Below are 57,085 nucleotides of genomic sequence, written 5' to 3'. Positions count from 1 at the left end.
GCGCCTCGATCAGATAGAACCCGCCGAGGCCCTCGATCGCCTCCGCGTAGGGCCCCTCCGTCACGGACCGCTGACCGTCGCGGGTGCGCAGCACCGTCGTCGCGTCGGCTCCTTCGAGCGCCTCGCCCCCGAGGATCGACACGCCGTCGCGTTCGGCGCACACGGCGTCGAAGTCGGCGAACCTCTGCATCGCGGCAGCCTGCTCCGCCTCCGTCATCGTCGCCCAGTCCGGCTCGTCACCGTCACCAATGAGCAGCACCAAATATTTCATGACCTTCTCCAATCATCGCGACGGCGCGTTTCCCCGTCACCATGATGTCGCGGAACGATCGTCGAAATCGACAGCTCGGAACATTCGAACACCGTCGAGGCTGAAAGACGGCGTCCAGACGGTACGTCCGGTGATGCTCGCCGCCGGGCGGGACGTCGTGGTCAGGCGACCCCTGCGGTCTCGACCGCGACGCCGGCACCCGCACGAGCGCGCAGGGACCGGTTCACGGCAGAGACGATCGCCTTGAGCGATGCGGTCGTGATGTCGCCATCGATCCCGACGCCCCAGAGGCGCTCGCCGTCGACGTTCAGCTCGATGTACGACGCCGCTTTCGCGTCAGCGCCGGCGGACATGGTGTGCTCGACGTAGTCCAGCAGTTCGACGTGGAAGTCGTGAGCCGCGAGCAGGCGCATGAACGCGTCGATCGGGCCGTTGCCCTCGCCGCTCACGTCAATGATCTCGTCGTCGTTGCGCAGGCGAGCGTCGAGTTGAACGACCCCGTCGAGCTCGGATTGCGTGCGCGTCGAGAAGAGCTCCAGGCGGCCCCACTTGCGCTCGTCGTGCGCGGCGGGCAGGTACTCGTCCGTGAAGACCTCCCAGATCTGCTCGGCCGTCACCTCGCCGCCCTCGCTGTCGGTCTTCTGCTGGACGACGCTCGAGAACTCGATCTGCAGGCGCCTCGGGAGGTCGAGCTTGTGGTGCTCCTTCAGCAGGTAGGCCACTCCGCCCTTGCCCGACTGCGAGTTCACTCGGATGACCGCTTCGTAGGTTCGACCGAGATCGCGCGGGTCCACCGGCAGGTAGGGAACCGCCCACGTCATGTCGTCGACGCTGCGGCCGTCGCCCTGCGCGTCGGCGGCCATGGCCTCGAAGCCCTTCTTGATCGCGTCCTGGTGCGACCCCGAAAAGGCGGTATAGACGAGGTCGCCGCCCCACGGGCTGCGTTCGTGTACCGGCATCTGGTTGCAGTACTCGACGACGCGGCGCACCCGGTCGACGTCGGAGAAGTCGATCTGCGGGTCGACCCCCTGTGTGAACAGGTTGATGCCGAGCGCCACCAGGTCGACATTGCCGGTGCGCTCGCCGTTCCCGAAGAGGCATCCTTCGATACGGTCTGCCCCCGCCATGTAACCGAGCTCGGCCGCCGCAACGCCCGTGCCGCGGTCGTTGTGGGGGTGAAGCGAGAGGATGATGTCGTCCCGCCGTTTGAAGTTGCGGTGCATCCACTCGATCTGGTCGGCGTAGACGTTCGGGGTCGACATCTCGACCGTCGCCGGCAGGTTGATGATCATCTGGTGCTCCGGGGACGGATCGATCACCTCGATCACGGCCTCGGAGATCTCGAGAGCGAAGTCGAGCTCTGTGCCGGTGAAGCTCTCGGGCGAGTACTCGTACGAAACCTCGGTGCCCGCTGCGATCGACTCGTACTGTTTGCACAGCTTCGCGCCGGTTGTGGCGATATCGATGATGCCGGCCCGTTCCTCGCGGAACACGACGCGGCGCTGCAGCGCCGACGTGGAGTTGTAGAAGTGCACGATCGCGCGCTTCGCGCCCTTGATGGATTCGAAGGTGCGCTTGATGAGATGCTCGCGGCACTGCACGAGCACCTGGATGCTCACGTCATCGGGGATCAGACCCTCCTCGATGAGCGTCCGGACGAAGTCGAAGTCGGTCTGGCTCGCGGACGGGAACCCGACCTCGATCTCCTTGTACCCCATGCCGACCAGCAGTTCGAACATGACCCGCTTGCGGTCGGGTGACATGGGGTCGATCAGCGCCTGGTTGCCGTCGCGGAGGTCGACGGCGCACCACCGGGGCGCGGACTCGATGCGCTTGTCCGGCCACGTGCGGTCCGGCAGCGAGACCGTGATCTGCTCATGGTGGGGAACGTACCGATGGGTCGGCATCGACGATGGCCGTTGGGTGTTCTTCATGGTCCTTGTGTGCTCCTGTGTTCGCTGCCCCGTCAGATGGGGCGACATGCCCGCCGCGCGGGTCCGATGTCAAAGCCCACGGCAAACCTCCGCGACGAGTCAGGCTTTGAACGAAGCCTCGTCGCGGCAGCGAAGAAGGAGCATGCCGAACAGCATGCCGATAGCGTAACACCGTCCCCCTGGCCTCATGGAGGTGCCACCGCCCGTGCGCGGCACGCGGCAGGACTACGGCGAGCCGTTCCCATCCGGGGATGCTGCGCCCGCGTCGGGCACGCCGAGCTCGTCGCCGTCGAGCATCCGCCGAAGCCATTCCGCCGAAGCGCCGCGGCGGTCCCCGACGACGCGTCCGTCGCGCACGGCGATCGCCCGTTCGCCGCTTCCGACCAGAGCCGGGTCACTCGTGCAGATGACCATCGCGATGCCGAACTCGTGGGCGATCGTCCGCAACAGCGCGAGCACGACGCGGCCGTCCCGCTCGCCCAGCCGGGCTATGGGCTCATCGGCATACACGAGGGCGGGACGAGTGGCGAGCGCCCGGGCGATCGCCACGCGCTGCTGGGTGCCCGGATCGAGCGCTCCCGCCGGTCGTTGGAGATCGGGCTCGAAGCCGAGGCTCCGGGCGAGTCGCGCGAGCCAGCCGGCACCGTCGTGCACGCGGCCATCCCGCACGAGTCCGAGGGGCGCGGCGATGTTCTGGGCGACCGTGAGCTCGGGCGTCAGACCGATGTCGCGCAGCACGTAGCCAACGAGCTCGTAGCGGGCCTGCCGTGCGTCCTCCGGGTCAAGCACCGCGAGGTCACGGCCGGCGATGGTGACGCGTCCCGCATCAGGGGCCCGAAGACCTGCGACCGTGCGCATCAGCGCTGGGCCGCCATCCTCGGGGCGGCTCACGATGATCGTGACCTCGCCCGCATACAGGTCGAAACTCGCGGGACCGGCCTCTGCTGCGACGAGCTCGTCGAGGCGCACGACGACAGCGCCGTCCGGGGCGACCGTGTCGGTGGAGGCGCCGAGCCCGTCGGTGGTGACCGTCATGCCCCGAGATTACGGGGCACCGCCCGGGCCGAGCATCAGCCACACTTCGGGCGCGAGGTCATCCCCGCGGATGAGTGGGGAGGCCTCCCCGCGGCCTCAGAGCAGGCCGTGCTCGTATGCGTACACGACGAGCTGCACGCGATCCCGGAGGTCGAGCTTCGTGAGCACTCGCGAGATGTGCGTCTTGACCGTCGCCTCGCTGAGGTACTCCTGCTTTGCGATCTCGCCGTTCGAGAGGCCCTTCGCGGCGTGGAAGAACATTTCCCGCTCACGCTCGGTGAGGGTGCCGAACTCCTCGGGCTCGCCGCCGAGTCGGTTCGGTGACTGCGAGAATCGGCGAATAAGGTCTGCCGTCGCCTGTGCGGCGAACACCTCGGCGCCCGAGCGCACCGTGCGGATCGCGGCGAGCAGGAACTCCGGGTCCGCGTCTTTCAGCACGAACCCGCTTGCGCCCGCTGCGACGGCCTTCGCGACTGCCTCGTCGAGGTCGAACGTCGTAAGCACGAGGATCCTCGATTCGACGCCGCGCGCGACGATCTCGCGCGTCGCCTCGAGGCCGTCCAGCACCGGCATCCGGACGTCCATGAGGATGACGTCCGGCTTCAGCTGCACCGCGAGGGCGATGGCCTGCCGCCCGTCACTCGCCTCGCCCACGAACGTCATGTCGGGCTGGCTGTCGACGAGCATACGAATGCCGCCGCGGAACAACGGTTGGTCATCGACGAGCGCGACCCTGATGGGCGCGCCCCCTGGCTGCGCGTTCGACATTCGTGACTCCCTTGCATGGCCTCGGCCGTCGTCGGCGGGCCCAATAGGCACAAGCGTAGCCGCACGCGCGCTTCATGACGCGCGCTCGGGGCCGGGGCGGGCCGACGCTTCTACACTGCCGGTCTGCCCCCGGCGTCGTCGCGCGGTGGCACATCGACCGGCCCGCCGTGCGTCGCGAGCGCCGCCGTCGGCACGACCGCGCTCACGACGAAGTGGTCCCCGTGCCGACCCGTCTCGAGCCTGCCGCCCGCCGTGACGATGCGCTCGCGCATCCCGATCAATCCGTGCCCGGAGTCGGGTCGCGGCGGCGGCGGCACGGGATTGACGACGTTGGTCACGCGCACGTGCAGCTCATCGCTCCACGCGACGCTGATGACCGTTGGAGCGCGCGGATCCCCGTGCCGGAGCGAGTTCGTGCATGCCTCTTGCACGAGCCGGAACATCGCGGTGTCGGCCGCCTTGCCGAGCGGACGCGGCTCGCCCTTCGCCTCGATCTCGAGTCGAAGCCCCGCGGCGCGCATGCGCTCGAGGACAGCCGGCAGATCGGCGAAACCGCGCTGCGGCCCCTCCGGCTGACTGTGGCGCAGCTGACCCAGCAGGCCACGGACCTCGTACAGGGCCTCTCGTGCGGTCTCGGCGATCGTCGCAAGCGATTGCTCGCCCGCCTGCGGGTTCGCGCGCATGGCGTACCGGCCGCCGTCGGCCTGCGCGACGACGACCGCCAACGAGTGCGCGACCACGTCGTGCATGTCGCGCGCAATACGGTTGCGCTCCTGTTCGACGAACAGCTGCTCGCGGCTGCGCAGACTCTCGAGCTCTGCAACCTCGCGGCGATGCGCCGCCTCCGCCGCGTTCGCCTGGGCGCGACGCGCGGTTCCTGCGAGCCAGCACATGAGCAGCAGGAAGGTGAAGACCGTCCACAGCACCGCCCCGACGACGATCACGAGGATCGGCCCGCCCTGGATGACGGTCTCGTAGATCGAGAGGAAGAAGCTGCGCATCGGCCGCACCGATATGAACACGACGAGGAGCGCCGGGAACAGCCCGCACAACGCGATGGCGAACCAGCGAAGTCGCCGTGAGCCGTACGCGGCGGCCGAGTACAGCACGATGCCGATCGCGAGGTCCTGGCCGTGCGGCTCGGTGCCGGTCACTGCCTTGAAGAGCACGGCGATCACGCAGAGCCACAGGGCGAATCCGGGAGTTGGTCGGCGCAGCACGATCGCCGCGAAATACAGCACCCAGGGCACGAACAGCAGGGGCTCGAGGTACACGCGGCTCGAGGCGAGCATGACGTACGGCCACCCGATGAGCACCTCGATGAGGAGAGCGAAGGCGATGTCGACCGTCCAGTGCATCCACCGCATCTCGCGGGTATTGCGCTTCCACCACCCGACGAACCCCGTCTCCGAGACCGTCGAGGGGTCACGGTCGCGAGTGCCGGTCAACGCAAGCAGGCGGCGCCGCACCGCACCGCTGCCGCGCGCATCCCGTGACGGCCCCGGGGCGGAGGAGGGCGCGCGCTCAGAAGCCGAGGCGACCGAGCTGCTTGGGATCACGCTGCCACTCCTTCGCCACCTTGACGTGGAGCGAGAGTGAGACCGGTGCGTGTGCGATCGCGGTCAGCTCGCGCTGTGCGCGTTGCCGAATCCCCTTGAGCCGCTCGGCAGCCCGGCCGATCACGATGCCTTTCTGGCTGTCTCGCTCGACGACGATGCTCGCATAGACCTCACGCGTCACACCATCGTCCAGCAGGACGACTTCGTCGATCGTAACGGCGATCGAGTGCGGCAGTTCTTCGCGTGCATCGCGCAGGGCGGCCTCGCGAATGAGCTCGGCGGCGCGCTGCTCGAACGTCTCCTCTGTCAGCGTGTCCGTCGGGTAGAGCGGCGGTGAGACGGGCATGAGCGCGATGAGCTCGCGCACCAGCGTGTCGAGCTGGATGTCGCCGAGAGCGCTGACGGGCACGATCAAATCCCACTCGCGAAGCTCCGATACGGCGAGGAGCTGATCGCCGACCCGTTCCTTCGGAACCGCCTCGGCCTTCGTCACGAGCGCGACCTGCTTCGCACGAGGCGCTTCGTCGAGCTGCGCCGCGATGAAGCGGTCTCCGGGCCCGATCGGCTCGTCCGCGGGCACGCAGAACGCCACGACGTCGACCTCGGCGAGTGTCTGCTGCACGATGTCGTTCAGCCGCTCGCCGAGGAGGGTTCGGGGCCGGTGCATGCCCGGCGTGTCGATGATGATGAGCTGACCGCCGGGACGGTGCACGATCCCGCGAACCGCCCGTCTGGTCGTCTGCGGTTTCGGCGACGTGATGACGATCTTCTCGCCGACCAGCGCGTTGGTGAGCGTCGATTTGCCGACGTTCGGGCGCCCGACGAACGTCACGAACCCCGCACGGTACTCGTCGACGGCTCCGTGACCCGGGTTCGCGACGCCGTCGCCACCCTCCGCCTCGTTTTGCGAATTGTCGGCTCCATCGTTCATCACGTACCCCGTTCCGGTTGTGAGCCATCGTCGCGCGCGTTTCGGCGAAGCACCGCTTCGATCTCGTCGCGCCCGACCTCGTCGCCATCGTCGCCCGGCTGTGACTCATGGTCCCTGGCCCGCCGCACCACCACGGTCGTGACGCGACCCCGGCGGCCGACTCGCTCGGCCTCGAGGCGCAGGCCTTCAACGAACGCAACATCGCCGCGCTCCGGGACCTTGCCGAGCGCCTTGCCGATGAGCCCGCCGACCGTGTCGACGTCATCGTCGTGGATCTCGAGCGCGAACAGGTCGCCGAGCTCCTCGGTCGTGAGCTGCGACGGCACCCGGTACTCCCCCGGCCCCGTTGACTCGACGTCGTCCTCGTGGTCGTACTCGTCCGTGATCTCCCCGACCAGTTCCTCGATGAGGTCCTCCAGCGTCACGAGGCCCGCGATGCCGCCGTACTCGTCGACCACCATCGCGAAGTGCGTCGACGTCCGCTGCATGCGAGCGAGAAGTTCGTCCGCGGGCAGGGATTCGGGAACGAAGTCCGCGGGACGAGCGAGGTGCTCGACCGTCGTCGGTGGTTTCGTGTCGTCGAGGTAGGCGGCGACGAGGTCCTTGAAGTAGAGCACGCCGCGAACGTCGTCGCCGTCCCGCCCAATGACGGGCGCGCGCGAGATCCCCGCTTCCAGGAACATCGCGACCGCCTGAGCGGTCGTGAGGTCCGCGTCGGCGGTCGTCATGTCGGTTCGCGCCACCATCACCTCGCGCACAATCCGGTCGCCGAAGGCGAAGGCCGACCGGATCCGTTCCCGGTCCTCGTCCTCCAGCACCTCGAGCTCGGCCGCCTCGTCGACCATGCTCAAAAGGTGCTCCTCGCTTCGCAGCGAGCCCGCTCTGCTCGAACGATCGGGCGTCACACGGTCGCCGACGCTCACGAGCAGCTGCGCGAACGGGCCCATGACGACGCGCAAAACCCGGGCCAAGCGGGCGCTCATGCGGAGGATCGCCGCGGGACGGGTACGACCGACCGACCTCGGACTGGCTCCGGTCAGCAGGAACGAGACGATCATCATCACCAGGACCGCGACGAGAAACGCCTGCCACGGTTGTTCGAAGACGTCGACGAAGATGAGCGTCACGAGGACGGCCGCCATCGATTCGAGGACGACGCGCGTGAAGGTCAGCGCGCCCACGTGGGCCTCCGGGGCAGCGGCGATCTTCCGCAGCTGCCCCTCGATTCTCGGGCTCTCGTCGGCCAATTCTTCGACGTCGGCTCGCGACAGGGTCCCGATGGCGGTCTCGCTCGCCGCGAGCAGACCGCTGATGGCGACCATCGCGACGACCGCCGCGACCAGGAGCACGATGGTCACGAGCGTTGTTTCCGTTCGAGGCCGTGAAAACCGACGAGGATCTCGCGCTGCAGGCCGAACATAACGCGTTCCTCGTCGGGCTCGGCGTGGTCGAAGCCCAGGAGGTGCAGCATGCCGTGCGTGACGAGCATGAGCATCTCGTCCATGGCCGAGTGCCCGGCCTCCTTTGCCTGCAGCGCCGCGATCTCGGGGCACACGACGATGTCGCCGAGCAGTCCGGGCGGCGTCAGCCGATCGACGGAGCCGGGGCGGAGTTCGTCCATGGGAAAGCTCAGCACGTCGGTCGGACCCGGCTCGTCCATCCACTGCACGTGGAGCTCCTCCATGGCGCCGACGTCGACGAACTGCACCGCGAGGTCGGCGTCCGGATGCACGTGCAGATGATCGAGCGCGAACGTCGCGAGCCGAAGCACCCTAGCCTCGTCGACGTCCGCCGTCGTCTCGTTGTTGATCTCGATGCTCACGACGCGCCTCCTGGCCGGCGACCGGCACGTGCGCCGTCGCGGTTCCGCTCGCGGGCTTGCTGCCTCGCCATCTGGGCGGCGTCATACGACGTGTACGCGTCGACGATGCGACCCACGAGCGTGTGCCGCACGACGTCGTCGCTCGTGAGCTCGGCGAAATGGATGTCGTCGATGCCTCGCAGCACCTGGGTCACGAGCTTGAGCCCGCTCGCCCCACCGGGGAGGTCGACCTGGGTGATGTCGCCGGTCACGACCATCTGCGAGTTGAAGCCGAGACGAGTGAGGAACATCTTCATCTGTTCCGGCGTGGTGTTCTGGGCTTCGTCGAGCACGACGAACGAGTCGTTGAGGGTGCGTCCGCGCATGTATGCGAGCGGGGCGACCTCGATGCCGCCCGTTGCCATGAGCTTCACCACCAGCTCCGGATCGAGCATCTCGTTCAGCGCATCGAACAGGGGCCGCAGGTACGGGTCGATCTTGTCGTTGAGCGATCCCGGCAGGTACCCGAGGCGCTCGCCCGCCTCGACGGCCGGGCGAGTCAGGATGAGGCGCGAGACCTCCTTGCGCTGGAAGGCCTGCACGGCCTTCGCCATGGCGAGGTAGGTCTTGCCCGTCCCGGCCGGGCCGATCCCGAAGACGATCGTGTGATCGTCGATCGCGTCGACGTAGCGCTTCTGTCCGAGGGTCTTCGGTCGCACGATGCGACCACGCGCCTGCACGATCGCCTGTCCAAGCACGTCGGATGGTGCCGGCGCGTCGTCACGCTCGAGGATGCGCTGCGAACGCGTCACCTCCGCGGGGTCGAGATCGACGCCGTCGCGCGCCAGCGTCGCGAGCTCGCGGAGGAGCTCGGCCGCTCGCTCGACGTCGTGCTTCTCCCCCGCGAGTGTCAGCTCGTTGCCTCGCGCCAGCACCCGCACGCGCGGATGCTCCCGCTCGACGGTCTTGAGCAGCCGGTCGCCCGGACCCAGCAGGCGGACCATGGCGATGCCTTCGACGGTGATGGTCTGCTCGATGAACTCCCCGGCCGCGGGACCGGGCTCGTCGCCGCCAATCGGCGATTCGTGGTTAGGCAAGTCGTCCTTCCGTGAGGCTCCCGCCGAGCACGTGTGCGTGCACGTGGAAGACCGTCTGCCCGGCCGCGGGGCCGGTATTGAAGACCAGTCGGAACTGCCCGTCGGTGTGCTCGTCCGCGAGCTGCTGCGCGACGGCGACGAGCTCGGCGAGCAGGGCGGCATCGCCCTCGGCCAGTTCGACGACGTTGCGGTACGACGGGTCTTTGGGGATCACCAGCAGGTGCACGGGCGCCTGCGGGTTGATGTCGCGGATGCCGATGACGCGCTCCGATTCGAAGAGGAACTCGGCGGGGATCTCGCGATTGATGATGCGGGTGAAGATGCTGGGCTCGTCGCTCGACATGCCCTCGATTCTAGGCGTGCGCGCCGAGAGCCCGCGTCACCCCGGCGCGATCGCCGTCGACCAGTCCCCGATCAACGCCTGCACGACCGCGATCGCCGCCGGCCCGGCCGTCGACGTGCGGAGCACGGTGTCGCCGAGGCGCGCGCGGATCGCGCCGGCTTCGCTCAGCCGGTCGAGCTCACGGGGCTCGATGCCGCCCTCCGGACCGATGACGAGCACGATGCGCTCGGCCCCGTCGAGGTGCGAGCCGGGAGCGCAGAGCGCGGGCAGGGTCTCGTCACCGTCTGGATCAAGGACGATCAGCATCGCGTCATCGGCGGCGAGTGCAGCGAGTCCGGCCAGGTCGACGGGCTCCGCGACGACGGGGACGCGCGCCCGCATGCTCTGCTTAGCGGCCTCGCGCACGACCGTCTGCCAGCGTCCGAGCCCCTTGCGAACCTTGTCGCCCTGCCAGCGCGATACGCTCCGCGCGGCCTGCCACGGCACGATGCCGGCGACACCGAGCTCCGTGGCGGCTTGGATCGCGAGCTCGTCGCGGTCGCCCTTCGCGAGGGCCTGAGCGAGCCACAGGGCGACGCGCGGCTCCGGCTCGCGAACGACCGCATCGACCAGGATCTCCACGCGGTCGCGATCCACCGCCGCCACGAGACCCTCGACGGCGAGTCCCGCGCCGCTCGCGATGCGGATGCGCTCGCCGCGGCGCACGCGCGAGACGACGGCGGCGTGGTGGGCCTCCGAGCCGGTGACCGCAACCGCGTCGCCGAGCGCGACTCGCTCATCGAGATCTGGGTGCAGGTACTGCCAGGCCATGCAGGGCCCTAGCGGCGGAAGTGGTCGCGGATGCGAGAGAACAGTCCGGAGTGCTCGCGCGCCAAGCGCGGGGCCTCAGCATCCACGCGATCACGGAGTTGATCGAGCAGCTTCCGCGCGTGACCGTCGAGCTTCGTGGGGGTGACGACCTGCACCGTCACGTCGAGATCGCCCCGCTGCGTCGACCGGAGCCGGGTGATGCCTCGGCCGCGCACCGTGAGCACCTCGCCCGACTGCGCGCCCGGGGGGACATCGAGCTCGACGTCGCCATCGAGCGCGGCGATGCTCGTCCGCACGCCCGTGATCGCGTCGAACATGGACACCTGGAGCACGCAGTGGAGGTCGTCTCCGTCCCGCGAGAAGACCTCATGCGGGCGTACGCGGATTTCGAGGTACAGGTCGCCGTTGGCGCCACCCCCCGGCCCCGCCTCACCCTGGCCCGGCAGGTGGATGCGGAGCCCCGAGTCGACGCCCGAGGGGATGTCGACGGGAATCGTGACGTCGGAGCGCACGCGTCCCCGTCCGCGGCAGGTCTCGCACGGATGCTCGATGACCGTGCCGTATCCCTCGCAGTGCGCGCACGGCTGCGACGTGACGACCATGCCGAGAATCGAGCGCACCTGCCGCTGGACCGAACCGATGCCGCCGCAGGCGGAGCACGTGACGGGGGCCGTCCCGGGCGCGCAGCACGTGCCGGTGCAATCGGGGCAGACGACCGCGGTCGTCACCTCGATGTCCCGGTGCGTACCAAAGATGACCTCGTCGAGATCGAGCTCGACCCGCACGAGCGCGTCCTGACCGCGCTCCGCGCGCGAGCGCGGGCCTCGCTGGCTTTGCGACTGCCCGAAGAACGTGTCGAAGATGTCGCTGAATCCGAAACCGCCGCCAGGCTGCCCGCCGCTGTCGTACTGCTGACGGCGGCTCGGGTCGCTCAGCGTGTCGTAGGCGTGCGTGACGTCCTTGAACCGCTCTGCGGCATCCGGCGCCGGGTTCACGTCCGGATGCAGTTCGCGCGCGAGTCTGCGGTACGCGCGCTTGATCTCGTCGGGCGAGGCGTCCCGGCTCACGCCGAGCGTCGCGTAGTGATCTGCCACGAGTGGCACTCCTTCGGTCGTGTCTGCCCGCGGGATGCGCGGGAGGGGTCGTCCGTTTCGGTCGCTCAGTGCGCTTCGTCGCCGAGCGCCCTCGAGAGGTAACGCGCAACGGCGCGCACCGCCGCCATGTTGTGCTGGTAGTCCATGCGGGTCGGGCCGATGACGCCCAGCCCCGAACGGCCGTGATCGCTCGCGAAGCCCGTGCCGAGCACGGCCGTCTCAGCGAACTCCTCCTGCGTGTGCTCCCGGCCGATCCGAACGGACACGCGGTCGGACCGTTCGGCCTGACTCAGTTCGCCGAAGAGGCGCAGCAGCACCACGTGCTCTTCGATCGCCTCGAGGACAGGCAGGATGGTCGACGGGAAGTCTTGCTCGGTGCGTGCGAGGTTCGCAGCGCCCGCAATGATAAACCGCTCTTGCCTGTTGGCGAGAACTTGCTCGAACAGGTTGACGATGATCGGCGAGACGAGTTCGGCGTCATGCTCCGCGAACAGCCCTGAGACGTCTCGCAACGCGACGGCGGCATCCCCCACCGACGTGCCGACCAGCAGCGGCGAGATGCGTTCCCGCAGGTTCGTCAGCAGTTCGTCGTCAACGGGTTCGGCAACTTCGCCGATCCGCTGCTCGACCCGGCCGGAGTCGGTGATCACGACGGTGAGCACCCGTCGTTCGCTCAGGCGTACGAACTCGACGTGGTGGATGATCGCCGTTGCCAGCGAGGGAACCTGCGCGACGGCGACGCTGTTCGTGAGCTGGGAAAGCGACCGCACGGCCCGCGTGAGGACCTCATCGAGATCGGTGGTGCCCTCGAGAAACGACTCGACCGCGCGACGCTGAGCGCTCGAAAGCGGGCGCAGATGACCGAATCGGTCGACGAACAGCCGATAGCCCTTGTCCGTGGGGATGCGGCCGGATGACGTATGCGGGGCGACGATAAGGCCCGCGTCCTCGAGGATCGCCATGTCATTGCGGATCGTTGCCGACGAGACCCCGAACCCGTGGCGATCGGCGATCGTCTTCGAACCGACGGGCTCGCGGTTCTGAATGTAGTCGGAGACGATCACGCGCAACACTTCGACGCTGCGTTCCGAAGCCATGGCACCCCCATCGATCGCTCGTCGTCATCCCAACGGCGCATTCCTGGCACTCGCCGGGTTCGACTGCCAATGCTACCCCTGCCCGAGGAATCAGACGCGGACGGGGCGCGACCCGCGAGGCATCGCATGGCATCCTGGTGTGCAGCGCGAGTCACGCGCTCCAAACGTCGTGGGCGAAAACGGAATGCTCTCGGCGCACACTCGAAGGAGCTGTCCATGACCGACCCGCAGAATCCGGGCTCCCCGGAGGAGCCACGCAACGACGCAACCTCGACGACGCCAGGTCAGACCTCGCCGTACGGCCAGTCGTCCGCCTCCCCCTACGGCCAGGCGTCCTCGCCGTACGGACAGGCCGACGCGACCCCGGCAGCCGAAGCCGTGTCGCCCTACGGCTCGTCGCTCCCCTCTGGCTCGTCCGACGCGGGCCAGACCTCAGCGTCGCCCTACGGTTCGGCCGAGGCGAGCCCCGCGTCGTCGTACGGGTCGACCGACGGCGGTCAGAGCTCGCCATACGGTTCGCCGACCAGCCAGACTTCGTCGCCGTACGGACAGGCCGACACGACGCCGGAGGCGCAGACGCCCGCCTCCTCGTACGGCCAGACGAACGAGGCCGCCCAGGGCGCGGCGTCCTACGGCCAGCAGCCGGGAGAGCCCCAGGCCGGAGCCTACGGCCAGCCCGCCCAGCCGCAGGGCGGGACGGCGTACGGCGCGCAGCCCAGCCAGACTCCGAGCGGTGCGCCTTACGGGCAGCAGCACTCGGAGGCGGGCGGCTACGGTCAGGCGTATGGCGCGCAGGCGGGCCAGCAGCCTTACGGCGGCCAGCCGGGTCAGCAGCCTTACGGCGGCCAGCCGGGCCAGCAGCCCTACGGCGGCCAGCCCGGCCAGCAGCCCTACGGCGGCCAGCCCGGCCAGCAGCCCTACGGCGGCCAGCCCGGCCAGCAGCCCTACGGCGGCCAGCCCGGCCAGCAGCCCTACGGCGGCCAGCCCGGCCAGGCGTACGGCGCCCCCTACGGTGGCCAGCAGGGCGCAGTTGCCGCGACCAAGCAGATCGGCATGTTCGCGCACCTGCTGAACATCGTCGGTGTGCTCGGGCCGCTCATCATCTGGCTGGTGACGCGCGAACGCGGATCCCTTGCCGAGTCGGAGGGCAAGGAGGCCACGAACTTCGGCATCACGGTGGTCATCGCTCAGGCGGCGTCGTGGATCCTCTTCACGGTGCTGTCGTTCGTGGGCATCGGATTCCTGTTCGGACTCGTTTCCATGGCGATCTCGATCGCGACGATCATCTTCGCGATCATCGGCGGGCTGCACGTCAACAACACGGGCACGCCGTACCGGTACCCGGTCAACATCCGCTTCATCAAGTAGGACTCTCTCCCCACCACGACCGCGCCGGTCGCGACCCTGTGTCGCGGCCGGCGCGGTCGTGTTGGGGCGCGCGACCGCCGGTCTCCACGTCCCGTCGCTGCGCCGCCCCGTCAGAGGCCGAGGAGGGCGTCGAGCCCGACCGTGACGCCCGTCGCATCGGGGGCCGCGCGGATAGCCATCAGGACGCCCCGCTCGTACGCCGACTGCGTGATGGTCTCGTGGCGCACGGACAGCACCTCGCCGGTGCCGCCGAACAGCACCTGCTGATCGGCCACGACCCCGCGCAGCCGCACCGAGTGGATTGCGACCCCGTCGACGACCGAGCCCCTGGCATCCTGGTCGTCATTCGGCGCCACCAGGGCCGCGAGTCCGGCATCGGCGCGGGCCCCCGCGATCCGCTCGGCAGTCCGAACCGCCGTTCCGGATGGCGAGTCGACCTTGCGGTCGTGGTGCGCCTCGATGATCTCGACCGAGTCGAAGAAGCGGCCAGCGACGGCCGAAAGGTGCGTGCCGAGCACGCTGCCCAGCGAGAAGTTCGGCACGATGATCACTCCCCGACCGCTCGGCACCTCCTCCTCGAGGCGATCGATGCGCTCCACGCTCCACCCACTCGTGCCGACAACGACGTCGATGCCGCGCTCAAGCGCATACGAAACGGCGCGCTCCGACGACTCGATGCGCGAGACGTCGATGAGCACATCGGCCCCGTCGGCCTCCGCGAGCGGCGTGTCGCTCGAGAGACCGGCGTGAAGTGTCAGGTCGTCGGCCTCGTCGACGAGACGCGTGATGAAGCGCCCCATGCGGCCGGTGGCTCCATGAACGGCAACAGCGATACTCATGCGGGCAAGCCTAGGGGCGAGCGGCGAGGGGCGCCCTCGGCGCCGTAGCGGACCCTACGTCAACCGCCGCGCGACGGCATCGCCGAGCAGGCGGCCCCGCAGGGTCGGAACGATGCGACCTCCGAGCGCCGCCCGGGCGTCGACCAGACCGTCGGCGATCAGGCCCGCGACGGGCGTGCGGTCGACAAGCACCTGCGCATCGAGGCCCTCGCGCAGGCGCACGCCGAGCATGACGCGTTCGAAGCGCTTCGTGCCCTCGTCGAGCACCTCGCGGCCGACTCCCGGGGTCTCGCCCGCGTGCAGTCGCTGCGCGTATGCAGCGGGATGTTTCGCGTTCCACCACCGCACTCCGCCGACGTGGGAGTGAGCACCGGGTCCGAAACCCCACCAGTCGGCGTCTCGCCAATACGAGAGATTGTGGCGCGACGGATGGGCGCCGCCTCGCGACCAGTTGCTCACCTCGTACCACTCGTACCCCGCGTCGCCGAGCGCGGCGTCGGCGGCCTCGTACATGTCGGCCTGCATGTCGGCCTCGACATCGGGCAGCTCGCCACGGCGAATGCGGCGGGCGAGCTGCGTGCCTTCCTCAATGATGAGGGAATAGGCGCTCACGTGATGTGGCTCGAGCGCGATCGCGGTGTCGAGCGAGGTACGCCAGTCGTCCATCGACTCCCCCGGCGCGCCGTAGATGAGATCGACGCTCACTTCCAGGCCGGCGGCTTTCGCCGCCGCGACGGCCGCCGGAACGTTCGCCGGGTCGTGCGTGCGATCGAGGGTGCGCAGCACGTGCGGCACGGCCGACTGCACGCCGAAGCTCACGCGCGTCACGCCACCGGCCGCCAGCTCGGCGAGCGACCCTGGTGTGACGGAGTCGGGGTTGGCCTCCACCGTCACCTCGGCGCCGGCGGCGAGCCCGAAGGTCTGGCGAAGCGCGGCCAGCATGGCAACGAGGTGCGCGGCCGGCAGCAGCGTGGGCGTCCCGCCGCCGAAGAACACCGTTCGCAGTTCTCTCGCGGCTCCGACTCCGTCGAGCACGCGCCGCGCGAACGCGATCTCGAGGGCGACCTCCTCGTGGTAGCTCGCCTGGCTCACCCCGCGCAGTTCGGTCGCCGTGTAGGTGTTGAAGTCGCAGTAGCCGCAGCGCACGCGGCAGAACGGCACGTGCACGTATGCGCCGAAATCGCGCTCGCGTGCCCCCGCACCTGCCTCGGCCGGCAATACACCGCCGGCCGGCAACGGCTCGCCGTCAGGAAGTGCGCTCGGCACGGGCGGCGCGGGTCGATCGTTGCATCCTGGCATCGTATCGCGGTGCCGACACTCGGCTCCCATCACGGCGCGTCAGGTTAGCGTTGCTCCCATGGGTACGAACCAGTCGTCCGCCAAGCACATCGTCGTCGCAGGGGCCTCTGGACTGATCGGCAGGTCACTGATCGCGTCCCTCGAGAGCAGCGGCCATCTCGTGACGCAGCTCGTGCGCCGCGAGCCGGCCGGTGAGCGCGAGCGGCGCTGGGATCCGAACGGGCGCCGCCTCGACGCCCGCATCATCGACGGCGCCGATGCGGTCGTCAACCTCGCGGGATCTCGACTCGGGCGTCTGCCGTGGACATATCCGGTCAAGAAGGACATTTTGCGATCGCGCGTCAACGCGACCCTCACGATCACGAAGGCCATCGCGGCGTGCGAGGTGCCGCCCCGTACGCTCATCAACGCCTCCGCCATGGGGGTCTACGGCGATCGGCCGGACGAGGTGCTGAACGAGGAGTCCGCGGTCGCGACCGACGGCTTTCTCCCCAAGGTGGTGGAGCGATGGGAGGCCGCTGCGCGCACGGCACCAGAGGGTACCCGGGTCGTGCTCGTGCGGTTCGGGCTCGTCGTGGGCGAGAGCGGCTTCCTCCCCCTCCTGAAGGCGCTCGGACAATTGGGCCTGCTGACGCAGCTCGGCGATGGGACGCAGCACTGGCCGTGGGTGGGCATCCGCGACACGGTGCGCGCCGTCGAGCTCGCACTCAAGCGCGACGACGTTTCGGGGCCCCTCATCGTGGCCGGGCCGACACCCTGCACCTCCGATGAGTTCATGACACACCTCGCGAGCCGGCTCGGGCGCCCGAGGGTGCTCAAGACGCCGAAGAGCCTCATCGGCTTCACGCTGCGGGAAGCCGGCCGCGAGCTCTTCCTCTTCGATCAGCGCGCGGAGCCCAAGCGCCTGCTCCAGCTCGACATGCCGTTCCGCGAGGCGACGGCGCAGCAGGCGATCGACCGAGCGCTTCGCTCGCCCGATTTCGCGGATATCGAGGAATAACCTCGTGAGGCGTCTACGCGTCGGCCGGCGCGCGCCGATCGTCGCGCTCGAGCTTGATCGCGGTCCGCACGGCCGCTCGCGCGCGCCTCGTATCGCTTGACGCTCTGTAGGCGATGCCGAGCCGATACCACGCGCGCCAATCGTCTGGCGCGGCCTCGACCGCCGCCTTCCAGCGAGGGAAGTCCTCGTCGGCGGCCGCACGCTCGACCCGTCCGCTCGGGCTCCGCGGAAGGTCGTCGACGGGGAGCGCGTCATCGTCGATCATGCGGTCGGTCAGGCGCTGCGCCTGCATGCCGAAGACGAGTTCGCGGGCGATGAACGCCGCGGCGAGGGCAGGCAGCACGATGAGGGCGAGCCCGATGCCCACGCCGACCGCGTCGGCCCCCGTGATGAGCAGCCACGACTGCCGCACCGTCAGCGTCAGGTACAGCGCGAGCAGCGCCGTGATGACGAGGACGCCGACCTTCGTCAAGAGCCCGCGCATCAGGCGCCGGACTCCGCGACGGGGGCGTTCGATGGCACGGATGCTCGTGGGGCGTCGGCGGGGTACTGCATGCCCCAAGGGTACGCGGGTTGCCGGGGTCGGCAGTTCGGTAGCCGGCGCGCGCCGGTCAGCGCCGGGATCGGGGTCGTTGGCTTAGATCGGCAGGTCCCAGTTGCCGCCCGTGCGCAACTCAGGGGGCAGGTGGCCCTGATCATTGTGCACGAGCAACTCGTTCGGGCGGGCCCTGCGCAGCCGGAGCACCGTGAGCGCGGCGTTGCCCGTGCGCAGCGCGAGCCAGCGCCAATCGGGCATCTCGAGCATCTCCCGCACGAACCAGCCGATGACGAAGGAATGCGTCACGAGCAGGGTGTGCTTGCGCTCTCGTTCGCGTGTGAGGAACGTCGAGACGGCGTCGGCCATCTGGGCCGCTCCCGCCTCCACCTCGGCCTCGGCGACCCCGGAGAAGTAGCTGTCGTAGACGCTCGGTGTTTCGGGCGTCGGCCCGGACGGGACGCAGTCGAACAGCAACCCTGATGGCTCGGGCGGCGGTCCCTGCAGGTAGCTCGACATGATGTCGGCCGTCTGGGTCGCGCGGTCGAGCGGCGAGGTGAACGAGGCGGTGAACGGCACCCTGGCGAGCCGGCGGCCGATCGCATGCGCCTGCGCCGAGCCGCGGGCCGACAGTGGGCCGTCGTCGATGCCGTGCTCCGCGTCGCGCTGCTCGCCGTGGCGCACGAGGTAGACGTAGTGCGACATGGCTCAGCGCTCCAGCTCTGCTCGCGCATCGTCGGGAAGCGTGCCGATGGCCGTCGCGAGCAACGGCCCGCCGAAGAGCTCGCCGGCGAGCGTCAGCACCTCGTCGGCGGTCACCGCCGACGTGCGCTCGAGCGCGCTGTCGAGGTCGACGAACTCGCCGGCGTAGACCTCGCTGCGGCCGAGCCGGTTCATGCGCGTCTCGGTGTTCTCGAGCGCGAGTGCGGACGCTCCGGCCGTGGCGCCCTTCGCGTCGTCGAGCTCCGCGTCCGTCACCCCGTCGGCGACGAGCCTCTCGACCTCCGCACGCATGACCCTGGCCACCTCTGCGGCCTTCGCCGGCGCGCATCCCGCATACATGCCGGTCACGCCCGCGTCGGCGTGGGAGCCGGCGAACGAATGCACGGAGTAGGCGAGGCCGCGGCGCTCCCGCACCTCTTGGAACAGCCGGGACGACATGCCGCCGCCGAAGATGCGGTGCAGCAGGCCGAGCGCATGGCGGCGATCGTCGGTGCGTCGCAGCCCTCGGCTGCCGAGGATGAGCCCCACCTGCTCGAGTGGTCGCTCGACGAGCGCGAGGCCGTCTTCCGGTATGACATCGGCCGGCGTTGGGTCGCGGCGAGGCGCGGGGGCCGCGGCGTCGTCGAGGCGCCAGTCGCCCGCCGCGAGCGTACGTGTCACGAGCGCTCGGGCCTCATCGTGCTCGACCGCTCCGGCGATCGTGACGATGAGCTCCTGGGGCCGATACCGGGCGCGATAGTGCTCCCAGACGTCGTCGCGACTGGTGGCCCGGATGGTGTCGGGCGTTCCGCCGATCGGTCGGGAGAGCGGGTGCGCGCCGAATGCCGTGCGGTAGAAGCGTTCCCACAGGACATCGGTCGGGTCGTCGTCGGCCATCGCGAGCTCTTCGAGGATGACGCCGCGCTCGGTTTCGAACTCCTCGCGGTCGATGACGCTCGACGTGATCATGTCGCTCAGCGAGGCGATTGCCATCTCCAGGTCGTCCGCGCCGACCTTCGCGTGATAGACCGTGTGCTCGTGCGAGGTCGCGGCGTTGTGCTCGCCGCCGACGCGGTCGAACGAGACGGCGAGGTCGAAGGCGGTCCGCGTCGGCGTGCCCTTGAACAGCAGGTGCTCGAGGAAGTGTGTCGAGCCGTACTGGTGCGGCGCTTCGTCGCGGGAGCCGACGGGAACCCAGTAGCCGATCGCCACGCTCGATGCCCCCGGCACCCGCTCGGTCAGCAGTCGCACACCTCCGGGCAGGATCGACCGCCGAAACCGCGCGCCGCCTGCGACGTCGACATCGAGCTCTGGAACTTCAAGGGGGAGTGGAATAGCAGGAGACATGACCTCGACATCCTAGGTGCTCGCGTGCTGCACCACCTTGACACGCCACGGTCCCGCGAACGAGCCGACCGAGAATGCGCGGCGGACCGGGGCCCGGCCTCAGCCCGCCGTGCCCACGCTGTGCCAGCATCGACGTGCACGCAATCCTCGCTCCGATCCCGGGGCGGACCAGTATGGGAGGACCTATGCCGAACGATCCGTACGAGAAACTCGCGCCCGTGCCGAAGCTCGCCGTGCGCGCTCCGTTCACGAACGGCGACACACTGCCCGACGCGAATGTCGCGCCGAGCCACGGCGGTCAGGGGAGGTCGCCCGCACTCGAGTGGGACGCCGTCGATGGCGCCGCGGCCTACCTTGTGACCTGTTATGACCCCGACGCCCCCACCATGAGCGGGTTCTGGCACTGGGTCGTCTACAACATTCCCGGCGGCGTGACGTCGTTGCCCGAGGGCGCCGGGACGGGCGACGAGGTCGACCTGCCCGAGGGCGCGAAGGCCGGCTTCAACGAGACGCTGGGGCGCGAGTACCGCGGCGCCGCGCCGCCGGCGGGCCACGGGCCGCACCGCTACTTCTTCACGGTTTCGGCACTCGACGCCACTCTCGACATCCCCGACAATCTCACGGGTGCACGCGTGAACTTCATGGCCAGGGAGCACGTCATCGCACGGGGGCACGTCCACGCGGTCTTCGAGAACACGGGCGCGTAGGGCACTGCAGCGCCGCGCACGTTGGCGCGGTGCTGGCATGCGCAAATCGCCCCCTCGCTCGGCGAGGGGGCGATTCGCGTTGGGGCCGCCCTTCGCGGGTGCGCCCGGGTGCGCGGTGCGCCTTACACGTCGCCGTCGGCGACGTCGGCCGCGCCGTCTGTCTGCGCCTCGATGACGGGCGCGAGGGACAGCTTGCCGCGGTCGTCGACCTTCGTGATTTCGATCAGGATCTTCTGACCGACGGAAACGACGTCTTCGACGTTCTCGACGCGCTTGCCGCCCGCGAGCTTCCGCACCTCGGAGATGTGGAGCAGGCCGTCCTTGCCGGGCAGCAGCGAGACGAACGCACCGAAGGTCGCGATCTTGACCACCGTGCCGAGGTACTGCTCGCCGACCTCCGGGTTGGTGGGGTTCGCGATCGCATTGATCGCGGCGCGAGCGGCTTCGGCAGCAGGTCCGTCGGTGGCGCCGATGTAGACCGTGCCGTCGTCCTCGATCGAGATGTCGGCGCCGGTGTCGTCCTGAATCTGGTTGATGACCTTGCCCTTGGGCCCGATCACCTCGCCGATCTTGTCGACGGGCACCCTGACCGTGATGATGCGCGGTGCCGTCGGCGCCAACTCATCAGGCGAGTCGATGACCGCCGTGATGGCACGGTCGAGGATCTGTACGCGGGCGTCATACGCCTGGCGCAAGGCACGGTCGAGCACCTCAGAGGGGATGCCGTCGAGTTTCGTGTCGAGCTGGATCGCCGTCACGAACTCCTTGGTGCCGGCGACCTTGAAGTCCATGTCGCCGAGTGCGTCTTCGGTGCCCAGGATGTCGGTGAGGGCCGCGTAGCGCGTCTCCCCCTCGACGGTGTCGCTGACGAGCCCCATCGCGATGCCCGCAACGGGGGCGCGCAGAGGAACACCGGCGTTGAGCAGCGAGAGCGTCGACGCGCACACCGAGCCCATCGAGGTGGAGCCGTTCGAGCTGAGCGCCTCCGAGACCTGCCGGATCGCGTACGGGAACTCCTCGCGACTCGGCAGCACGGGCACGAGGGCCCGTTCGGCGAGGTAGCCGTGGCCGATCTCGCGGCGCTTGGGACTGCCGACACGACCCGTCTCACCCGTCGAATACGGCGGGAAGTTGTAGTGGTGCATGTAGCGCTTCGACGTGACGGGCGAGAGGGAGTCGATCTGCTGCTCCATCTTCAGCATGCCGAGGGTTGTGACGCCGAGGATCTGCGTCTCGCCGCGCTGGAAGATCGCCGAACCGTGAACGCGCGGAACGACGTCGACTTCGGCATCGAGCTGGCGGATGTCCGCGACTCCGCGGCCGTCGATACGTTGGCCGTCGCGAAGGATGCGCCCTCGGACCACGACCTTGGTCACGGCCTTGTAGGCGCCGGATACCTGCGCGGCGATCGACTCGTTGAGCTCGCCCGCCGAGACCTTGGCGGTGATCTCGGCCTTGACTTCGGACTTGAGCGCGTCGTCGGCGGCCTGACGCTCGAGCTTGTCGGCGATCTGGTAGATCTCGCTCAGCCGGTCATATGACAGGGCCGCGACAGCGTCGTAGGCCTCCTGCGAGTACGGCGGGAAGACCGGGTAGTCGGCCGTCGGCTTCGCGGCTTCTGCGGCGAGCTGTTCCTGGGCCTTCACGAGCTGCGACAGGAACGGCTTGGCCGCCTCGAGGCCCTGGGCCACGACGGCTTCGTTCGGCTTGGTCGCGCCACCCTGGATGAGGTCCCAGGCGCTCTCCGTCGCCTCGGCCTCGACCATCATGATGGCGATGTCCTCACTGCCGTCGGCGCCGCGAACGATGCGACCCGCGACCGTGAGGTCGAAGACTGCCTGTTGCAGCTGCGTGTGCGTGGGGAACGCGACCCACTGGTCGCCGATCAGGGCAAGTCGAATGCCGCCGATGGGTCCCGAGAAGGGAAGTCCCGACAGCTGCGTCGACAGCGAGGCGGCGTTGATCGCGAGCGCTTCATAGTGCTCGTCCGGCGCAACGGCGAGCACGGTCACGACGACCTGGATCTCGTTGCGCAGGCCCTCGACGAACGAGGGCCGGAGCGGACGGTCGATCAGCCGGCAGGCGAGAATCGCCTCGGTGGACGGTCGGCCCTCGCGACGGAAGAACGAGCCGGGGATCTTGCCCGCGGCATACGAACGCTCTTCGACGTCGATCGTCAGCGGGAAGAAGTCGAGGCCCTCGCGGGGCTGCTTCGATGCGCTCGTTGCCGAGAGCAGCATGGTCTCGTCGTCGAGGTACGCGACGGCCGAGCCCTGCGCCTGCTGAGCGAGACGGCCGGCCTCGAACCGGATCTTTCGGGTGCCATAGCTGCCATTGTCAATGACGGCTTCGGCGAAACGGATTTCTGGACCCTCCAAAGGGTACTCCTTACGTGCATTCACGCAGGAAGGGCGGGGGGCAGAACCTGAAACGGTCAGGCTGATCGTCAGTCGAAGCATCCCGCACGTCTCGCCGTCGACGCCCGGAACGCCACCACCGAAGACCAGCAGCCCGCCGACCCGCGTGCGAGTTTGGGGTGTTCGTGGTGTTATACCGCCCACCAGCCTAGCAGCCGGGTGCCTTCCCGGCGCCGAGCACGCGGCGGGTCCGGGCACACGGCGGACGCTGCCCTCAGCGTGCGCGCTCGAGCGCGGCCGACAGGTCGGCGATCAGGTCGTCTGCTGCGTCGATGCCGATCGACAGCCGCAGGAGGCCGTCGCTGACGCCCGCGGCCTCTCGGGCCTCGGGTGTCATCGAGGCGTGCGTCATGGTCGCCGGATGCGCCACGAGCGACTCGGTTCCGCCGAGCGACTCGGCGAGGCTGAAGAGCTCGAGGCCGTCGGCGAATCGGCGAACGGCGTCGAGACCGCCCTTCAGCTCGAACGACAGCATCGCGCCGAAGCCGAACTGCTGCGATGCGGCCAACTCGTGGCCCGGGTGTGATGGGAGCCCCGGATAGTAGACGGCGGCGAGGGCGTCGTGCCCCTCGATCGCCTCTGCGACCGCCTGGGCGACCTCCTGATGACGCCGCCACCGCACGTCGAGCGTGCGCAGTCCGCGCAATGCCAGGTAGGCGTCGAACGGGCTTCCCGTGAGTCCCAGCACGTTCGCCCACCAAGCCGCACGCTCGTGGAGCTCGGTCGTCTTCGCGACGACAACGCCCGCCACGACGTCGCTGTGGCCGTTGAGGTACTTGGTTGCCGAGTGTGCGACGACGTCGACACCGAGCTCGATCGGTCGCTGGCCGAGCGGCGTGAGGAATGTATTGTCAGCGCCGACGATGGCGCCGACCCCGTGCCCCGCCTCGGCGAGAGCCCGCAGGTCGCTGATGCGCAGGAGGGGGTTCGACGGCGTCTCGAGCCACAGCAGCGCGGGTTTGATCTGGGCGATGGCGTCGAGCGCCGCCTCGGTCTGCGTGAGGTCCACCGTCTCGATGCGCGCGAAACCGTTCGACTGCAGGGAGTCGAACAGCCGCCACGACCCTCCGTAGCAGTCGTGCGGCACGACGATCGTGTCGCCTGCACGGATCGACATGAACACGGCGAGGGTGATGGCGGCCATTCCGGTCGACACGACCGTGCCTCCGGCCCCGCCCTCGAGGGTCGACACCGCGTCACCGAAGAGATCGCGAGTGGGATTGCCCGCCCTCGTGTAGTCGTATGGCCGCGGAGCGCCGATGCCCTCGAACGTGAAGTTCGACGAGAGATAGATCGGGGGCACGACGGCACCGTGCGTGGTGTCGCTTTCGAAGCCGGTTCGGAGCGCACGGGTCAGGGGCGAGAAATCGGGCATGGCGGAAACCATATTGGGTGAGCCGAGCGGGCAACGAATCGATGTGACGCCGGGTTGCGGACCGATGGGCGTCCTGCCCCGCGCGCACGAACGGCCCGCATCCGGGCGTGGATGCGGGCCGTTCGCGTCAGCGCTGCGGTGCTTGGCGTGCTAGCGGCGCAGGCCGAGGCGCGCGATCAGCGAGCGGTAGCGCTCGATGTCGATGTCGCTGAGATAGCTGAGCAGTCGACGACGCTGACCCACGAGCAGCAGCAGGCCGCGGCGCGAGTGGTGGTCGTGCTTGTGCGACTTCAGGTGCTCGGTGAGGTCGCGGATGCGCTTCGACAGCAGGGCGATCTGGACCTCGGGAGATCCGGTGTCACCGGGGTGCGTAGCGTATTCCTCGATGATGGACTTCTTGACGTCGGCAGGCAATGCCATGGCGTGAACTCCCCTTCGTCCGTTGCGCGGTGTCAACCACCCGATGTGGAAGACGCTCTCGATCCGCGGCCGATTCACGGCAACCTCACGATGCTAGCACAACGACGCCACCCCGGGCGCGCGAGCCGCGCGGATCCGGAGCGGCGAGCCGTCGGGTGGGCTCAGCGAACGCCCAGCAGGTCGATGACGAACACCAGCGTGCGGCCCGCGAGCGGGTGTCCGCCCGACGTGCCGTAGGCGAGGGCGGGCGGGAGGACCAGCTTGCGGCGACCGCCGACCCTCATGCCGGGGATGCCCTCCTGCCACCCTTTCACGAGGGCGGAGAGCGGGAACTCGATGGGTTCGCCCCTGCTCCACGAGGAGTCGAACTCGTCACCCGATTCGTAGTCGACACCGAGATAGTGCACCTTGACCGTGGAGGAAGCTGCTGCCTCGTCGCCGTCTCCGACGATGAGGTCTTCGATCTCCAGCTTGTCGGGAGCAGGGCCCTCGGGAAAGTCGATCTCTGGCTTCGTGCGTTCCGTATCGCTCATGGCAACCATCCAAGCATCTCGAGGTGCGACCGCGCTGGTCGCCGCGGTGCATTCATCACCGCGCCGAGGGCGGGCCCGACGGGCCCGTCGGGCCCGCCGGGGACGGTCCGTACGGGCTCTGGCCGGTGCTGGACGCAGGAGGCCGGCTCCCCTGGTCCGGGAACGGCGGCTGCTGCCGCGGGCCTGGCGCCCCCGCACCGGGTTGCTGGTACGGACCCGGTTGCTGGTACGGACCCGGCTGCTGGTACGGACTCGGCTGCCGATGCGCGCCGGGCTGCTGCTGGCCCTGGTACGGGGACGCACCCACGTGCGGCCGCTGGAATTGCGGGCCGGCAGACGACTGATAGGGCTGCGGCATGCGGGGTGGCGCGTTGGTCGGAACCGCAACGGCGGGGGCGGCCTGCATGTGTTGGACGCCCCCGGGCTGTGAGCGATTCAGCACGCGCCGGATTCGTGTCAGATCCGAGAGCAGTTCCTGCTCCGCACGCAAGGACGCCTGGTTTCCGGGGCTGTGCAGCACTCGCGTGCGAACGTGCGCGAGTCGCGTCGACTCTTCGATGAACGTTCGCATAGCGCGCACGGCCTCCGGGCCGGCCCTCCTGGCCCAGGCGCGCGCGCCGCTTCGGCCCTGCATCGACGAGAGCATGTCGACCTCTGCGCGCGAATACCAGCCGACGCGCGCGTATTCGCCCAGACGCTCGCGAAGCAGCTTCCGGTCACCGCGGCGGAGCATGACGACCATGATGATCCACGCGATGAAGATGGGCACCATGACCAAGAAGAACAGCAGCGCGAGGTAGCCGAGCGATTGCGCCGGGTCAGCAGCCAGGGAGTCGGCGAGCGTCGATCCGCCGTTCCAGACGAAGTGCACGAACACCGCGGGAGCGAGCCCGACGAAGAAGCCGCCGATCGCGCCGCCCATGCCCCACTTGCGGGCGGCGAACCCGATCGCGGCGCCGGTGAGCGACGCGCAGATCGGATGCAGAAGCGGCATGGCGACGCCCCGGATGCCGAACTGAAAACCGATCGACACGACGCCGGCGGCGGCGCTCTGCTCGAAGCCGGCGGCCGCCTGGCTCGAGAAGTACAGGATGTTCTCCGTGAAGGCGAACCCCGCGCCCGAGAGCGCCCCGAACACAATCCCGTCCGTCGGACCGTTGAAGTGCTTTCTGGCGACGAAGAAGATGATGAGCACCCCGACGCCCTTGAAGAACTCCTCCACGAGGGGCGCCTGCACGACGGCGCCCCACCAGTCGGGCAGCGGCGGCAGCGCGAACACCAGCCAGAGGACCTCTGCCGCGAGACCGAAGAGCAGGGCGCCAGCCGTTGCGATGCCGGCGCCCCACAGCAGTGCCCCGAACAACAGCAGTTTCGGTTCCGGCTCCCACCGGTCGATGAACCAGACCACGAGCCACACGAAGGCGAGCGTGAAGACGGCCAGGACGATCGATACCAGGACCAGCGAAACGCTCGACTGCACGAGTGCGAGGATCAAGATGGCGATCGTGCCCAGGAATGCGACGCCCATGATCGCGATCGTCACGACGGTCATGAGTGTGTTGCGTTTCGGCGGCAGTTCCTCCACGAACTGCGGCCCCAGGGGCAGCCGCTGGTCGGCGAACTGCCCGGACGGATGCTGGCCGGGCCCCACCCCGTGCTGCTGATGCGGCGGCGCCGAGTGCGCGTTCGGTCGCCCGGGCTGGGGCGGCATGTACGAGGTCATTCCGTCGCTTCCTGAAGTTCACGGCGCCGCGCGAGCACCTCGTCGAGCAGGGCTCGCTCGGCGATGCGGCGGTCTGGGTCCTTTTTGTCGATGCTGGCATGTTCGCGCGCGTAGGCGAGCCGCGTCGCATCGCGAATGAAGCCGGTCATCGCCCGATGCGCCCTGGCGCCGCGCTTGCGCGCCCACGCCAGCGCTTTGGCACGATTGTCGAGATCGGTCAGCATCCGCAGCTCACTCGCCGTGAACCACCCAGCCTCGGTGTATTCACGCAGACGGTGGCGAGTCGCCGCCCGGTCATCGTCGATGAGCCGCAGCACGAGCCAGGTGCACGCCGCGAACAACGGCACCTGCGTAAGCACGTAGAATGCGATCCACCCGACGGGATTGTTCGGATTGATGCCGAGCATCGGCAGCACGAGCACGCTCCCCCCGTTCCAGAACGCGTGGGTGAGGATCGCGGCGAGGAGACCTGCGAGAAATCCGAGGACGATCCGACCGATCCCTGTGCGACGCGTCGCCCAGCCGACGCCGATGCCGATCAGGCCGGAGAACAGCACGTGCGCGAACGGCGCAAGGATGCACCGGACGACGAGCACCCATACGAGGCTCACACCGGTATCGCCGGCGCTCGCGAAGTAGACGATGTTCTCGGTGAAGGCGAACCCGGCGCCGATGAGTGCGCCGTAGATGAAGCCGTCGACCGGCCCGTTGAACTCACGCCGAGCGAGGGCGAGGATGACGAGGATGCCGACCCCCTTGATCAACTCCTCGATGACGGGGGCTTGCACAACCACCGCGTACGTATTGACCTCGCCGACGGTGCGCAGATACCGAGCCGCGACGGTCAGCATGAAGTTGCCGGTCACCAGCGTGCCGAGGATCGACGCCCCCGCCCCGTAGAAGAGCGCGAGGGCCATCAGGATGCGCGGTTCCGGCTCCCAGCGGTCGAGCCAGACGATGATGCTCACGACGATCGCCAACGGGACCAGCGCCGGGATCGCCATCACGATCGCGGAGACCTGCAACGTCACGAGCAGCCAGGCCACCACGATGAGCAGACACACGATCGCGACGGCGAACACGGCCAGCCATGCCATCGGCAAATGGCGACGCGGCCTGATGACGGCAGAGTCGGTCGTGTTCGACGAGGTCACGGGTCCTCCTGTCCGCGGCGCAGAGGCCACGATAACGCGACGACGCAGCGCCGTCACCGATCATGGCATCCGCCTCAGTCGGCCGTCGCACAAACCTCCCCCGGCCGGATGACGCCGGCGAACGCGCCGGCCCGCGCGTGGCGCCCCGGGCGTCTGCCCGGGTTCTGTCGATACGCTGAACCTATGAAACGCGTGATCCTCGTGCTCGGTGCCGGCTTCGGCATCGGCTATGTGCTCGGTGCCCGCGCCGGACGCGAACGCTACGACCGCATCGTTGAAACGACGAAGCGCGTCGCCACGAGCGAGCAGGCCCGGCGAAGCGTCGCGGTCACCCAGGAACTCGTCGACGAAGCGACCCCGCTCGTCATCTACCAGGCGCGGCACTACGCGACACGGGCCGGCGAAGCGTCCAAGCGCGCCGCCGCGCACCTCGGCGAAGGGGCGCAGCACGTCGCTGCCTCGGCGTCCGACACCGTCACCGGCGTCTACGAACGACTGACGACGGGCGCCGACGACCTGTCGGCGCGCGTCACCCACACGACAGAGGAGCTCCGGGCTCGCAGCGAAGAGCTGCGGCGTCGCAGTGAGGAGCGAATCGACGACTTCGGGAAACGCGTGGAAGAACAGGTCGAGCGGGGCCGCGCGTCGCAGGCCGAAGGGCTCGTTTGGGCCGGGGATCTCCGCGAGCAGGTGCTCGCGGAGATCGTCTCCGACGAAGACGACATGCTCGAGCCCGCGGACCGGGATGACGCCGCCGCCCGGTCGGCGGCGGCCGACGACCAGCCTGAGCCCGAGCGTCCCTGACGTAACGCGGCGCCCCGGCTCCCGCTATTGCCCTTCGCGCTCGTCGGCGCGGTCGAGTTCCGACTCCATCGACGCGACGGTTGCCGCCGGGAGCAGGTTGATCGTCCCCGTCGCCGGCTGCGCGCCGCTGAGCTGCGTGGGAACGAGGATCGCGGCGACCTGCTCGTGCGTGAGCAGTCCCCGCTCGACCACGAGCTCGGCGATCGGGCGCTGGCTGGCGAGCGCGTCCTTCGCGAGTTTCGCCGACTCGGCGTAGCCGATGAACGGCGTCAGCGCCGTCACGACCCCGACCGAGGTCGAGACCATGCGCGCGAGGCGCTCCTCGTTGGCCGTGATGCCGTCGACGCAGTTCACGCGCAGCGTGCGTGCCGCGCGGCGGAGCCACAGGGAGTTCTGCATGAGCGAGTGCATCATCACGGGTTCGAAGGCGTTGAGCTGCAACTGCCCGGACTCGGATGCCATGGCGACCGTGACGTCGGTGCCCGCGATGACGTAGGCGACCTGATTGACGGCTTCGGGAATGACCGGGTTCACCTTGCCCGGCATGATCGAGCTGCCCGCCTGGACCGGTGGGAGATTGATCTCGCCGAACCCTGCCTGCGGGCCCGAGCTCAGCAACCGCAGGTCGTTGCAGATCTTCGACAGCTTCATCGCCGTGCGCTTCATCACGCTCGAGAGCGACATGAACACGCCGGTATCGCTCGTCGCCTCGATGAGGTCGTGCGCGATCCGGAGCTCGTCGTGGGCGGTGATCTCGCGCAGGTGGCGGATCACGGCGGGCCCGTAGTTCGGGTCGGCCGTGATCCCGGTGCCGATCGCCGTCGCGCCGAGGTTGAGCTCGAGCAGCAGCGGCAGCACGTCGCGCAGCCGACTGATGTCCTCGCCGATCGTGGTCGCGAACCCGTGGAACTCCTGGCCGAGCGTCATCGGCACGGCGTCCTGCAGCTGCGTGCGACCCACCTTGAGCACGTTCTTGAATTCGACGCCCTTCTGGCGGAACGCGTCCTGCAGCAGCGTGAACTCGCTGATGAGCCGCTCGGTCGCCCCGACGAGGCCGAGCTTCACGGCCGTCGGATACGTATCGTTCGTCGACTGCGAGCGGTTCACATGGTCGTTAACCGAGATGTACGCGTAGTCGCCGAACGGCCGGCCCGCCAGTTCGAGGGCCCGGTTCGCGATGACCTCGTTGACGTTCATGTTCGTACTGGTTCCGGCACCGCCCTGAATGACGCCGACCACGAACTGATCGTGGAGCTTGTGCTCGATGATGTCCTGACATGCGCGGTCGATGAGATCCGCGCGCACCGGGTCGAGATCGCCGAGCTCGAGGTTCGCCCGCGCGGCCGCCTGCTTCACCTGGGCGTAGGCGACGATGAGATCGGGATAGACACTGATGGGACGTCGAGAGATCGCGAAGTTGTGTACCGCGCGGGCCGTATGGATGCCCCAGTAGGCGTCCGCGGGGATCTGCATCTCCCCGATCGAATCCCGCTCGGTGCGGAACGCGTGATCGGTGGTCGAAGTTGACTGAGCGGCCATGCCGGTCTGCCTCCAAAGGAGTCGAGGTGAGCTGTTCCGCGCGGCACCACCTTAGCCCCGGATGCCCGCCGCTCCTCCCGAGGCGCGGGCGCGTTGCCGGTCACGATCATCACCGGCTACGCGACCTCGGTGCGAAGCGCCTCCTCGAGCATCGCCGCGATCACGTCGACCTGGATCGAATCGCTCGAGTGCACCTCGTCGTCGGCACCGTCGAGCGCGCGCGCGGCGAGGCCCTGCTTGGCGTCGATGAGCTCGGCGATACGCGCGTCGAGGGTCTGTGATGCGACGACCCGCCACGCCGTCACGGGCCATTCCTGGCCGATGCGGTGAACGCGATCGATCGCCTGTGTCTGTTCAGCCGCCGTCCAGCTCAGCTCAGCCAGCACGACGTCCGACGCGGCCTGCAGGTTGAGGCCGACGCCCGCCGCGAGGAGCGAGCACACCGCCACCTGCACCTTCGGGTCCTTCTGGAACGCGTCGATGGCGGCCTGCCTCGCGATGCTCGACTGATCGCCGCGAATCGAGACGTAGGAGATGCCCAGTTCCGCGAAGGTCCGCTCGGCGATGTCCATGGCCTCGATGTGCTTCGCGAAGTGCACGACTTTCCCCGCGGACCGCGCGACCTGGCTGGTGTACTCGGCGGCGAGTTCTGCCTTCGCGACGCCCAGGCGACGCTGCATCGCAAAGATGCTCTCGCCCTTCGAGGCCGTCTTCGATTCCTCGACCTCGGACCGGGCGATCATGCGGATGCGCTCGGGGTCGATCGTGTCGGGCTCGAGCCCCGACGCGGCGACGAGACTCCGGTACCGGGCGAGCAGGCGGCGCGTGAGCGCGACCTCCGCCGACCGGATCGACGACCCCTCCTCGCTGTCGAGCTCGATGGGCATGTCGACGACGCGCTTCGCCGGCAGGTCCCTCGCGACATCGACCTTGCGGCGACGCACGATGCCGAGGTCGATCACCGTCTGACGCGCAGCGGCCAGAAAGCCCGGGTCGGACGGGACAAGACCCGTCTCGTCGAGACGGTCGAGCAGCAGCTGGCTCGGCTTGTCGCCCTCGAGCCAGCCGAGGAACTGCCAGATGGCTTTGAAGTCGTCGACGTCATTGATGAGCGGGGTGCCGGTCAGCGCCATCATGAGCGGAGCCGACGTGGGCGAGGATGCGCGGACGTGATCGGCGAGCTGCAGGACGAGTCGCGATCGCTGCGACTGCAGGTTCTTGATGAAGTGCGCCTCGTCGACCACCATGCTCTTGAGTCCGAGCTCGAGCAGCCACCCCAGGTGTCGGTCGAGCACCTCGTAGTTGACGATGAAGACGTCCGCGAAGCCATCGACGTCGCGGCCGTCGCCGGTGATGACGGTCGACGTTCGCTGTGGGGTCCAGCGGGCGACCTCGCGGGCCCAGTTCGTCTTGACGACGTTGGGCACCACGCAGAGCAGAGGGTAGGCATCGGCGACGGAGGCGGCGAGCACCGACTGCGCCGTCTTTCCGAGGCCCGGCTCGTCGGCGAGCAGAAACGTGCGGTGCCCTTCGCGAACGGCCTCGAGCAGGCCGATCTGGTGCGGCATAAGCTCGAGCGCCGGCGGTGAGAGGCGGTCGTACTTCGGCGCCGGCGGCAGTTGCATCGACGCGGCTCCGCCGCCCGCGCCCGTCTCGAACGCGCGAAGCAGCGGACCGAGGAGTTCCCAGTTGCTGAGCCGGGAGTAGTGCGGCGCGGGCGCGCGCGAATTGAGATCGGGCGCGTGGAAGGGATTCGACCGCACGCGGGATTTCACGCTGACGGGCACGACCTGCCGCTCGGCGATCTCTGGCGGCACGATCCGCTTGACCGGCTCGGGCCCCGGTGTCTCGTCGACGATCATGTCGACGCCGCCTGCGAAGAGTAATTGCTTGCGCAGGGCCCTGGCCTGCTCGCTGACGGGTGCGTCGGGCTGCAGGAGCGTGACGAGCGACGTGTCGCGCGCCGCGGTCTTGGCGAGGATCGACGCGAGCCCGTCGAGTCGCTTGAGCGCCTCCTGCCGTTCGCTGTCACCCATCTCGGTGTCGGCGCGCGCACGCGCGCGCTCTTCGCGCATGAGCAGCGCGATCACCTGGAACTTCGTACGGTTCGCGGGTGAGACCCGGCCCCGCTGCGCCGCGGCCTCGACTTCGCGAGCCGCCTTGGCGAGCTGCGGGATGACGCCGGTGTTGTCGACCTGACGTCGATGACGGACGGCCTGGCCGGTACCTCCGGCGTGGGCGCGAGCCTGTCGTGACATGCCCCTCCTCGGTGCGAAAAACCTTCCGCGAGTGCGGTGTCGCGGCGCATCCTGCTGCGCCGCTCGCGGGAACCCTCCCCGCAGTGAGCCGGCCCCTACGGCCGCCCCGATGCTCGCGATCGTGATCGGAGCCAATCACCGACGCTGCCGATCGCTTCAGATCACGACGCCCAGCGGCGGTTCCGCACAGTTTACGCCACTCCGGGCGCGAACCAGGCACGCGGCTCGCGACCGCGAGCCGAGCACGTACACACCTCGTCGGTGGAATACTGGTCGGGTGCGCGAACCGACCGAATCCGAACGGCCCTCCTTCACGCCGTCAGCCCGCATCTCGGGTGACTGGAGCGCGCACATCGCAACGACCCTCGATCGAACCGCCGACGCGCTCGCCGAGCTCGTGGCAGAGCAGTGGGAGGCCCCGAGCCTCTGCGAGGGCTGGCGCGTCCGCGACGTCGCGGGTCACCTGGTGTGGCGGCTCGGCGAGCCGATCGGCGGGCTCATGCGATCGGCGTCGCGCACGATGATGACCGAGCGTGTTGGCTTCGACGCGGCGATCGCCGAGCTCGCGCGTCGCGAGGCCGAGGCGCCGACCGACGATCTCATCGCCGCGCTTCGACGCATCGCGGAGACCAAGGTCTACCGCCGCGGACGCACCGGCATCGGCGAGCTGACGGAAGCCGTCGTGCACTCGATCGACATCTTCGAGGCGATCGGCGTGCCCCTCCGGCTCAGTCCCCGGTCGACGAGCGCCGTCGCCGTTGCGCGTCTCAAGACTCGACTCGGGCCGTCCGCGCGGGCTGCGCGAGGCCGCACGCTCGTCTCGACAGATGCACGGTGGCGCATCGGGTCCGGAGAACCCATCGAGGGCACCGCCGCGCAGCTCGTCGCGGCGCTGTACGGCCGCATCCCGCTCCCCTCGTAGCGGCGGGCATCCGGTCGTAGCGGCGGCATCCGGACGTCGAGACGCTGGGGTGCGCGACTCGGAGCCGCTTCAGGCGATGCCGAGGATGCGCTTGGTCGTCTCGACGTCCCGCTCGAGCTGTGCTTTGAGCGGCCCGATCCCCTCGAACTTCACCATGCTTCGCAAGCGCTCGACGAGCGCGATCTGCACCCGTCTGCCGTACAGATCGAGGTTCTCGCCGATGACGTACGCCTCCACCTGCTTCTGCGGCACCCCATCGAAGGTGGGATTATTGCCGATTGAGACGGCGGTCGGATACACGGCATCGCCGTCGTGGAACCAGCCTGCGTAGACGCCGTCGCCCGGGATCAGCCCTTCGAGGTCCGGCGAGAGGTTGGCGGTGGGGAATCCGATCTCCCTCCCCCGCTTGGCGCCGTGCACGATCTCGCCCGCGAGCACGTGATACCGGCCGAGCACCTCGGTCACGGTTCGCACGTCGCCGACCTCGAGCAGTTCGCGTACCCACGTCGACGAGGCGCGCCGGTCGCCGGGCCCCTGCTCGTCGCGCGTCACGATGAGCTCGTATCCGAACTCGGCCGCATGCCCCCGCAAGAACTCGACGTCACCCTCGCCGCCCTTCCCGAACCGGAAGTCCCGGCCGACGAGGAGCAGCTTGACCCCGAGCTGTTTGACGAGCAGACGCTCGACGAACTCGCGCGGCGAGAGACGCGCGAACTCGGGCGTGAACGGCACCACGATTGTCGCGGCCAGCCCCTGCCGGCGCAGCAGATCGAGCTTTTGCCGGGTCGAGACGATTGGCGGAGGAGCGGTCTCGGGCGCGAGCACAGCAGCCGGGTGGCGGTCGAAGGTCACGACGACCGGGTTGAGGCCTCGGGCGCGCGCCTCGTCGTGCAGTTGCGAGACGACCCACAGATGCCCGTGGTGGAGCCCGTCGAACTTGCCGATCGTGATGGCCGAGGGTGCGACATCGCTCGGAACCTCACTGAGGTCGGTGATGACGTACATCTGTGATCCTTGCGGTGGTTCGCTGGGATTCAAGCCACGCGATTCCGAAGATCGGTAGCAGGAGCGGGATGAACGCGTAGCCGCGCCCGAAGTGAGACCATACCGTGTCGGCGGGGAAGAGGCCGGGCACGACCTCGGTCAGGATTCCGACGGCGAGCACCCCGGCGAATTCGATGGCGATCGCGATCGTGGCGACGACGTGGGCTGTCCGGCCCCTCACGACGAGGGCGACCGTCGCGACGACATAGACGACGGCCGCGACGGCCGAGAGCACGTAGGCGACGGGCGCCTCGTCGAACTTTGTCAGAAGTTGCAGGGTGCTTCGCCCGGTGGCGGCGAGCGCGAGCACCGCATAGACCAAGACGAGCACGCGGCCAACGCCCGACGCCCCGCGGAACCCGCCGTGCGCCCGGGGTGCCCCCACGCTCGCGTCGACGGTCGCAGGGGTGCGGCTGGGGGAACGCTTTCCGGTCATGCGCCGAGGAACGGGGGGTTCCCCGACCAGATCTGCTGCATCCGTACGACCATGACGGCGATCGAGAGGGCCGCGACCCCGAGGATGACGGTCGACCAGCGGTTGCGATCGATGAGCGACCAGAGCACGGCGGCGGGCGGGATGATGATGGCGACCACGAGGTAGATCCAGAACTCGATGACGTCGCCCTGCGCCTGGTTTCCGGCGATCGGTGCGACGATGCTGATGACGACCTGGGCGACGAGCAGCAGCTCAACGAGGACGACAGAGAAGACGGTGACGTCGCCCGGCTTGCGACCGGCCAGGCCCACTGCGAGACAGAGAAGGCCTGCGGCCGCGGCGATCCCAGCGCTGAGCCACGTGTACCACTCGATCATGCGGGCGCTTCCGGAAGGTTCATCAGCGGGCGGTAGGCGCCACCCTCCCGGGTGACGACGCCGACGAGTCGGCCATCGGGTGCGAACGCGGCGGCGGGCACGTCCGGCGAGACGTCGTCGCGGACGATGCGCTTGCCGTGGCCGAGATCGACGGCTTCGTCCGCACGCAGCTCGAGTGCTGGGAGGATGCGCCTGGCCGCGTCCGATGGCGTCATCAGTCCGGCGGGTGCGTCGCCGGCGAGGCGATCGAGGGCGATCGCCTCGTCGATCGAGAAGGCGCCGACGCGCGTACGCCGCAGCGCCGTCAGGTGAGCACCGACGCCGAGGGCGTCCCCGAGGTCCCGGGCGAGCGCCCGCACGTAGGTCCCAGACGAGCACGTGACGTGTACCCGGAGGTCGATCGCGACCGGCCCCTCCCCCGGTTCGCCGGGGATGCGCACGGGCGTTCCGAGACGATCGAATGCGAAGATCGTGACGCGCCTGGCGTCCAGCTCGACCTCCTCGCCCTCGCGAACGCGCTGATAGGCGCGCTTGCCGTTCACCTTGATCGCGCTCACGGCGCTCGGCACCTGATCGATCTCGCCACGCAGGTCAGCCATCGCCGCATCGATCGCGGCCTCGTCGAGCGGCGCAAGCTCGTCCGGTGACGCACGCTCCACCAACTCGCCCTCCGCGTCCTCGGTGCTCGTGCGAACGCCCAGCCTGATCGTGGCCTCGTACTCCTTGTCGGCACCGACGACGAACGTCAGGAGCCGCGTGGCCACCCCAACGCCGAGCACGAGCACGCCGGACGCCATTGGGTCGAGCGTGCCGGCGTGGCCGACCTTGCGCGTGCCAAGAGCCTTACGCCCCGCGGAGACGACGCCGTGACTCGTCGGGCCACTCGGTTTGTCGACCACGAGCACGCCGTTGGGGGCTGGGCCTTGGCTTGTCATGACGCGGACCATTCTAGAGTGAGGCAGCGGACCGAGCGGACGGCGAGAGGAACAGCATGCGAATCGGTGTGATCGGCGCGGGCGGCGTCGGCGGCGCGTTCGCCGCCAGGTTGCAGCAGGCCGGCCATGACGTGTCGATCGCCGCGCGCTCCTGGACCGCCGATGCGATCGCCACTGACGGTGTGCAGCTCACCGGCGAGTTCGGCTCGTTCACGGCGAGGTTCGACGCGGTGTCGACGGTGCTCCCCGCGGGGGTTGAGCTCGCCCTGCTCGCGACCAAGGTGCACGATGCGAAGCTCGCCCTCACCGCGAACCGTGAGCGGCTCCGGGGCGTGCCGCTCGTCGTCATGCAGAACGGGCTCGGCGGCCTCGACATCGCCGCCAGGGTGCTCGGCGGCGCCCACGAGCTGTTCGGCGCACTGACGCTCTTCGCCGTCACGAACCGCGGACAGGGGCGCATCCACGTCACTGCCGGCGGGGAGACCTTTCTCGGTGCCGGTCGCGAGGCGCCGTCGCCGAGTGCGCTCGCCATCGCAGCCGAACTCGACCGCGGGCTGCCCACGAGGGCGATCGAGAACTTTCGCGGCGCCATGTGGACGAAGCTGCTCATTAACCACGTCAACGCGATCCCCGCCATCACGGGATGCAGCGTGCAGGAGGTGAGCGCCGACCCCGCACTGTGCCGCATCCTGACCCGCTCGATGCGCGAGACGATCGCGGTCGGGCGGGCGATCGGGGTGCGCTTCGCGCCCCTCGGCAAGCTCGGTGTCGTCGACATCCGCGCGCTCGAGCACCTCCCGCTCGGCCTCGCCATGGCCGTTCCCCGCCGGCTCGGCGCGAGCTTCGGGCCCGTACCGAACTACGCGTCGACGCTGCAGTCGATCCGACGCGGCCAGCAGACGGAGATCGACGAACTCAACGGGCGCGTCGCCGCCCTCGGCCGTCAGCACGGCGTGCCGACCCCCGTGAACCGCATGCTGACGGCTTTCGTGCACCGGGTCGAACGTACCGGGGAGTTCCTCTCGCCGGGCGTGCTCAGCCGCCTCGTCGAACGATGACCGCCGGCATCGTCGACCGGGTCGTGGACTGGTTCGCACGCGCGGCGCGCCCGCTGCCCTGGCGCGACGCCCACGTGACGCCCTGGGGCGTGCTCGTGAGCGAGTTCATGCTGCAGCAGACACAGGCCGCGCGCGTCGAACCACGATGGCGCGCGTTCGTCGAGCGCTGGCCGCGGCCAGCCGACCTTGCGTCGGCCACGGACGCCGACGTGCTGCGCGCGTGGGATCGGCTCGGGTATCCGCGCCGCGCCCGATGGCTCCGAGCCTGCGCCGTCGTGATCGTCGAGCGGCACGGCGGGGTGGTACCGGCCGACGACGCGTCGCTCCGCGCGCTTCCCGGCGTCGGCCCGTACACGGCCGCCGCCGTGGCGTCGTTCGCGTACGGACGGCCGAGTGCCGTCGTCGACACGAACGTGCGCAGGGTCATCGCCCGCGCCGCGGTCGGCGCCGCCGAGCCGTGGGCGCCCTCGGCGGCGCGGGACGAGGCGGAGTATCGCGCGCTCGTGCCGCTCCCGCTCCCCGGCGACGACGCGGCGCGTGCGCGCGCCGTCGCCTGGAACGCGGCGGCCATGGAGCTCGGCGCCCTCGTTTGCACGGCCAGGGCGCCCCGCTGTGAGGTGTGCCCCATCGCCGACGAATGCGCGTGGCGCGCCATCGGCGCGCCGACCGGTACGGTCGCCGGGCGGCCCCGCCGCAAGCAGGCGGCGTACGCGGGGTCGGACCGGCAGATGCGGGGGCGCATCCTCGCCGTGCTCCGAGCGGAGTTCGGCGGCCTGGGACATGCCGCCCTACGCGAGCGGGCGCTCGCTGCGTCCGGGCGGGATGCTCGCGCCGACGAGGTGCGCTACGAGCGGGCCCTGCGCGGATTGCGTGACGACGGGCTCGTCGTGGAGACCTCCGGACGCATCGCCCTGCCGGGCGACGAACCGCCGGCGCCCACGCGGGGCGCCGGCGGTCCAGACTCGTGACGGCGCCCGACTAGCGGGGTTGCCCGCCGCCGGCGGATGAGTCCTTGTCGAATGCGTCGTCGCCCTCGTCACGGGGCTTGATGTACGGGTCGGGCTCGCCCGCGTAATCGGCACGACGAGCCCGCTCGGCTGCTTCGGCGTCACGAGCGCGCGCCTCCTGCAGGAGCCGGTCGATCTGGTTGATGTTGTCCGGGAGGGCATCGTGGACGAACTCGAGCGACGGCGTCAGCCGCACCTTGAGGTTCTTGCCCACCTCGGTCCGCAGCATCCCCGTCGCCGACGCAAGGGCGGCGGCGGTATCGGCGAGCTCCTCTTCCGTGCCGTACACGGTGTAGAAGATCGTCGCGTGCTGCAGGTCGCCCGTGACGCGAACATCCGTGATCGTGACGAACCCGAGCCTCGGGTCTCTGATGCCGCGTTCGAGACGAGTCGCGACGATGACCTTGATGCGGTCGGCGAGCCGAGCCGCCCGCGCGTGGTCGGCCATGGTGTCCTCCTGTGCTTGCCCGCGCCTCTCCGGCGCGGCGCGAGGCGGGCCTATTCCGGGCCCGCCCCGCATCGGGCGCTAGACGCGCGGCTTCTCGACCAGCTCGGTCGTCTCGATCTCGTCACCGATCTGGATGTCGTTGAACTTGCCGAGACCGATACCGCACTCGAAGTCGGTACGGACCTCGGTCACGTCGTCCTTGAACCGGCGGAGCGACTCGATCGCGAGCCCGTCGACGAGCACGACCCCGTCGCGGATCACGCGCGCCTTCGCGTTGCGGGTGATGGTTCCCGACCGGACGATGCACCCGGCGATGTTGCCGAACTTCGAGGAGCGGAACACCTCCTGGATCTCGGCGACACCCGACTGCACCTCTTCGAACTCCGGCTTGAGCAGCCCCTTGAGCGACTGCTCGATGTCATCGAGCGCGTTGTAGATGACCGAGTAGAACCGGATGTCGACACCGTCGCGGGCCGCGCGGTCGCGGGCCTTGCGGTCCGGCCTCACGTTGAAGCCCAGGATGATCGCGTTGTCGACGGTCGCGAGGTTGACGTCCGACTCGGTGATCGCACCGACGCCACGGTGAATGATCCGCAGCTGCACCGACTCGTCGACCTCGATCTTGAGCAACGACTCCTCGAGTGCCTCGACGGCACCGGAGACGTCACCCTTGATGATGAGGTTGAGCGACTCGACCTTGCCTTCTTCGAGGGCGCGGGTGAAGTCCTCGAGGCTGATGCGCTTGCGGCTCTTGGCGAGCTGGGCGTTGCGTTCGACGGCTTCGCGCTTCTCGGCGATCTGACGCGCCGTGCGATCGTCCTCGGTCACGAGGAAGGTGTCGCCCGCGCTCGGCACGCTCGAGAGGCCCTGCACCTGGACGGGACGCGACGGGTTCGCCTCGTCGACCTGCTGGCCGTTCTCATCCAGCATGGCTCGCACGCGGCCATAGGCCGTGCCCGCAACGATCGGGTCACCGATCCGCAGCGTGCCGGACTGGATGAGCACGGTCGCGACCGCACCGCGGCCTCGGTCGAGCTTCGCCTCGATGGCGATGCCGCGCGCCTCCTTGTCGGGGTTGGCGCGCAGGTCGAGCCCGGCGTCGGCCGTCAGGAGGACCGCCTCGACGAGGTCGGCGATGCCGACGCCCTCGCGGGCCGAGACGTTGACGAACAGGGTGTCGCCGCCGTACTCCTCGGCAATGAGCCCGTACTCGGTGAGCTGGGCGCGCACCTTGTCGGGGTTCGCCTCGGGCTTGTCGATCTTGTTGACCGCGACCACGATCGGCACGCCGGCCGCCTGTGCGTGGTTCAGCGCCTCGATCGTCTGCGGCATGATGCCGTCGTCGGCCGCCACCACGAGGATCGCGATGTCGGTGACATTGGCGCCACGCGCACGCATTGCGGTGAAGGCCTCGTGACCCGGGGTGTCGATGAACGTGATCGCGCGATCGAGGCCCTCGTGCTCGCCCCACACCTGGTATGCGCCGATGTGCTGGGTGATGCCGCCGGCTTCGCCCTCGATGATGTTCGTGTTGCGGATCGCGTCGAGCAGTCGTGTCTTTCCGTGGTCGACGTGACCCATGACCGTGACGACGGGCGGACGAGCGACGAGCACGTCGTCGTCCTCCTCCGCGGCCTCCTGGTCGAGGTCGATGTCGAACGTCTCGAGGAGCTCCCGGTCTTCGTCCTCGGGGCTCACGATGTCGATGCGGTAACCGAGCTCGACGCCGAGCAGTTCGAACGTCGCCTCGTCGAGCGACTCGGTCGCCGTCGCCATCTCACCGAGGTGGAACAGCACGGTGACGAGGTCGCCGGGGCTCGCGTCGATCTTCTCCGCGAAGTCGGCGATGGATGCGCCGCGACGAAGCCGGATGCGCGTCTCGCCCGTGCCGCGGGGAACCTTGACGCCGCCGATGGACGGCGCCTCGCGCATCTCGAACTCTGCCCGCTTCGTCCGCTTGGACTTGCGCGCCCTCGACTTGCTGCCGCCGCGACCGAACGCGCCGGCCGTGCCGCCGCGACCGCGACCGCCACCGCCCGGACGCGAAGGCGCGCCGCCGGGACGCGGCGTGAATCCGCCGCCTCCGCCGGCACCCGGCCGGCCTCCGCCTCCGCCTGCGCCTGGGCGGGCGCCGGGGCGTCCTGTGCTCGCCGGGCGAGCTCCGGGAAGCACACGCGGCTGACCGGGACGCGGCGGCTGCATACCACGTCCAGGGGCCTGCGGACGGGGTGCGCCCTGGCCGCGCATGCCCTGCGCGCCGGCATACGGGTTGTTTCCCGGCCGGGGCGGCCGCCCCATGCCCTGGCTCGATGCGAAGGGGTTGTTGCCGGGCCTGGGCCCGGGACGCGGGCCGCGGGGACGCGGAATCGCGTCACCGGGCGTGCTGCCGCCCGGCTTCGGCGCAGCGGCCGCCTCTCCCGGCTTCGGGGCACCCGTGCTCGGCTTCGCCGCAGCTGCGGGCGTGGCTGCCTGCTGCTCCGGCTTCGAAGCTCCATCGGGAGCCGGCGACGCCGGTGTCCCCGGGGCAGGCGCGCCGGTGGCGGGACCGCTCGTCGGGACATCACGTGGTTGCTCGGTGGCCGGTTTCGCCTGCTGGTCGGCACGGGGCTGCGCGCCGGGCTTCGGCCCGGCGGGTGCCTGGCGTCCGTCCTCCTGGTCGGCTCGGCCCTTCGGCGCGGGAGCACCCGGCCGGGAGCCCGGCTTCGGGCCGCGAGCCTGGCCGGGCTTCGGCGCAGCTTGGCCGGGTGTCGGCCGGGCGTTGCCGGCGGCGTTCGACGTCGGCGCGGGGGCCGCGCCGCCATTGTCGCCGCCGCTCTTCAATGCTTCGCGCAGGCGCCGAGCGACCGGCGGCTCGACGCTCGACGACGCGCTCTTCACGAACTCCCCCATGTCCTGGAGGGTCTTCAGCGCTGTCTTCGATTCGACGCCCATTTCGGCGGCGATCTCGTGTACGCGTGGTTTAGCCACAATTCTCCTGTCTCGAGGCCCACCCCTCGTACAGGAGTGGACCGTCAAACGATGAGGTGCCTCATTCCGAGCCACTCATGAGTTGTCCATAGTCCGATCAGCCTTTTCTGTCCGGGCCGCCGAGTGGTCGGCGGCCAGCTGGTGCACGAGGTTCTGCACGTCGTCGTCATTCGTGACCCGCGCCCGCAGTGCCCGCCCGAAGGCGTGCCGTGCGAGTGCCAGTTCGAGACATTCGACCAGAGGATGCACCCACGCGCCGCGGCCGGGCTTGTGCGCCGAGCGATCGACGAGGAGCCTGCCATCACGGGCGACAACCCTGGTGAGCTGCGACCGTTCGGCGCGCGAACGGCATCCTATGCACGTTCGTACCGGCCCCATAGTACTCCTCGTCAGCGCGTGCCGCCGCCAGGCTCGTCATCGTCGAGGATCGAGTCGGGCTGGATGTCGATGCGCGCGCCCGTCAGTTTCGCCGCCAGGCGGGCGTTCTGCCCCTCTTTGCCGATCGCGAGCGACAGCTGGAAGTCGGGGACGAGGGCCCGAACGGCCTTCGTCGCACGATCGAGCACGAACGCGCTCGAAACCTTCGCGGGACTGAGGGCGTTGGCGACGAACGTGGGGAGATCGGCCGAATAGTCGACGATGTCGATCTTCTCGGCCCCGAGCTCATTCGTGACGGCTCGCACGCGGGCACCGAGCTCGCCGATGCACGCGCCCTTGGCGTTGATGCCGTCCTGGGTCGCGCGCACCGCAATCTTCGTGCGGTGCCCCGCCTCACGCGCGAGCGAGACGATCTCGACGACGCCGGACGCGATCTCCGGCACCTCGAGAGCGAAGAGTTTGCGCACGAGCGAGGGGTGCGTTCGTGAGACCGTGATCTGGGGGCCGCGGCTGCCGCGCTCGACCTTGGTGACGAACACGCGGATGCGCCTGCCGTGCGGGTACTCCTCGCCTGCAACCTGTTCATCGGGCGGGAGGATCGCCTCGACCGTTCCGAGATCCACATGGATCATGCGGGGGTTCGGTCCCTGCTGAATCGTGCCGGCAACGATGTCGCCCTCGCGGCCACGGAACTCGCCGAGCACGCGATCGTCGCCGATGTCGCGCATCCGCTGGGTGATCACCTGCTTCGCGGCGAACGCGGCGATGCGCCCGAAGTCGTCCGGGTGCAGACTCGCCTCGCCGATCGCGTTGCCATCGTCGTCGAGCTCGGGGACGAAGATGTTGACTTCGCCGGTCTTCCGGTCGAGGTGAACGCGTGCGCCCGCGGGGATCGACTCGCCGCCCACCTCTTGGGTCTGGTGCTTGTCGTAGGCCGTCAGGATGGCTTGCTCGAGAATGGTGATGAGTTCCTCGAACGGAATCTCACGCTCGCGCTCGAGCAGGCGAATGGCGGTGAGATCGATCTTCATGTCGCTCCTCTATTCAGCTGAAGCGACGAGCTTAGCTCACGCCGGCCGACCCTCGCCGAGGGCGCGGGCGCGCTCCGCCGTCCGGACGGGCCGGTATCACCCGTCTCGGCGCCGCTCGGTGCCTCGCGCGAGCCGCGCCGTGCGTCTGGCCTGGAGCGCGGCGATCGCGTCGTCGGCCGGCATGGGCTCTCGTTCACCGGAGCGGCGGTCCCACAACTCGACGCGTCCCTCTGCCGCGTCGCGACCCGCGATGATGATCCACGGCACACCGAGCAACTCGGCATCGCCGAACTTGACCCCGGGAGACACCTTCGGACGGTCGTCGAGCAGCACCTCGAGGCCGGCAGCCTCGGCCTCGACCGCGAGTCGCTCGGCGAGCTCGAGCGGCAGCTCGCCCTTGCCGGTCGCGACGACCTGCAGGTCGTACGGCGCGACCGACTCCGGCCACACGAGGCCGCGGTCGTCGTGGTTGGCCTCGGCGATCAGCGCGAGGTTCCGCGTGACGCCGATCCCGTACGAGCCCATTGTCACGGTGACGAGTTTGCCGTTCTGGTCGAGCACCTGCAGGCCGATTGCCTCGGCATACTTACGACCGAGCTGAAACACATGCCCGATCTCGGTGCCGCGAGAGGTGCGGATGGGTCCGGAACCGTCCGGAGCCGGGTCGCCGTCGCGCACCTCGGCGGCCTCGACTCGGCCGTCGGGGACGACATCGCGGCCCACCACGAGCGAGTGCACGTGCACCTCGTGGCGATTCGCGCCCGTGATCCAGGCGCTCCCGTCGCCGATCGAAGCATCGAGGAAGAAGGCGATCCCGCTCGGCGACGACTCGCCGAGCACAGGCCCCGAGGGCGTCCAGGGACCGATGTATCCGCGGACCAGCTCGGGATGCTTCGCGAAGTCGGCATCGTTCGCGGGCTCGACCTCGTGCCCGGGGAATGACGCCTCGACGCGCTTGAGGTCGACCGCACGGTCGCCCGGCACGCCGATGACGACGACGCGCCTCTCGCCCGTGCCGTCGACGAGCGCGAGCACGACGTTCTTGAGGGTGTCCGCGGCGGCCCAGGGCCGCCCGTCGGAGCGCGGCACAGCGCGATTGGCGTGGTCGACGAGCGTCTGGATCGTGGCCGTGGCCGGCGAGTCGAACTCGACGGGCGCGGGCAGATCGCTCGCGTCGACGGGATCAGGCCTCGCCGAGGTGTACGCCTCGACGTTCGCGGCCCAGCCGCTCGGCGCGATGACGAATGTGTCCTCCCCGACCGGAGTCGGATGCATGAACTCCTCGCTCTTGGAGCCGCCCATCGCGCCGGCATCGGCGTCGACGATGACGTACTCGAGCCCCAGCCTCGCGAAGATGCGCTCGTACGCGTCGCGCTGCGCCTGATAGCTCGCCGCGAGGCCCTCGTCGTCGACGTCGAACGAGTACGCGTCCTTCATCGTGAACTCGCGGCCCCGGAGCAGGCCGGCGCGGGGACGTGCCTCGTCGCGGTACTTGTCCTGGATCTGATAGATCGAAAGGGGCAGGTCCTTGTACGACGAGCAGAGGTCTTTGACGGCGAGGGTAAACGCCTCTTCGTGCGTCGGCGCCAGCACGTACGGCGCGCCCCTCCGGTCGTGAAGCCGGAACATCGAGTCGCCGAAATCGTGCAGTCGCCCCGTCGCCTCGAACACGTCGGCGGGCAGCAGGCCGGGAAACGCGACCTCCTGCGAGCCGGTGCGAGCCATCTCCTCGCGGATCACCGCCTCGAGGCGTCGCTTGACGCGCAAGCCGAGCGGCAGCCAGGCGAAGATCCCGGGCGCCTGGCGCCGGATGTAGCCGGCGCGCACGAGCAGCCTGTGGCTGGCGACCTCCGCGTCGCCCGGGTCTTCGCGGAGCGTGCGGACAAAGAGGTGGGAGAGACGTTCGATCACCCGACCATGCTAGTCAGGCGCGACCCCCGCCGGATGCCCCGGTCACCACGGCCGGTCACCACGGCTTGTCGGTGCCGCCACCACCACCGCCGCCCTGGTCGTTCTCCTCGTCGATGGCGTCCTGGCGATCGTCCTGATTCTCGTCCAGCTGCTCGCCGATGTCCTCGATCGCGTCCTGATCTGCGTCGCCCGTGTCCGATGGGTCTTCCGACGGATCCTGCGGCTCCTCGGCGTCGTCGGAGGACTGCGGTGGATCGAGTTTGGCCTCCAGCCGCTGCTGGGTCTCGCTCATCGGCACCGACGAGGTCGAGTCGGGGCACTCGGCCGGGGCCTGGGAGAGCACCGCCAGCGCCTGCTGCCACGCCTCCCGAGCCGCGTCGCCGTCACCATCGGCATCGTGCTGATCGCCGATGCGCTCGATCGCGATGGCGAGGTTCGATCTGATCGGGCACTCGTCCGCTCCGCTGGCGAGCGGCAACGCGGCTTCGAGCTCAGTGCGCGCCTCCTGGTTCAGTCCGAGTTGCAAGTACACGGTGCCCGTGTTGTACGGCGCCTTCCACTGCTCGACGACGTTGAGGAACTTCTGCTGCTGGGCCGAGTTCAACGCCGACTCGTAGTCCGCGACCTCATAGGCCGAGACGGTGCGGTTGGCGATCACGGTCATCGAAAGGAACTTCGCCGCAACGAGCAGCGCCAGGATCGCCACGGGGATTCCGAGGAGCATGAGCCGTTTGCGCCGCCGACGGAGCCGGCGCAGGTACGCGCGCCGCTCGGCGACCGGGTCGCGCCACGCCGCCGGGTTCCCGGCCGGTTCCGGCGGCGTGATGACCTCATCGGCCTCGGACTCGTCAGTCGCCGTCGACATCGCTCGCTCCTCTCGCGCCGCGCAGTTCGGCGATGCTCCGCACGTTGACCCAGACTTCGCGCATCATCAGCACGAACGCGGCGATCGCGAAGATCCAGTACAGGTCGAATGCTGCTTCCACGTCGCCGCCCGTTCCCGATTCGACCTGGACCTCCGCAGGAGTGATGGCCGTATCGGGGGTCCGAAGCTGATATACCACGCCGAGTTGCTCCGAGATCGCTTGGAGGTTCGCCTCGTCGATCACCGAGATCGCCGTTTCCCCGTCGGCCGTCGTGATGTATTCGGGGGCCTGGGTGCTGAAGGCGGCGAGGGTCTCCAGCATCGGCCCACCCTCGTTGGTGCCGTATCCGAAGACGGCGCCGCCGTCGGTCTTGCCGCCGGCCTGTTCGAAGCTCTCCGGCGCGTCGCTGCTCGTCTGCTCCCCGTCGCCGAAGTAGTACACGACTTGCGCGCGGTCCGGATCCTGCTCCTTGGCGTGGCCGAGGACCTGGTTGACGAGCCCGTTCGCGACGGTCACCGAGGACCCGCCCGAGTACACGGTGATCTCGGGGCTCAGTCGCTCGACGATCGACTGCAGAGCGGTCGCGTCGTTGGTGAACGGCAGGCGCCTGACGGCCTGGGAGTCGAACGTGATGAGGGAGAACCTCGCACCGGCGTGAGCGAGCGCGAGCTGCGCGATGTCCTGCTTGACGCCGTCGAGCCTGGGCCCGCCGTTCCAGTCCTCCGCATTCATGCTCGCGGTCGTGTCGACGACGAAAAGCACATCGAGTTCGCTCTGGGCCGCCTCGACCGAGTGTGACCCGATGCCAGGCCGCAGGCACGCGATCGCGATCACGAGCGCGACGAGCCCCCGCAGCATCCAGTCGACGCGCTTGCGCCTCGTCCCCGCGCGCACGAGACCCCACACGCACAGGCCGACGAGCAGCGCGCCGACCACGACGAGCAGCCACGCGGGCCAAATCGGGTTCCAGGTCACAGGCGAACCCTCCAGACGATCACCAGGTACACCGTGAACCCGACGAGCATGATGATGAGCCAGCCGGCCGGCCTGTCGACGACGAGCACCTGGGGCGCCCCCTGCATGAGCGAGGTCTGATCGCTCGTGATCTCGTCGACGATCCCCTTCACGCTCGCCGTGTCGGTCAGCTTGTAGTAGAGGCCGCCGTTCTGCACGACGGCGGTGCGGTACTCGTCCGCGAACGCGTCCTCGTACGTGTTCGCGTCGAGCCCGTACACCTTGACCTCCTGCGACTGCGCGAAAGAGGCAGCGTCGGGCAGCGAGATGATCGGCGATCCGTTCACCGCATTGTCCGTCGCGAAGATCACGGAGCGCGAGCGGCCGTCCTCCGTGTCGCCGTCGAAGGCGAGCACGCACGAGGCCAGTCCGTCACCGACGAGCGAGGCGCCCGGGGCGTTCTGGGTCCCGTACGTGAACGTGTCCGATCCGCCGATCCCGGCGCCGGAGGCCGCGGCCATCTGGTCGCGTACCTCGGTGAGCTGCGTCTCGACGAAGGCGTAGTCGTCGGTGAGGGGAAACACCTCTGCCGCCGTCGAGTCCCAGAGCATGAGCGCCATGCGCTCGCCGTCGAATCCCGGCAGCATCTCGAGGTACCGATCGATGACCTCGACGTCGTAGTCGATCATCGAGCCCGAGATGTCGAGGCACAGCACGATGTCGCGGTTGAACTTCTCGGGCGTCTCGATCTGCTGGTAGATCCATCGCCCCGACGCGACCGCGGTCGTTACGAGGACGACGGCGAGTGCGACGGCCGCGACTGACAGCATGGCCGTCGCCCTCATCAGCGCACGCCGGTATGACGGCAGGCGCGTCAAGCGCTCCGAGTTCGCAACCGGGATGCGCGCCGTCGTCGCCTTCCGGCGCCGGAGAAACCACGCCGCCAGCCCCACGGCCGCCGCGAGAGCGAGCAGGCCGACGGTGACGTACCAGAATGCTATTGCCACAGTGCGATCACCTGCCGTGCCGCGTGCGCGCCGTGCTCGACGCTTTGGGCTTCCTGCGCGCCGAAGACGATCGGGTAGTACTCGGCGACCGCGTACGTGGCTCCGACGTACGGGGTCTGACGAAGGTCGGTCAGCGTCATCTTGTCGGCCGGCACTCCGGTCGCTTCGGAGAGAAATTCTCGGACCGTGACGCTCAGTGCGGCGTGTGCGCGCCGCGGCGACAACTCGCCGGCCGCGTGTCGCTGCAGGATCGAGTCGATTTCATGAAGGTAGACGCCCTGCAGCTCGGGAACGCTCCGCACGGGCGTCGGTGCGGCGGCGGGCGGCGGCGCCTCCGGCCTGGGCCTCGTCAGCAGCCAGGTGAGGCCGTAGTAGAGCACGACCCCGACGATGAGTGCCGCCGCGAGCACACCCCAGATCGGGCTGTACGGCACGGTCGGCATGATCGTTCCCGGCGGCGTCGTCTGGGCCCCGGCTCCCTCCCAGGCGACGCCGAGCGCGTCAGTGACGGACATGCGAGCGCTCCTTCAGCAGTCGGAGCAGGGCCGCGATGACCTGGTCCTCGCTCTCGAGGCGCGTGTAGGAGACCGCGCTGCGGTCGAAGACGTCTTCCATGTGCAGCTGCTGCTTGGCGCGCGCGTACTCGTACTCGCGCGTGATCATGGGGTCGTCGGCGATGAACGAGGGCATCGACCAGCCGCTGTCGACGTCGTAGGCCCGCTCGCCGCCGTCGCCCCGCGTGCGCGGGTCGGCATCGCCCACCTGGAGCCACACGAAGTCGTGCTGGGCCGCGAGGCGACGCACGAGCGCTTCGAGGCGCTCGTCCCACGGCAGTTCGTCGGCGATGACGACGAGGAACAGCTTGCGGCTGACCGTTCGCCGAACCCGCTCGAGCAGCCCGACGATGTCGCTGCGCGGCCCGTCGATCGAGGACGAGTCGTACACGGCGTGCAGTGCGCGCTCGAGCGCCCGCTGAGAGCCGCGGAAGGGCAGTTGCGACACGTCGTGCTCATCGCCCGTGATGAGCCCGACCTCATCGCCATGCCGCAGCGCGAGGTATCCGAGCACGCCCATGGCCGTAATGGCGACATCGCGTTTCTCGCCGCCGCCCGCTGCGCGCGCGCGAAGGTTCCGGCCGCGATCCACGGCGAAGAGCACACGATGCTTGCGCTCGGCGACGTACCGCTTCACGAGGGGACGCCCGCCCGTGCGGGCCGTCGCCTTCCAGTCGATGTCCTTGATCTCGTCGCCGGCGACGTACTCTCGCAGGTCGTCGAAGTCCATGCTGCGACCACGCAGCATGGAGGCGTACTGGCCGTCGAGCAGGTGCAGCACCCGTCGTCGCGAGTGCAGGAACATCTTCGACTTGACGCGAGTGAGGAGCGAGTCGGTCATGACCTGCCCTACGGGGTCGGTACGGCGGCGAGGATCGCGTCGATGACCTGTTCGGCGCGCACCTCTGCGGCGTCGGCCTCGAAGTTCAGCATGATCCGGTGCCGCAGCATTCGATGCGCGAGTCGGCGAATGTCCTCGGGGATCACGTGGTCGCGGCCGTGGATGAGCGCGAGGGCGCGCGCCGCCCTGGCGAAGTTGATGGATGCGCGGGGCGACGAACCGACGTCGACGAGCCTCGAGAGCTCCGACGGGATGTACTCGCCGACGTGACGCGTGACGTAGACGATGCCGACGATGTACTCGACGATGGTCTGGTCGAGGTAGACGCGCTTCACGAACTCCTGCGTCCGCAGCACGTCGTCGAGCGTGCAGGGCGGGCGCGACGCCTCGTCGTAGACGCCGAGGTCGATCCGTCGGAGGATCTCTGCCTCTTCCGCCGGTGTCGGGTAGTCGAGGATGTCCTTCAGCATGAAGCGATCGAGCTGAGCCTCCGGCAGCGTGTACGTCCCCTCCTGCTCGATGGGGTTCTGCGTCGCGAGAACGAGGAATGGCTTCGGCAGGTGGTAGACGGCGCCGCCGATCGAGGTCTGCTTCTCCTGCATCGCCTCGAGCATCGCCGACTGCGTTTTTGCGCTCGAGCGGTTGATCTCGTCGAGCAGCACGAAGTTCGCGTGCACGGGGCCCAGCTGAGTGACGAACTCGTTCTTCGTCGCGTCATACACCTGCGTGCCGACGATGTCGCTCGGGAGCAGGTCGGGCGTGCACTGGATGCGATGGAACGAACCGTGCACCGAGTCCGCGAGCGTCTGCGCCGCCGTCGTCTTGGCGAGGCCAGGGACCGACTCGAGCAGGATGTGCCCGCCCGTGAAGAGACCGACGAGCAGGGTCTCGCGCAGTTGCGCCTGGCCCACGACCTTGCGTCCGTACGCCCCCGAGATCGCTTCGACGACGCGTCGCGCCTCCTGCAGTTCGGGCGGTGCGAGACGTGTGGTGGGCTGGGCCATGCGGTTCCCCCTGTTGGCGTTTGACCTGGCGAAATGGCCGGGAAATGTCTGCCCGCCGGAGCAGGACGGGCTCGACCTGCGACTCGGGTGGACAGCGGGCACCCCGAGGCCCGCGAGTATCGAGGGTACGTGATGGCATGGACGTGTCTCGTCACCACCCTCGACGATCCGCGCACCCTCGGGGGGATGACGCGCGGTCCGGTGGAGGCTCGGCCCGTCCGGTCAGACGACGACCTGCGGACTCCCCGTCTCCCCCGCGGGCGCGTCGGCGGCGATGCGGCCCGCCTCGGCGATGAGCGTTTCGACGATCTCCGCCTCCGGAACCGTCTTGACCACCTCGCCCTTGACGAAGATCTGGCCCTTGCCGTTGCCGCTCGCCACCCCGAGATCGGCCTCGCGGGCCTCCCCCGGTCCGTTGACGACGCAGCCCATCACGGCCACGCGAAGGGGCACGGTGAGGTGCTTGAGTCCCTCGGTCACGCGCTCGGCGAGCGAGTAGACGTCGACCTGGGCGCGGCCGCAGCTCGGGCAGCTGACGATCTCCAGCCGACGCTCGCGGAGGTTGAGCGACTGCAGGATCTGAAGGCCCACCTTGACCTCCTCGACGGGCGGCGCAGAGAGCGACACCCGGATCGTGTCGCCGATGCCCTCGGCGAGGAGGATGCCGAACGCGGTCGCCGATTTGATCGTGCCCTGGAACGCCGGGCCCGCCTCCGTGACGCCGAGGTGCAATGGCCAGTCGCCGCGCGCGGCGAGCATCCGGTACGCCTTGACCATCACGATGGGATCGTTGTGCTTGACCGAGATCTTGAAGTCGTGGAAGTCGTGCTCCTCGAACAGGCTCGCCTCCCACACGGCGCTCTCGACGAGGGCCTCCGCCGTGGGGCGGCCGTACTTCTGCAGCAGGCTCGGCTCGAGCGATCCGGCGTTGACGCCGATGCGGAGCGAGACGCCTGCGGCCCTGGCGGCGGCGGCGATCTCTCCCACCCGGTCATCGAACTTCCGGATGTTGCCGGGGTTCACCCGCACGCCCGCGCATCCGGCGTCGATGGCGGCGAACACGTAGTTCGGCTGGAAATGGATGTCCGCTATCACGGGGATCTGGCTCTTGCGGGCGATGATGGGCAGCGCCTCAGCGTCGTCGCGGCTCGGCACGGCGACGCGCACGATGTCGCAGCCGGACGCCGTGAGCTCGGCGATCTGCTGGAGGGTCGCGTTGATGTCGGTCGTCGGGGTCGTCGTCATGGACTGCACTGAGACACGGGCGTCGCCGCCCACCTCGACAGAGCCGACGCGGATCTTGCGCGACGGCCGACGCGGGGCGAGAAGATCGGGCACGGCGGGCATACCGAGGTTCACAGCTGGCACCCGGCCAGTCTACGGCCGGCCCCTGGCCGCGCCGGACGCTCACCGCGTCGCCGCGCTATTCGAAGAGCACGATGGGATTCACGATGTCGACGTACACGAACAGCGCCATGAGGACGATCAGCACACCCGAGACGACCATCGTCACCGGCACGAGCTTGGCGGTGTCGAAGTAGCCCGGATCGGGCCGACGCAACAGCCTCGCGACGCCGCGGCGGATGCCGTCCACGAGCGCCGCCGCCACGTGGCCGCCGTCGAGCGGCGGGAGCGGCACGAGGTTCATGACGGCGAGTGCGATGTTGAGCGAACCGATAAGCATGACGATCGAGGCGACACGGTCGAGCACCGGGATGCTCGTCTGCGCCGTGATCTCGCCGGTCACGCGCCCGACGCCGACAACGCTCATGGGGCCTTCGGGATCGCGCTCCGCTCCCCCGAACCCGGCGTTCCACATGTCGACGACGCGCTGCGGCATCGTGAGCACGACCTGCACGACGCGCTCGATGTTGTACCCCGTCAGTTCGACGGCGTACGTGGGCGGCTGCTGCTGCCGTTCCGAGGTCGGAGTGAAGCCGACGTAGCCGACCTCCTGCGTCTGATACGACCCGTCCGGGTTCTCGAGGCGCTGGCCCGAGAACGGATCGAGCACGTACATGGTGTTCGGCGTCGGCGTGACCGTCAGCTCGGTCTCGGCGCCGCCGCGCACGATCGTGAAGTCCAGGGGCACGCCGGGGTTCTCGCGGATGATCTCGCTGAGACGGTTCCAGTCGCCGATCGGCTCGCCGTCGACCGCGAGCACCCGGTCACCGGGCTCCAGGCCCGCCTCGGCCGCCGGTGAGACGGTGTCGCAGGTCGGCTCCTCACCGGCGTCCTGCTGCTCCTGCTGCTCCGCCTGCGAGACGACGCACGAGTAGATCGATTCGACGGTCGTGGTCGACTGGAAGATGCCGAACCCCGAGCACACGATGAGGAACGCGATGAGCGCGAGGACGATGTTCATGGCCGGGCCGCCCAGCATCACGATGAGCCGCTTCCACGTCGCGAGGCGGTAGAAGGCGCGGTGGTGCTCGTCGTGGCCGATCTGCTCGACCGACGCCGACCTGGCGTCTTCGATCAACGACGAGACGAACCCCGTGCCGCCCTCACGCGGCGCTTCGCCGCGATGCTTCGGCGGGAACATCCCGATCATTGAGACGTACCCGCCGAGTGGAAGGGCCTTCAGGCCGTACTCGGTCTCGCCGATGCGCTTCGAGAGCAGCGTCGGGCCGAAGCCGATCATGTACTGCGGCACGCGTACGTTGAAGAGCTTGGCCGGCACGAGGTGGCCGACCTCGTGGAGCGCGATCGACACCGCGAGCCCGATCACGAACACGATGATGCCGACGATGAAGAGAATGACGCCTTCCACGGCGGTCAAGCGTACTTCGCCGCGTGGCGGCGGGCGGCGTCTCGCGCCCAGCTTTCGGCCGCCGCGAGCGATGCCCGGGTCACGGACCCGGAATCCGGCTCGAATGACTCCACGACCGCGCGCACCGTGTCGACGATGGCCGTGAACCGGATCGCACCGTTGTGAAAGGCGTCGACCGCCTCCTCGTTGGCGGCATTGAAGACGGCGGGATGCGCGCCGCCCGCGGATCCGACGGCCTTCGCGAGCGCGACGGCCGGGAAGGCGTCCCCGTCGAGCGGCTCGAACTCCCATGACCGTGCTGTCGTCCAGTCGATGGGGGCGGTCGCACCCGGCGTGCGGCGTGGCCAGTCCAGGCCGAGGGCGATCGGGAGACGCATGTCCGGCGGGGAGGCCTGGGCGATCGTCGACCCGTCGACGTACTCGACCATCGAGTGGACGAACGACTGAGGGTGCACCACGACGTCGATACGATCGAAGGGCAGGTCGAACAGCACGTGGGCCTCGATCACCTCGAGACCCTTGTTGACGAGCGTCGCCGAGTTCGTGGTGACGACGCGCCCCATGTTCCAGGTCGGATGCGCGAGGGCCTCCGCCGGCGACACCGCCTCGAGCTCATCGCGTCGGCGCCCCCGGAAGGGTCCCCCGGACGCCGTGAGCACGAGCCGGGACACCTCAGATCGCTCGCCGGCTGTCAGTGCCTGGGCGAGGGCCGAATGCTCCGAGTCGACCGGCACAATCTGCCCGGGCACGGCCCGCTCACGGACGAGGTCGGCGCCGACGATGAGTGATTCCTTGTTGGCGAGGGCGAGCGTTCGCCCCGTCTCGAGCGCGGCGAGCGTCGGTCCGAGACCGACCGAGCCGGTGATGCCGTTGAGCACAACGTCCGCGTCGACCTCGCGGACGAGCCGCTCGGCACCCGCGGCCCCGAGCGCGGTCCGGGCTGTCGGCACGCCGAACTCGCTCGCCTGCCTGGCGAGGGCTTCCGCCTGACTGCCGGCGGCGAGCCCGACGACGGCGTAGCGATCGGGGTTGTCGCGGATCACGTCCAGCGCCTGCCGTCCGATCGAGCCGGTGGACCCGAGCACGAGCACCCGACGCATGACGTCTCCCCTCCGTACCCACGTCGGGCACGATCCCCTCAAGCGTAGACTTGGCGGTCTATGTCTGAGACGTTCGCCGCCAACAGCGCCGCAGAGCTCGCCGTGGTGGAGCGCAGCGGGTTCATCGAATCCCGCCATCTCGGTTCGGCCGCGGTCGTATCCGCCGAGGGCGCGCTCCTCGCCGCGGTGGGCGACATCGAGTCGCCGGTGTTCCCGCGTTCGACGCTCAAGCCGTTCCAGGCCCTCGCCGCGCTCACCGCGGGCGCGGAGCTGAGCGGCGAGCACCTCGCGATCGCGCAGGCCTCCCACGGGGCGACGCCCGCACACGTGGCCCTTGTGCGCGAGATTCTGGGCCGGGCCGGGCTCGACGATCGCGCGCTGACCTGCCCGCCCGACTGGCCGCTCGACCGTGCCGCGCGTGACGCCCTGGTGCGCGCGGGTGGGGCCGCGGCGCCCGTGTACATGAACTGCAGCGGTAAGCACGCCGCGTTCCTGGCCGCGTGCGTCGCACAGGAATGGCCGCTCGAAAGCGTCCTCGACCCGGAGCACCCGATGCAGGCGCACGTGCGCGACACGGTCGAGCGCCTCACGAGTGCACGGCCGACCGCTGTCGGCGTGGACGGCTGCGGCGCTCCCGTGCTCGCGCTGCCGCTGCTCGCACTCGCTCGCGGCGTCGGGCGATTGCGAGCCTCGAACGCATCGTCGCCGTTCCCACTGTTCCGCAACGCCGCAGCCGTCATGACCGCGGCGCTCGAACACGGCTGGGCGATCGACGGGCCCTCGCGGCCGAACGCGGTCGTGATCGATGAGCTCAATACGTACGCCAAGTCGGGTGCCGAGGGGATGCTGGCGATGTCGGCGCCGAACGGCACGACCGTCGCCGTCAAGGTGCTCGACGGATCGAGTCGTGCCTCGACCCTCGTGGGACTCCAACTGCTCGTGGCGGCCGGTGCCCTCGACGTCAGCGAGGTGCAGCGAGCCGTACCGCGCCTCGGGCTTGAGGTGCATGGCGGAGGAACGGCCGTCGGCGCGATTCGGGTCGGGGCGGATGTGCCCACGCGTATCTCAGTCGACGCCGCGTAGGGCTGCGTTCCTCCGCCGCACTCGGCGGCACGGCGTCGATGCCCGCTCGCTGCCCAGTCTCCTCGCGGCCCGACGTTCGCGCCGCGCACTACTCGTTCCTGCACGGCCAGGCGAACCGCCGCAGCTCCCCTCCCGGCTCGCGCACGAGCACGACCCGCGATGGATCGGCGATGTGCGGCGGCAGCGGTTCGCCGGGGAGCAGTGAGCGAAGGGCGCTGGGGGGCACGTCGTCGAAGACCACCTCGGTGACGGCGGCGAACCGGCCGAGCGCGCCGAACGACTGCTGCCAAAGGTCGGGTTCGCCGACCGTGACACGCGGTCGCCCGGTGCCTCCCGCCTGCGGGTCGTGTCCACTCGGCGCGCCCGGCTTGGGCACGGGCGCGCTCGCGACGCCCGCGGCGGACAGTTGCGCCACGCGACGGAGCGGACGCCGCGTCACGATGGCGGCACCGTACTCGGCGAGCCGGAGCAGATCGAGCGGAGGCGGCGCCACGCTCGGGGCGATCTCGCGGCCGCCCGCACCGGCAGGGAGCGGGAACTGGACGAGCAGGCCGCGGGCGACACCTCGTCCCGGTGTGAGCCCCGCGCGGTAGTCGGACACCTCGCCGCCGGACAGCACGAACTCGTGCCGCGGCGGTGAGCCGAGACGAACAACCTCGCGCGCCAGGCCGACGAACGGACTGAGGTCGGAGGTCGTGCGTGCGGCGCTCGCGACGAGCGTCAGTCCGCCCGATCCGCCCAGCTTCGCCGCGTCGGCCAGCATGCCGAGCCAGGCGTGCCGGTGCTCGTCGCCGAAGGCGATGCCCCGCTGATCGAGATCGTCCACGAGCAGCACGGTCGGCTCGTCCGGCGCTCGACGCAGTGCCGCGACGGCATCCCACGCGCCTTCGGCGTCAGCGGGGAGGCGTGTGCAGGTGACGCCGGCCCGCTCGAGCAACTCCGCGATCGATGCGAGCGCCGTCGATTTGCCGGAGCCGCTCGGCCCGAGGAGCAGCAGGTGGCCGCCGCCGCGCGGGTCGACGTCGAGCGGCGCTTGCCGCTGGCGATCCGGGTCGTCGAGCAGCGCGATCGGCACAGACGATGCAAGCGGCGCTCCGACGCCGCCACCGGTTCGACCCGCTTCCGAGGTGGCAGACGCGTGCGATCCGCGCACGAGCCAGTCGAATACCTCGAGCGGGAGTGCGTGCGGGAGCGGTGGCAGCCACGGCGCCGTGGGGCCGCGGCTGCCGGCGTCGGCGAGTTCGCGGGTGCGCCGCGTGCGCGTGGCCGCGAGCAGTTCGTCGCTCAGGGTCGCGACCTGAATGGTGCGCAATTCACCGGCCTGGACGAGGATGCCACGCCCGCGTGGCTCGGTCGGCAGGTCCGCCGCGTGCGTCGTTCCGATGACGGCCTGACTGTCAACGGGATTGGTCACGCGGAGCGAGAGCCGAATGGTGCAGTTGGCCAGGAGACTCTCGCGGGCTGCACCCGCGGGACGCTGTGCGCAGAGCACGAGATGGATGCCGAGGCTTCGTCCTCTCGCGGCGAGGTCGGCGAACACGTCATGGAGATCATGGTGCTCGTCGATGAGGGCCTGGAACTCGTCGACGACAACGACGAGGCGCTCGAGGCGGCCCGCCTCGAGCGCCG

At 69.4% G+C, this 57,085-nt stretch carries 53 protein-coding genes and 1 pseudogene (2 of these 54 only partly in view); 8 read left to right on the top strand and 46 right to left on the bottom strand.

The window, feature by feature from the left end; all coding sequences use genetic code 11:
• From F8O04_RS06910 to hrcA, 13 genes are all read right to left on the bottom strand, one after another.
• A protein-coding gene (locus F8O04_RS06910) for a YciI family protein (protein WP_158028532.1) crosses the window boundary here: on the bottom strand, positions 1–271 show its 5' portion. The gene continues 83 nt to the left of window position 1, outside the view; the window shows 271 of its 354 coding nt (coding positions 1–271); its start codon is at positions 269–271; its stop codon lies beyond the left edge, outside the window.
• Between the two features lie 161 nt (positions 272–432).
• Complete coding sequence (gene leuA / locus F8O04_RS06905; RefSeq protein ID WP_158028531.1) at positions 433–2,205, bottom strand: 2-isopropylmalate synthase; 1,773 nt, start codon at positions 2,203–2,205, stop codon at positions 433–435.
• A 225-nt stretch (positions 2,206–2,430) separates the two neighbouring features.
• Positions 2,431–3,240, bottom strand: a complete 810-nt coding sequence (locus F8O04_RS06900) for an ATP-binding cassette domain-containing protein (RefSeq protein WP_158028530.1) — start codon at positions 3,238–3,240, stop codon at positions 2,431–2,433.
• A 96-nt stretch (positions 3,241–3,336) separates the two neighbouring features.
• On the bottom strand, positions 3,337–4,008 hold the full coding sequence (locus F8O04_RS06895; protein ID WP_158028529.1) for a response regulator: 672 nt from the start codon (positions 4,006–4,008) through the stop codon (positions 3,337–3,339).
• A gap of 110 nt (positions 4,009–4,118) precedes the next feature.
• Positions 4,119–5,567, bottom strand: coding sequence for a sensor histidine kinase (locus F8O04_RS06890; RefSeq protein WP_158028528.1), 1,449 nt, complete (start codon positions 5,565–5,567; stop codon positions 4,119–4,121).
• Positions 5,533–6,498 carry a GTPase Era gene (gene era / locus F8O04_RS06885; protein ID WP_158028527.1) on the bottom strand — a complete coding sequence of 322 codons (966 nt, stop codon included), beginning with the start codon at positions 6,496–6,498 and terminating at the stop codon, positions 5,533–5,535. The genes F8O04_RS06890 and era overlap by 35 nt, the downstream gene beginning before the upstream one ends.
• Positions 6,498–7,856: a hemolysin family protein gene (locus tag F8O04_RS06880; RefSeq protein ID WP_158028526.1), complete on the bottom strand. Its 1,359-nt coding sequence runs from the start codon at positions 7,854–7,856 to the stop codon at positions 6,498–6,500. Before F8O04_RS06880 ends, era begins: the two co-directional genes overlap by 1 nt.
• On the bottom strand, positions 7,853–8,320 hold the full coding sequence (gene ybeY / locus F8O04_RS06875) for an rRNA maturation RNase YbeY (RefSeq protein ID WP_158028525.1): 468 nt from the start codon (positions 8,318–8,320) through the stop codon (positions 7,853–7,855). Before ybeY ends, F8O04_RS06880 begins: the two co-directional genes overlap by 4 nt.
• Entirely contained in the window at positions 8,317–9,396 is a 1,080-nt protein-coding gene (locus F8O04_RS06870; RefSeq protein WP_373285861.1) for a PhoH family protein, read from the bottom strand. The genes ybeY and F8O04_RS06870 overlap by 4 nt, the downstream gene beginning before the upstream one ends.
• A complete protein-coding gene (locus F8O04_RS06865) occupies positions 9,389–9,739 on the bottom strand; it encodes a histidine triad nucleotide-binding protein (RefSeq protein ID WP_158028524.1) in 351 nt (116 codons plus the stop codon). Before F8O04_RS06865 ends, F8O04_RS06870 begins: the two co-directional genes overlap by 8 nt.
• A gap of 36 nt (positions 9,740–9,775) precedes the next feature.
• A complete protein-coding gene (locus F8O04_RS06860) occupies positions 9,776–10,549 on the bottom strand; it encodes a 16S rRNA (uracil(1498)-N(3))-methyltransferase (RefSeq protein ID WP_158028523.1) in 774 nt (257 codons plus the stop codon).
• An 8-nt stretch (positions 10,550–10,557) separates the two neighbouring features.
• Entirely contained in the window at positions 10,558–11,643 is a 1,086-nt protein-coding gene (dnaJ, locus tag F8O04_RS06855) for a molecular chaperone DnaJ (RefSeq protein WP_158028522.1), read from the bottom strand.
• Positions 11,644–11,708: 65 nt separating this feature from the next.
• Positions 11,709–12,740, bottom strand: a complete 1,032-nt coding sequence (gene hrcA, locus F8O04_RS06850) for a heat-inducible transcriptional repressor HrcA (RefSeq protein WP_158028521.1) — start codon at positions 12,738–12,740, stop codon at positions 11,709–11,711.
• A gap of 216 nt (positions 12,741–12,956) precedes the next feature.
• On the opposite strand from hrcA, the gene F8O04_RS06845 reads away from it, so the two are divergent.
• Positions 12,957–14,108, top strand: coding sequence for a DUF4870 domain-containing protein (locus tag F8O04_RS06845; protein ID WP_158028520.1), 1,152 nt, complete (start codon positions 12,957–12,959; stop codon positions 14,106–14,108).
• Between the two features lie 110 nt (positions 14,109–14,218).
• Here the strand turns inward: F8O04_RS06845 and dapB are convergent, their stop codons facing one another.
• Both dapB and hemW read right to left on the bottom strand, forming a co-directional pair.
• Positions 14,219–14,947 carry a 4-hydroxy-tetrahydrodipicolinate reductase gene (gene dapB / locus F8O04_RS06840; protein WP_158028519.1) on the bottom strand — a complete coding sequence of 243 codons (729 nt, stop codon included), beginning with the start codon at positions 14,945–14,947 and terminating at the stop codon, positions 14,219–14,221.
• A 54-nt stretch (positions 14,948–15,001) separates the two neighbouring features.
• Positions 15,002–16,213 carry a radical SAM family heme chaperone HemW gene (hemW, locus tag F8O04_RS06835; protein WP_158028518.1) on the bottom strand — a complete coding sequence of 404 codons (1,212 nt, stop codon included), beginning with the start codon at positions 16,211–16,213 and terminating at the stop codon, positions 15,002–15,004.
• A gap of 91 nt (positions 16,214–16,304) precedes the next feature.
• Here hemW and F8O04_RS06830 point away from each other — a divergent pair, with 91 nt between their 5' ends.
• Positions 16,305–17,246: a TIGR01777 family oxidoreductase gene (locus F8O04_RS06830; protein WP_158028517.1), complete on the top strand. Its 942-nt coding sequence runs from the start codon at positions 16,305–16,307 to the stop codon at positions 17,244–17,246.
• Positions 17,247–17,259: 13 nt separating this feature from the next.
• Here F8O04_RS06830 and F8O04_RS06825 read toward each other — a convergent pair whose 3' ends face one another.
• The 4 genes and pseudogenes from F8O04_RS06825 to F8O04_RS06815 form a co-directional block, all read right to left on the bottom strand.
• Entirely contained in the window at positions 17,260–17,730 is a 471-nt protein-coding gene (locus F8O04_RS06825) for a hypothetical protein (protein WP_158028516.1), read from the bottom strand.
• A 153-nt stretch (positions 17,731–17,883) separates the two neighbouring features.
• On the bottom strand, positions 17,884–18,300 hold the full coding sequence (locus F8O04_RS06820) for a histidine phosphatase family protein (RefSeq protein WP_373285874.1): 417 nt from the start codon (positions 18,298–18,300) through the stop codon (positions 17,884–17,886).
• Positions 18,295–18,486, bottom strand: a pseudogene (locus F8O04_RS15280) (histidine phosphatase family protein); the annotation flags it as partial. The gene F8O04_RS06820 and the pseudogene F8O04_RS15280, both read right to left, overlap by 6 nt.
• 3 nt (positions 18,487–18,489) lie before the next feature.
• Entirely contained in the window at positions 18,490–19,830 is a 1,341-nt protein-coding gene (locus F8O04_RS06815) for a M16 family metallopeptidase (protein WP_158028514.1), read from the bottom strand.
• A gap of 185 nt (positions 19,831–20,015) precedes the next feature.
• Here F8O04_RS06815 and F8O04_RS06810 point away from each other — a divergent pair, with 185 nt between their 5' ends.
• Positions 20,016–20,537: a YbhB/YbcL family Raf kinase inhibitor-like protein gene (locus F8O04_RS06810; protein ID WP_158028513.1), complete on the top strand. Its 522-nt coding sequence runs from the start codon at positions 20,016–20,018 to the stop codon at positions 20,535–20,537.
• 122 nt (positions 20,538–20,659) lie between these two features.
• Here F8O04_RS06810 and F8O04_RS06805 read toward each other — a convergent pair whose 3' ends face one another.
• The 6 genes from F8O04_RS06805 to F8O04_RS06780 form a co-directional block, all read right to left on the bottom strand.
• Positions 20,660–22,915 (bottom strand): polyribonucleotide nucleotidyltransferase, encoded by a 2,256-nt coding sequence (locus F8O04_RS06805; protein ID WP_158028512.1) that lies wholly within the window; start codon positions 22,913–22,915, stop codon positions 20,660–20,662.
• Between the two features lie 253 nt (positions 22,916–23,168).
• A complete protein-coding gene (gene metB / locus F8O04_RS06800) occupies positions 23,169–24,329 on the bottom strand; it encodes a cystathionine gamma-synthase (protein ID WP_158028511.1) in 1,161 nt (386 codons plus the stop codon).
• A 150-nt stretch (positions 24,330–24,479) separates the two neighbouring features.
• Positions 24,480–24,749, bottom strand: coding sequence for a 30S ribosomal protein S15 (gene rpsO, locus F8O04_RS06795; RefSeq protein ID WP_158028510.1), 270 nt, complete (start codon positions 24,747–24,749; stop codon positions 24,480–24,482).
• A 161-nt stretch (positions 24,750–24,910) separates the two neighbouring features.
• Positions 24,911–25,282 carry an FKBP-type peptidyl-prolyl cis-trans isomerase gene (locus F8O04_RS06790; protein ID WP_158028509.1) on the bottom strand — a complete coding sequence of 124 codons (372 nt, stop codon included), beginning with the start codon at positions 25,280–25,282 and terminating at the stop codon, positions 24,911–24,913.
• Between the two features lie 55 nt (positions 25,283–25,337).
• Positions 25,338–27,005 carry a PrsW family intramembrane metalloprotease gene (locus F8O04_RS06785; protein ID WP_158028508.1) on the bottom strand — a complete coding sequence of 556 codons (1,668 nt, stop codon included), beginning with the start codon at positions 27,003–27,005 and terminating at the stop codon, positions 25,338–25,340.
• Positions 27,002–28,159: a PrsW family intramembrane metalloprotease gene (locus tag F8O04_RS06780; RefSeq protein WP_158028507.1), complete on the bottom strand. Its 1,158-nt coding sequence runs from the start codon at positions 28,157–28,159 to the stop codon at positions 27,002–27,004. Before F8O04_RS06780 ends, F8O04_RS06785 begins: the two co-directional genes overlap by 4 nt.
• Before the next feature lie 183 nt (positions 28,160–28,342).
• On the opposite strand from F8O04_RS06780, the gene F8O04_RS06775 reads away from it, so the two are divergent.
• On the top strand, positions 28,343–28,963 hold the full coding sequence (locus F8O04_RS06775) for a hypothetical protein (RefSeq protein ID WP_158028506.1): 621 nt from the start codon (positions 28,343–28,345) through the stop codon (positions 28,961–28,963).
• A gap of 24 nt (positions 28,964–28,987) precedes the next feature.
• On the opposite strand, the gene F8O04_RS06770 is transcribed toward F8O04_RS06775, so the two are convergent.
• Entirely contained in the window at positions 28,988–30,502 is a 1,515-nt protein-coding gene (locus F8O04_RS06770; protein ID WP_158028505.1) for an aspartate ammonia-lyase, read from the bottom strand.
• Positions 30,503–30,618: 116 nt separating this feature from the next.
• Positions 30,619–32,760, bottom strand: coding sequence for a DEAD/DEAH box helicase (locus F8O04_RS06765; protein WP_158028504.1), 2,142 nt, complete (start codon positions 32,758–32,760; stop codon positions 30,619–30,621).
• A gap of 277 nt (positions 32,761–33,037) precedes the next feature.
• On the opposite strand from F8O04_RS06765, the gene F8O04_RS06760 reads away from it, so the two are divergent.
• Positions 33,038–33,682 carry a maleylpyruvate isomerase family mycothiol-dependent enzyme gene (locus tag F8O04_RS06760; protein WP_188726227.1) on the top strand — a complete coding sequence of 215 codons (645 nt, stop codon included), beginning with the start codon at positions 33,038–33,040 and terminating at the stop codon, positions 33,680–33,682.
• Between the two features lie 69 nt (positions 33,683–33,751).
• Here the strand turns inward: F8O04_RS06760 and F8O04_RS06755 are convergent, their stop codons facing one another.
• From F8O04_RS06755 to truB, 4 genes are read right to left on the bottom strand one after another with little or no spacing between them, the layout of a single operon-like run.
• Positions 33,752–34,687, bottom strand: a complete 936-nt coding sequence (locus F8O04_RS06755; protein WP_158028502.1) for a bifunctional riboflavin kinase/FAD synthetase — start codon at positions 34,685–34,687, stop codon at positions 33,752–33,754.
• On the bottom strand, positions 34,662–35,162 hold the full coding sequence (locus F8O04_RS06750) for a hypothetical protein (RefSeq protein ID WP_225734905.1): 501 nt from the start codon (positions 35,160–35,162) through the stop codon (positions 34,662–34,664). The genes F8O04_RS06755 and F8O04_RS06750 overlap by 26 nt, the downstream gene beginning before the upstream one ends.
• Positions 35,159–35,539: a hypothetical protein gene (locus F8O04_RS06745; protein ID WP_158028501.1), complete on the bottom strand. Its 381-nt coding sequence runs from the start codon at positions 35,537–35,539 to the stop codon at positions 35,159–35,161. Before F8O04_RS06745 ends, F8O04_RS06750 begins: the two co-directional genes overlap by 4 nt.
• A complete protein-coding gene (truB, locus tag F8O04_RS06740) occupies positions 35,536–36,474 on the bottom strand; it encodes a tRNA pseudouridine(55) synthase TruB (RefSeq protein WP_158028500.1) in 939 nt (312 codons plus the stop codon). The genes F8O04_RS06745 and truB overlap by 4 nt, the downstream gene beginning before the upstream one ends.
• A gap of 56 nt (positions 36,475–36,530) precedes the next feature.
• On the opposite strand from truB, the gene F8O04_RS06735 reads away from it, so the two are divergent.
• Positions 36,531–37,532, top strand: a complete 1,002-nt coding sequence (locus tag F8O04_RS06735) for a ketopantoate reductase family protein (RefSeq protein WP_158028499.1) — start codon at positions 36,531–36,533, stop codon at positions 37,530–37,532.
• On the top strand, positions 37,529–38,500 hold the full coding sequence (locus tag F8O04_RS06730; protein ID WP_158028498.1) for an HhH-GPD family protein: 972 nt from the start codon (positions 37,529–37,531) through the stop codon (positions 38,498–38,500). The genes F8O04_RS06735 and F8O04_RS06730 overlap by 4 nt, the downstream gene beginning before the upstream one ends.
• A 10-nt stretch (positions 38,501–38,510) precedes the next feature.
• Here F8O04_RS06730 and rbfA read toward each other — a convergent pair whose 3' ends face one another.
• From rbfA to F8O04_RS06660, 14 genes are all read right to left on the bottom strand, one after another.
• Positions 38,511–38,987 carry a 30S ribosome-binding factor RbfA gene (gene rbfA, locus F8O04_RS06725; RefSeq protein ID WP_158028497.1) on the bottom strand — a complete coding sequence of 159 codons (477 nt, stop codon included), beginning with the start codon at positions 38,985–38,987 and terminating at the stop codon, positions 38,511–38,513.
• Between the two features lie 78 nt (positions 38,988–39,065).
• Positions 39,066–41,954, bottom strand: coding sequence for a translation initiation factor IF-2 (gene infB, locus F8O04_RS06720; RefSeq protein WP_158028496.1), 2,889 nt, complete (start codon positions 41,952–41,954; stop codon positions 39,066–39,068).
• 75 nt (positions 41,955–42,029) lie between these two features.
• The gene (locus F8O04_RS06715) at positions 42,030–42,332 is read right to left on the bottom strand and encodes a YlxR family protein (RefSeq protein ID WP_158028495.1); all 303 of its coding nucleotides are present in this window, start codon (positions 42,330–42,332) and stop codon (positions 42,030–42,032) included.
• An 11-nt stretch (positions 42,333–42,343) separates the two neighbouring features.
• A complete protein-coding gene (nusA, locus tag F8O04_RS06710) occupies positions 42,344–43,363 on the bottom strand; it encodes a transcription termination factor NusA (protein WP_158028494.1) in 1,020 nt (339 codons plus the stop codon).
• A gap of 96 nt (positions 43,364–43,459) precedes the next feature.
• Positions 43,460–45,274 carry a proline--tRNA ligase gene (locus F8O04_RS06705; RefSeq protein ID WP_158028493.1) on the bottom strand — a complete coding sequence of 605 codons (1,815 nt, stop codon included), beginning with the start codon at positions 45,272–45,274 and terminating at the stop codon, positions 43,460–43,462.
• Between the two features lie 55 nt (positions 45,275–45,329).
• Positions 45,330–46,139, bottom strand: coding sequence for a YfgM family protein (locus F8O04_RS06700; RefSeq protein ID WP_158028492.1), 810 nt, complete (start codon positions 46,137–46,139; stop codon positions 45,330–45,332).
• Entirely contained in the window at positions 46,123–47,115 is a 993-nt protein-coding gene (locus F8O04_RS06695; RefSeq protein ID WP_158028491.1) for a vWA domain-containing protein, read from the bottom strand. Before F8O04_RS06695 ends, F8O04_RS06700 begins: the two co-directional genes overlap by 17 nt.
• Entirely contained in the window at positions 47,112–48,101 is a 990-nt protein-coding gene (locus F8O04_RS06690; RefSeq protein ID WP_158028490.1) for a vWA domain-containing protein, read from the bottom strand. Before F8O04_RS06690 ends, F8O04_RS06695 begins: the two co-directional genes overlap by 4 nt.
• Positions 48,092–48,616, bottom strand: coding sequence for a hypothetical protein (locus tag F8O04_RS06685; RefSeq protein ID WP_158028489.1), 525 nt, complete (start codon positions 48,614–48,616; stop codon positions 48,092–48,094). Before F8O04_RS06685 ends, F8O04_RS06690 begins: the two co-directional genes overlap by 10 nt.
• The gene (locus tag F8O04_RS06680; protein ID WP_158028488.1) at positions 48,603–49,496 is read right to left on the bottom strand and encodes a DUF58 domain-containing protein; all 894 of its coding nucleotides are present in this window, start codon (positions 49,494–49,496) and stop codon (positions 48,603–48,605) included. The genes F8O04_RS06685 and F8O04_RS06680 overlap by 14 nt, the downstream gene beginning before the upstream one ends.
• 8 nt (positions 49,497–49,504) lie before the next feature.
• A complete protein-coding gene (locus F8O04_RS06675) occupies positions 49,505–50,500 on the bottom strand; it encodes an AAA family ATPase (RefSeq protein WP_158028487.1) in 996 nt (331 codons plus the stop codon).
• 222 nt (positions 50,501–50,722) lie between these two features.
• Positions 50,723–51,868 carry a flavodoxin-dependent (E)-4-hydroxy-3-methylbut-2-enyl-diphosphate synthase gene (ispG, locus tag F8O04_RS06670; protein WP_158028486.1) on the bottom strand — a complete coding sequence of 382 codons (1,146 nt, stop codon included), beginning with the start codon at positions 51,866–51,868 and terminating at the stop codon, positions 50,723–50,725.
• A 55-nt stretch (positions 51,869–51,923) separates the two neighbouring features.
• Complete coding sequence (locus F8O04_RS06665; protein WP_158028485.1) at positions 51,924–53,273, bottom strand: M50 family metallopeptidase; 1,350 nt, start codon at positions 53,271–53,273, stop codon at positions 51,924–51,926.
• A gap of 5 nt (positions 53,274–53,278) precedes the next feature.
• Positions 53,279–54,373, bottom strand: coding sequence for a 1-deoxy-D-xylulose-5-phosphate reductoisomerase (locus F8O04_RS06660; protein ID WP_158028484.1), 1,095 nt, complete (start codon positions 54,371–54,373; stop codon positions 53,279–53,281).
• 60 nt (positions 54,374–54,433) lie between these two features.
• On the opposite strand from F8O04_RS06660, the gene F8O04_RS06655 reads away from it, so the two are divergent.
• Positions 54,434–55,456, top strand: a complete 1,023-nt coding sequence (locus F8O04_RS06655; protein WP_158028483.1) for an asparaginase — start codon at positions 54,434–54,436, stop codon at positions 55,454–55,456.
• 88 nt (positions 55,457–55,544) lie between these two features.
• Here F8O04_RS06655 and F8O04_RS06650 read toward each other — a convergent pair whose 3' ends face one another.
• Positions 55,545–57,085, bottom strand: the 3' portion of a protein-coding gene (locus F8O04_RS06650; RefSeq protein ID WP_192497425.1) for an FtsK/SpoIIIE domain-containing protein. 1,492 nt of this gene lie beyond the right edge of the window; only the last 1,541 of its 3,033 coding nucleotides appear in the window; its start codon lies beyond the right edge, outside the window; its stop codon occupies positions 55,545–55,547.

Source organism: Pseudoclavibacter endophyticus (assembly GCF_008831085.1).
GTDB classification, from domain to species: Bacteria; Actinomycetota; Actinomycetes; order Actinomycetales; family Microbacteriaceae; genus Pseudoclavibacter; species Pseudoclavibacter endophyticus.
This window is presented reverse-complemented; position numbering and strand designations above follow the sequence as displayed.

Excerpts from the sequence above, each read along its gene's own strand:
- F8O04_RS06700 (WP_158028492.1), bottom strand. The coding sequence starts at position 46,139 with ATGTCGACGGCGACTGACGAGTCCGAGGCCGATGAGGTCATCACGCCG.
- F8O04_RS06770 (WP_158028505.1), bottom strand. The coding sequence starts at position 30,502 with ATGGCCGCTCAGTCAACTTCGACCACCGATCACGCGTTCCGCACCGAG.
- F8O04_RS06675 (WP_158028487.1), bottom strand. The coding sequence starts at position 50,500 with ATGGCCCAGCCCACCACACGTCTCGCACCGCCCGAACTGCAGGAGGCG.
- F8O04_RS06790 (WP_158028509.1), bottom strand. The coding sequence starts at position 25,282 with ATGAGCGATACGGAACGCACGAAGCCAGAGATCGACTTTCCCGAGGGC.
- dapB (WP_158028519.1), bottom strand. The coding sequence starts at position 14,947 with ATGAGTATCGCTGTTGCCGTTCATGGAGCCACCGGCCGCATGGGGCGC.
- F8O04_RS06860 (WP_158028523.1), bottom strand. The coding sequence starts at position 10,549 with ATGGCCTGGCAGTACCTGCACCCAGATCTCGATGAGCGAGTCGCGCTC.
- rpsO (WP_158028510.1), bottom strand. The coding sequence starts at position 24,749 with ATGGCATTGCCTGCCGACGTCAAGAAGTCCATCATCGAGGAATACGCT.
- rbfA (WP_158028497.1), bottom strand. The coding sequence starts at position 38,987 with ATGGCCGACCACGCGCGGGCGGCTCGGCTCGCCGACCGCATCAAGGTC.
- F8O04_RS06900 (WP_158028530.1), bottom strand. The coding sequence starts at position 3,240 with ATGACGGTCACCACCGACGGGCTCGGCGCCTCCACCGACACGGTCGCC.
- F8O04_RS06730 (WP_158028498.1), top strand. The coding sequence starts at position 37,529 with ATGACCGCCGGCATCGTCGACCGGGTCGTGGACTGGTTCGCACGCGCG.
- nusA (WP_158028494.1), bottom strand. The coding sequence starts at position 43,363 with ATGAAGATCGATCTCACCGCCATTCGCCTGCTCGAGCGCGAGCGTGAG.
- F8O04_RS06865 (WP_158028524.1), bottom strand. The coding sequence starts at position 9,739 with ATGTCGAGCGACGAGCCCAGCATCTTCACCCGCATCATCAATCGCGAG.
- F8O04_RS06815 (WP_158028514.1), bottom strand. The coding sequence starts at position 19,830 with ATGTCTCCTGCTATTCCACTCCCCCTTGAAGTTCCAGAGCTCGATGTC.
- F8O04_RS06785 (WP_158028508.1), bottom strand. The coding sequence starts at position 27,005 with ATGACCTCGTACATGCCGCCCCAGCCCGGGCGACCGAACGCGCACTCG.
- F8O04_RS06655 (WP_158028483.1), top strand. The coding sequence starts at position 54,434 with ATGTCTGAGACGTTCGCCGCCAACAGCGCCGCAGAGCTCGCCGTGGTG.
- F8O04_RS06750 (WP_225734905.1), bottom strand. The coding sequence starts at position 35,162 with ATGACCGGAAAGCGTTCCCCCAGCCGCACCCCTGCGACCGTCGACGCG.
- F8O04_RS06895 (WP_158028529.1), bottom strand. The coding sequence starts at position 4,008 with ATGTCGAACGCGCAGCCAGGGGGCGCGCCCATCAGGGTCGCGCTCGTC.
- F8O04_RS06775 (WP_158028506.1), top strand. The coding sequence starts at position 28,343 with ATGAAACGCGTGATCCTCGTGCTCGGTGCCGGCTTCGGCATCGGCTAT.
- F8O04_RS06825 (WP_158028516.1), bottom strand. The coding sequence starts at position 17,730 with ATGCGCGGGCTCTTGACGAAGGTCGGCGTCCTCGTCATCACGGCGCTG.
- era (WP_158028527.1), bottom strand. The coding sequence starts at position 6,498 with ATGAACGATGGAGCCGACAATTCGCAAAACGAGGCGGAGGGTGGCGAC.
- hrcA (WP_158028521.1), bottom strand. The coding sequence starts at position 12,740 with ATGGCTTCGGAACGCAGCGTCGAAGTGTTGCGCGTGATCGTCTCCGAC.
- F8O04_RS06735 (WP_158028499.1), top strand. The coding sequence starts at position 36,531 with ATGCGAATCGGTGTGATCGGCGCGGGCGGCGTCGGCGGCGCGTTCGCC.
- F8O04_RS06660 (WP_158028484.1), bottom strand. The coding sequence starts at position 54,373 with ATGCGTCGGGTGCTCGTGCTCGGGTCCACCGGCTCGATCGGACGGCAG.
- F8O04_RS06820 (WP_373285874.1), bottom strand. The coding sequence starts at position 18,300 with ATGTCGAGCTACCTGCAGGGACCGCCGCCCGAGCCATCAGGGTTGCTG.
- F8O04_RS06685 (WP_158028489.1), bottom strand. The coding sequence starts at position 48,616 with ATGTCCGTCACTGACGCGCTCGGCGTCGCCTGGGAGGGAGCCGGGGCC.
- F8O04_RS06810 (WP_158028513.1), top strand. The coding sequence starts at position 20,016 with ATGCCGAACGATCCGTACGAGAAACTCGCGCCCGTGCCGAAGCTCGCC.
- F8O04_RS06745 (WP_158028501.1), bottom strand. The coding sequence starts at position 35,539 with ATGATCGAGTGGTACACGTGGCTCAGCGCTGGGATCGCCGCGGCCGCA.
- F8O04_RS06715 (WP_158028495.1), bottom strand. The coding sequence starts at position 42,332 with ATGGGGCCGGTACGAACGTGCATAGGATGCCGTTCGCGCGCCGAACGG.
- truB (WP_158028500.1), bottom strand. The coding sequence starts at position 36,474 with ATGACAAGCCAAGGCCCAGCCCCCAACGGCGTGCTCGTGGTCGACAAA.
- F8O04_RS06845 (WP_158028520.1), top strand. The coding sequence starts at position 12,957 with ATGACCGACCCGCAGAATCCGGGCTCCCCGGAGGAGCCACGCAACGAC.
- F8O04_RS06680 (WP_158028488.1), bottom strand. The coding sequence starts at position 49,496 with ATGACCGACTCGCTCCTCACTCGCGTCAAGTCGAAGATGTTCCTGCAC.
- metB (WP_158028511.1), bottom strand. The coding sequence starts at position 24,329 with ATGCCCGATTTCTCGCCCCTGACCCGTGCGCTCCGAACCGGCTTCGAA.
- F8O04_RS06830 (WP_158028517.1), top strand. The coding sequence starts at position 16,305 with ATGGGTACGAACCAGTCGTCCGCCAAGCACATCGTCGTCGCAGGGGCC.
- F8O04_RS06765 (WP_158028504.1), bottom strand. The coding sequence starts at position 32,760 with ATGTCACGACAGGCTCGCGCCCACGCCGGAGGTACCGGCCAGGCCGTC.
- F8O04_RS06755 (WP_158028502.1), bottom strand. The coding sequence starts at position 34,687 with ATGTACGTCATCACCGACCTCAGTGAGGTTCCGAGCGATGTCGCACCC.
- leuA (WP_158028531.1), bottom strand. The coding sequence starts at position 2,205 with ATGAAGAACACCCAACGGCCATCGTCGATGCCGACCCATCGGTACGTT.